The organism is Polynucleobacter sp. AP-Kolm-20A-A1 (genome assembly GCF_018688315.1).
In the GTDB taxonomy this organism is placed as follows: Bacteria; Pseudomonadota; Gammaproteobacteria; order Burkholderiales; family Burkholderiaceae; genus Polynucleobacter.
On the sequence record NZ_CP061315.1, the window covers coordinates 1779066 to 1834357 of the forward strand.

Consider the following 55292-nt stretch of genomic DNA (forward strand, 5'->3'; position numbering starts at 1 on the left):
TAACGGTTGCTATTGGATGCACGGGGGGCCAACATCGCTCGGTCTATCTCGTGAATCGTTTAAGCGAATACTTTCGCAACCAAAAAGACTTCAGCAACCTACAGCTTAATTTTCTAAACCGCCACCGCGAACTAGACTCAATCCCTGTAACAAAATCTTAATTGGCTGCGGTAGACCATAGCGCCCTAACTGGCTTAAGGGCACCCACTTTAGATCTGGATTTATAAACTGCAATTCTTTGGAGCAATTTGTTTGCCAAATATGCATCCATAAACGGCGATGCGTAAATACATGCTTGATTTCTCTAGTCTTCTCTAAGGCTTTGCATGACTTCATATACGTACTAGATTTTTCGTCAGGCATTGTCAGCACAAACAAGTCTTTCAAACTCAAATGAATACCCGCATCGGCAGATAACTTGGGCGTCCAAGCAGACTCGGGAAGAGACCAAAGGCCACCCCATATCGCTTTACTTGGGCGCTTTTGTAGCAATACAGAATTGCCAGATCGAATAAGGAGCATATTGCAATCAAACTCAGGGGACTTTGTTTTCGCCGTCTTCTGAGGAAGTAAAAGGACCTGATCACTCAAGTTGGCCTGACATTCTTTTGCAAAAGGACATTTCTTTTCGCCAGATAAACATATTGGCTTACGCGCTGTACACCAAGTTGCTCCAAAGTCCATCAAGGCTTGCGTGTACACCGGCATATCCTGCCTACTGATAGGCAGCAACTCTTTTGCCAAGGCCCACAAACGGTCATTGACGGCCTTGTCTTGAATAGACCCCTCGATAGCAAACAAGCGTGCCAAAATCCGCTTTACATTGGCATCCAAAATTGGGGCTCGCTCATGAAAAGCAAATGCGGCGATAGCTCCAGCAGTAGAGCGGCCAATACCTTTTAACCGTTCGAGCAATAAAGGATCACTTGGAAACTTTCCAGCAAAGTCTGTCATCACCGCTTTTGCACAGGCATGTAAATTGCGTGCACGCGAGTAATAACCTAGTCCAGCCCACTCAGCTAACACTTCATCAATGTCGGCACCGGCTAATTTTTTCACCGTTGGAAAACGTTTCATAAAGCGGGGGTAGCGCTCCAGAACCGTGGATACCTGAGTTTGCTGCAACATGATTTCAGATACCCATACTGCATAAGGATCGCGATTGTTTTGCCATGGCAAACCCGATCGTCCACTCACGCCATGCCAAGCAATCAGCTTCTTGGCGAACGTATTAATCAGCGCTTTTGACATTGAGGACAAAAATAAGTGGATCGTTGACCCTGCACGATTTGTGCAATCGGTGTTTTACAAATCTTGCACGGTAAGCCTTTGCGATCGTAGACTTTAGTTTGCACCATGAAGTGGCCAGGATCGCCTTCACTATTTACAAAATCTTTTAGAGAGCTTCCTCCAGCATCAATTGCTTTTTTGAGAATCTGTCTAACTGCAGCCGCCAAACGCATACACTGCGGGCGCGTAAGCTTACCAGCCGCTTTTGCAGGATGAATGCCCGCATCAAACAAACTTTCTGAGCAATAAATATTGCCAACTCCTACGACGGCCTGACCAGCCAATAAAAACTGCTTTACTGCTACGCTACGTTTTCGAGAGGATTGATACAAAATATCCGTACCATGTTCGTCTGCAAATTCAGGTGAGAAAGGCTCCACCCCAAGCTTTTGCAATAAGGGATTCTTTTCAACAGGTCCTTTTGTTTTTGGATGCCATAAGACTGCGCCAAATTTTCGGGGATCATGCAAACGCAAACTCAATCTACCAAATTCAAAAATCACGCGATCATGGGTTTTTAAAGCCTCACTACTTGGCAAGACTCGTAAGGTTCCCGTCATACCCAAATGAATCAGCAAGTGGCCGGTATCCATCTCCAGCAACAAGTACTTGCCTCGTCTTTGGATGGATTGCACTTTTTGCCCTGGGAGGGTTTTTGGCAAGCTACTGGGCACAGGCCAGCGCAAGCGACCATCCAGCACTTTGACGGCGCTTACTTTCTTACCCTCAAGATGTGGGGCAATTCCGAGACGAGTGACTTCTACTTCAGGAAGTTCTGGCATAAATGGATTGTAGATTCGCGGATTAGAATGTGCTTATGAGCAAATTCCTACTCAAACCCTTTTTGAAGGCATTAGCCTTTGCAACGCTTGCTGGGGGTGCCTTCTTGTCCGCGCCCGCTCACGCCCAGACGAATGGCATCCAGTCAGGCGAAGCGATCTTTGAGGTGCTTGCGTCCGAGATTGCACTGCAACGGGGTGAAGCAGGCCTGGCGTACAACACCTATATGGAAATGGCGCGCCAATATCAAGATCCGAGACTGGCACAGCGGGCAATGGAAATTGCGATTGCGGGTGGATCTCCGGACCTAGCTTTACATGCCGCCAAGAGCTGGGATGAACTCTCCCCGCCCAATCAAACCAAACCTAAAGAAGTGCTGATTACTCTTCTTATTTTAAGTAATCGCTGGAACGATGCCGTTAAGCCAGCGATCGCATTACTGCGTCAGCAAAATCCAGCGCAACAAGAAAATACCCTCTTGCAATTGCAGGCGCTGCTTGCAAAGGCGAAAGATGAGTCAGAGGCAATGCGCGCATTCTATGAAATTTCCTCCACAGCAAAACCTCAGCCTAAAGATTTAGGCCTGCTGTATACCTATGCTATGTCTGCTGAAAAAGCAGGCCACATTGATGTCATGGAAAAAACACTGCGTGAAATTTTGCGTAGAAATCCAAATGATGCGAATTCTCTTAATGCATTAGGTTATTCATTGGCAGATCGCAACCTCAAATTACCAGAGGCATTTGCACTCATCAGCAAAGCACACCAACTCTCTCCAAAAGATGCATTCATTTTGGATAGCTTGGGCTGGGTCAATTTCCGTATGGGGAAAAATACGCTTGCATTAGAGCAACTACAGCAAGCATTTTCTATGAAGCCGGAAGCAGATATTGCCGCGCATGTCGGAGAAGTGTTGTGGGCGATGAACCGTCGCAGTGAAGCTGAAGAGATGTGGCACCAAGGTCAAAAAATAGACGCCAACAACGCCACATTAAGAGAAACTCTGCAACGCCTTAAGCCTGACTGGTCAAACACGAATCAAGCCGCTAGCGGCGCATGGGATGGTCGTTTTGCCGTGAAAGTTACTGGGCTTACAGACAGTCAGAACCAAGGTGGATCTGGTGGCTTTAGCTTAACGCAAGAATCTTTAAAAGACATTCTAGAAATTCGCAATCCAATGGGTGGCTCTATTGCAAAAATCATCATTACGCCAGGCGAAGCAACACTTGAACGCGATGGTCAAGTGGTCACTGCAGTAGATGCAGATACCTTAGTGCAAAACACGCTTGGTCTACCGTTGCCAGCCCGCGGTCTGTCAAACTGGTTAAGAGGTGAAACACGAGCGGGCAGTGAAGCAAGTGTTGAACGAAATGCCAAAGGACAAGTTAGTAAAATTAATCAAGATGGTTGGAGTTTGGCTTACATCTGGAGTAACTCCAATCGCCTAGAAAAACTCACCATGACTCGTAGCTCCAATATTGGGTCTATTGATATTCGCTTGGTATTTGATCATCCGAATGAGTAATGAAAATATAAAATCGGATTACCTATCACTCCGCTCTCCAGCGAAGCTCAATCTATTTCTGCACATTGTTGGTCGCAAACCAGATGGCTACCATTTACTGCAGTCTGTTTTTCAACTGATTGACTGGTGTGACACGATTACCTTAAAACCCATTTCACCAAATGAAGTGCGTCGAATAAATCCAATTCCCGGTCTTTTATCAAAAGATGATTTGGTGGTGCGCGCAGCAAATCTATTAAAAGATTTTTGCAAGATAGATGCCGGCGTTGAAATTGATGTAAAAAAAGAAATTCCAATGGGCGCCGGCATGGGAGGCGGATCCTCGGATGCTGCCACCACCCTAATTGGTCTTAATGTCCTTTGGAATCTCAAGCTCGATAAAGAAGCCCTTTGTAATCTGGGTTTAAAACTTGGGGCGGATGTGCCATTTTTCATTTTTGGCCAAAATGCATTTGTAGAGGGTATTGGCGAGAAGATTCAAGAAATTTCCCTTGAAAAACGTGACTTTTTGGTTATTTTCCCCAATCAGGGCATTCCTACCGTAAGCATTTTTCAAGACCCTGAATTGACCCGAGATCACGCTCAGATTACAATTGATGGCTTTCTTGCATCGTCATGGTCGGATCTAACGAATGATTGTCAGGCTGTAGCGATGCGGATTTGTCCTGAAGTGAAGCAAGCTTTGGATTGGATTACCCAGGCAGTACCGGGCTCAGCGCCCAGAATGTCTGGCTCTGGAAGTAGCGTTTTTGCTGTCTTAGACCCTAAGACCGACACCGCGAAACTAGAAAATCTTTTACAAAATCTTCCTAAAGGATGGGTAGGTCGGGTTGTTCGGGGGCTAAATAAAAATCCCGCTTACAATTTGATTTCTTCAGATTGACCTGTAGGGGAATCGCCAAGCTGGTTAAGGCACTGGATTTTGATTCCAGCATGCGAAGGTTCGAATCCTTCTTCCCCTGCCAAATACTGTAGAAACGACAAAGATAACCTTTTGACCCCTCAATACCCTTAAGACTATGTCCTCCATAAACGCTGATTTACTGACACTTTTCACAGGCAACGCAAATCCCGTTTTGGCTGAGGCTGTAGCCAAAGAACTCAAACTCCCAATGGGGAAAGCCTTTGTTGGCCGCTTCTCTGATGGTGAGATCCAAGTAGAAATTCAAGAAAACGTCCGCGGCAAAAATGTCGTAGTCATTCAATCAACCTGTGCGCCAACAAACGACAGCTTGATGGAACTCATGATCATGATTGATGCCCTTAAACGAGCATCTGCAAGCCGCATAACCGCAGTGATTCCTTACTTCGGTTACGCCCGTCAAGACCGTCGCCCTCGCTCTGCCCGCGTTGCCATCTCTGCCCGCATTGTGGCAAACATGCTGCAATCGGTAGCAGGTATTGAGCGCGTGCTGACCATGGATCTTCATGCAGACCAAATTCAGGGCTTTTTCGATATTCCAGTAGACAACATCTACGCTTCCCCAGTGCTATTGGCTGACCTGCAGGCTCAGAAGACTCAAAAAGACCTCATCATCGTCTCTCCTGATATTGGTGGCGTAGTGCGCGCCCGTGCGATGGCCAAGCAATTGGGCACCGATTTGGCAATTATTGATAAACGTCGCCCTAAAGCAAACGTCTCCGAAGTAATGCACTTAATCGGTGAAGTAGAAGGCCGTCATTGCGTGATCATGGACGACATCATCGATACCGGCGGAACCCTCTGTAAAGCCGCTGAGGCGCTTAAAGAGCGTGGTGCTAAGGGCGTTACCGCATACTGTACTCACGCCGTGCTCTCAGGCGGTGCTGTGGCCCGTATTGCCGCCTCCGAACTGGATGAGTTGGTTGTAACGGACACCATTCCCCTGACCCCAGAGGCAATGAAAGTCGCCAAAATTCGTCAATTGACTGTAGCCCCCCTGTTGGCCGAGACTCTCTCGCGCATCAGCAAAGGCGACTCAGTCATGTCCATGTTCGCCGAATAAGCCAAAAACGCTGTTTTACCCCGCTTTTTGGCAGTTCAAAGCCTTTTCTAGGCAAAAACACCCTTTCCCACGATATAATCGAAGGCTTTTCTGTTTGGTCGCGAACGGAAATTAACCTTAACTAGGGAATTTATTATGAAAGTAGTAGCTTTTGAAAGAAGCGTACAGGGAACGGGTGCGAGCCGCCGTCTGCGCAATGCCGGAAAAACTCCAGGCATCGTTTACGGTAGTAAAGATCCAGCCTTGGTCATTGAGTTAGACCATAACGCGTTATTCCATGCTCTCCGCAAGGAAGCGTTCCACTCATCCATTTTGGATTTGGAAATTGGCGGCAAAACACAAAAAGTGTTGTTGCGCGATTACCAAATGCATCCATTTAAGCCATTGGTATTGCACATTGACTTCCAGCGCGTATCCGCGACTGAGAAAGTTCATATGCGCGTTCCATTGCACTTCACAAACGCTGACACTTCAGACGCAGTGAAATTGCAAGGCGCAGTTGTTAGCCACATCGCTACTGAACTCGAAGTGTCTTGCTTACCTGCAGACTTGCCAGAGTTCATTGAAGTGGACTTGCAGAAAATTGAAGTGGGTCACTCTATTCACGCTAAAGACATCGCATTGCCAAAAGGTGTTAGCTTGGTATTGCATGTTGAGCAAGAGAACCCAGTGCTTGCAAACGCACGTATCCCAGCAGTTAAGGCTGCTGAGCCTACAGATGCGCCTGCAGCACCAGCTGCTGCAGCTCCTGCTGCTGAAGCACCAAAGGATAAAGCTTAATTATTTAGCTAGATCGCTTGTACTAGAAGGCCTGCGCAAGCGGGCCTTTTTTATTGCCACAAGTTTTCATTCTTTTTTGGCGAAATACTTTTATATCTTTAAACTCTCGATATGACTAAATTAATTGTTGGCCTAGGCAATCCTGGAGATGAGCACGAAGAAGATCGGCACAATGCTGGCTTCTGGTTCGTTGACGCGCTAGCAAAACAATTAAACACTCGCTTTGAAACTGAAAAACGCTTCCATGGAAAAGTTGCAAAAGCGAAGTGGGAAGGTGAAGAACTCTTTCTACTCAAGCCAAGCACTTATATGAATCTCAGTGGACAAGCTGTTGGTGCTCTATGTCGCTTTCACAAAATTACACCTGCAGATATTTTGGTAGTTCAAGATGAGCTTGATCTCAAGCCCGGGACTGCTCGCCTAAAGCTAGGCGGGGGCACTGGTGGTCACAATGGTCTCAAAGATATTCAGGCGCATTTAAGCACTCCGGATTACTGGCGTTTACGCCTTGGTATTGGTCACCCTAGAGATTTGGCTGGCGAAGGACGGCCTATGGATGTTGCTGATTATGTTTTAAGAAGACCCCAATTGGCCGAGCAAAAACTGATTGATGCCAGCATTGAAAACAGCTTGCAAAGCTTGCCGATCTTCTTAAAGGGCGACACCCAAACCGCGATGATGGAGCTGCACTCCAAGGGCTAACAAAGTAAAGCGCTCAGTTAAGCTGGATTTGCTTTTTTGATAGCGGTGAGTTGACGGTATTTAGCCATCAACTGATCTTGGGATTCCACAAATTCTGGATTAAAAGGGATGCAATCCACCGGGCAGACTTGACGGCACTGGGGAGCGTCATAGTGCCCAACGCATTCAGTGCATTTGCCTGGATCAATCTCGTAAATCTCAAGACCCATATAAATCGCATCATTCGGACATTCAGGCTCACACACATCACAGTTGATGCATTCGTCCGTAATCATTAAGGCCATGCTTTACTCGCTAGCCTTATTCTTTATTCTGAGCGCCAGAAGCGATCTTCTCTACCAACCATTTTTCAACGGATGGGAATACAAACTTGCTAACGTCTCCGCCCATAGAGGCAATCTCACGTACAAAGGTGCCAGAGATAAATTGATATTGATCTGATGGCGTTAAAAACAAGGTCTCAACATCTGGCAATAAGTAACGGTTCATGCCGGCCATTTGAAATTCATATTCGAAGTCAGAGACTGCGCGCAAACCACGCACAATCACGCGCGCATTATGCTCACGTGCAAAATCTTTTAACAAACCAGAAAATCCAACAACTTTAACGTTGGAGTAATGACCGAGCACTTCTTTCGCAATATCAATACGCTCTTGCAATGTAAAAAATGGGCGCTTGCTACGGCTATCAGCCACACCCACAATTAACTCCTTAAAAATGCTGGATGCGCGGCGAACCAAATCCTCGTGCCCACGGGTAAATGGATCAAATGTTCCTGGATATACAGCGACAGTCATAACTCTCCTAAGGCTTTATCAGCTACAGGCAAGAGTTTAGCCCCTTCCACCCCGAAATAGACAGGCTTTTACCTGGCCAGCCTCTAAGTATTTTCCACAATGCCAGCCCGGCAGAAGGGCCTCTACCTCCTCACGCGCACGACTAGAGGGAAATTCAACATAAATACCACCCCCAGCAGAATCGTCACATACTCTGCCCGCCTCAATGACCACTTGATCAAATAGGTTGACCTCCTGAAAAGGGGGATCAATAAAAATTAAGTTGCTGGAATGATCCGCCTGTTGTTTTAGATACTCCAAACTATCTCTATGCAGCATCTCAACGATTCCAGAGGCAGGCGAAGACTGCAATAACGCAAAATTTGTTTTTAGGTTTGCATGGGCCTTTTTATCTTTTTCTAACAACACTACTAAATCAGCACCTCTTGAAGCCGCCTCAAAACCCAAGGCGCCGGTTCCCGCAAAAAGATCAAGGCAACGCAATCCAGTTAAATCTTGCCCAAGCCAGTTGAATAATGTTTCTCGAATACGATCCGTGGTGGGACGTAAACCTGGAAGATCAATTACAGTCAGTAAGCGACTGCGCCAATTACCACCAATGATACGAATCTTTTTAGGCGGCTCAGTCTTTGAGCTCTTGATAGGCTTATTTATTTTGGGCTCCCAACACAACAATCTTCATGCGATCCATTGCAAGATATTTTTGGAAAGCGGCTTTTACTTGCTCCAAAGTCACCGCCTCAACTTGCTTAGTCCAAATCTCCATCGTATCGAGCGGCAAATTATTCCAAGCAATCGATGAAACGTTATCAAGCAACTTGCGATTGTTATCAATTCGCAATGGATAACCATTCACTAGATTTGCTTTGGCAGCAAGCATCTCTGTTGGAGTGGGGCCATCAGTAATAAATTGCGCAATGGTAGAACTCATCACATCAAGTGCCAAGGCAGCTTGATCACTCTTGGTCTGCAGGCCAGCCTGAAAAATACCTGTGTCTTTTCCGGGGGCAAAGTAACTAAACACGCTATATGCCAAGCCCCGTTTTTCACGCACCTCTGACATTAAGCGAGATACAAAACCACCACCTCCCAAGATGTAATTACCCACCAATAAGGGAAAGTAATCGGGGTTGTTACGTGTCACCGCCGTCATACCCATAGCAATATGAGCTTGCTGTGAATCAAAAGGAATTTGAATCTCTCTCTGGCTTAATGGCTCAACAGGTGATCGCATGAACTCCGGAAGACTGGCAATAGGTGCGCCTGATTGTGGGATCTGCTTGAGTAAGGCCCGCACAATTTCATTGGCTTGAGCACGATCAACATCACCAACAATGCTCACGATCATACGATCGCCACGATAAAACTGTTTGTGAAACTGCGTTAAATCCGCAGCACTAACCGCAGCAACAGTCTTCACGGTTGGGGCATTAGCTAATGGGTAGCCTCCATAAACTGATTTTTTAAAGCGTCGCTCAAGAACAAATTCCGGCTTGGTTTCAGCCTCAAGCAAGCTTGTAATAGTTCTCTGTTTTTCACGTTCAACAATTTTGGGGTCATACGTTGGCGCACTCAACATTGCAGATGCCAGTTGTACCGCTCTATCACGCAAATCTTTTCTACTTAAGCTGCGAATGCGCAAAATCGTGCGCTCATCACCCACTGATAAACCTATATTGGCACCTAAATCTGCGATTTCATCGGCAATTTGTGCCTCGGTTAAGGGGCCCTCACTGCCTCGCGCCCCATAATGCATAAGGCCTGCAGCCATATCGGCAAGCCCGTTTTTACCCAAAGGATCATATCGATCTCCAGCATCAATACTGATCTCAATATCCACCATAGGCAAAGCCTTGGTTTGTACTAAATAAGCTTTTGCGCCTTTATAAGAATCTAGCGGCTCAATCGGCAAGATTGCATGAGCGAAGCCCGCGTAAGCAAAAGCCGTCCAAAACATCAAAGCACATTTATTGAGAGCTTTCATTATTTGCTCTCCTTACTTGCAGCGGATTTACGCGCTTGAGGATCTAAAACAGCAATTGTTAAGCCCGCATCTACTAGATACTTTTTCGCAACTGCCTGCACTTGTTCTGGCGTGATGGTTTGCATCTTCTCCAACATATAGTCAATGTCTTTCCAAGAAAACCCCGCCATCTCAGTGCTGCCAATTTCCATCGCCTGGCCGAAGATGGAATCACGCTTATAAATTTGGTCAGACAGAATGCGCACCTTTATTCGCTTAAGCTCAGACTCCAAGATCCCTTTTTGCTTTAGCTCATCGAGCGCTTTACGAATACTTGCTTGTGCTTGCTCAACGGTTTTTCCCTTAGCCATCGTCGCGCTAATTAAAAATAACTCAGGCCCACGGGAGATCATGTCGTAGCCCACACCAACGTCATTTACTACCTTTTCCTGTTTAACGAGTGTGCGATTTAGGCGGGCATTGTCATAACCATCCAGAACTGCTGTCAACAACTCCAAGGCATAGGGCTCAACATCATCCAGCCTGCCAGGCTCAAGGCGTGGGACTTTCCATGCCATAGCCAATTGAGCGCTATCTGCCGGGGCCTTTACCTGCACCTGTTTGATACCTTTTTGAGGAGGCTCTATTTGGGGCTTACGAATGGGCAACTCATGTGCAGCAATTGCGCCGTAGTATTTTTGTACCGCACTCAGAATTTGCTTGGGCTCAACATCGCCACTAATCACTACTGTTGCATTGTTAGGCTTGTACCAACTACGATACCAATCACGCGCATCAGAAGCAGTCATATTTTGCAGATCATTCATCCAACCGACTACTGGATGGCGATAGGGAGAGCTCATAAATGCAGTTGCCATCAACGATTCATTGAGAAGGCTGCTTGGGTTATCTTCCGTCCGTAGACGACGCTCCTCCATCACCACCTGGATTTCTTTTGAGAATTCCGCATCATCAAAATTGAGGTTAGACATGCGATCTGCCTCAAGCTTCATAACCTCTTCTAGCTTTGATTTTTCAACTTGCTGAAAGTACGCAGTGTAGTCGCGCGAAGTAAACGCATTTTCGCGCCCACCTACCGCAGCCACTAAACGCGAGAATTCCCCGGCCTTTACCTTATGAGTTCCTTTGAACATCATGTGTTCTAGTACATGGGCAACGCCAGTTCGGCCGTTTGTCTCATCCATGGATCCCGCGCGATACCAAACCATATGGGCTACCGTTGGAGCGCGATGATCTTCTCTCACAATCAATTTGAGGCCGTTACTCAATTGATATTCGTGTGTATCTGGAGAATCACCAGTAGCTGCCCAGGATATTTGGGCAAATAGGATGAATAAGAAGGAAATTCGAAGTAAATTGGAAAGCATCTGCTAAATCACCATACCTTAAGAATTAAATTGATAAGATGCATGTTTTAAATTGTATCGATTATGTTCGGCTTACGTAAAACCCTAGGATCCCTTTTTAAATCAAGCAAAGTTGATGAAGCTTGGTTTGATCATTTAGAAGAATCACTGATTCAAAGTGATGTGGGTCTACCTACGACTGAACAACTCATCAACAAGTTACGCAAAGCAGCAAAATCTGAAAAAGCTTCAAGCCCTGAAGAGTTGCAAGCGCTCCTTATTCAAGAAGTAAGCTCACTTCTCGCAGCCATTGAGCCTTCGCCAAACCCCCTCTTTATAAGCCAGAAAGCCAATACACCAGAGGTATGGTTGGTTGTAGGGGTAAACGGCGCAGGTAAGACAACAACGATAGGTAAGCTTTGCAAACTCTTTCAGTCTCAAGGTAAATCGATTCTCTTGGCCGCTGGCGATACCTTTAGAGCTGCCGCCCGCAACCAATTGCAAGAATGGGGTGGTCGCAATCAGGTAGACGTTATCACCCAAGATGGTGGTGATGCCGCTGCAGTTGCGCATGACGCTATTCATGCAGCGGTTTCTCGTAAAAATGACATTCTCATTATTGATACCGCAGGCCGTCTTGCCACGCAGGACAACCTGATGGAAGAGCTGAAGAAGGTAAAGCGCGTGATCGGCAAAGCACTCCCTGGTGCGCCACACCACACTCTGCTTGTTTTGGATGGCAACACAGGGCAAAACGGCTTAAGCCAGGTCAAAGCCTTTCATGCTGCCCTGGGCCTAACTGGGATCATCGTTACCAAGCTGGATGGGACTGCCAAGGGCGGTGTTATCTGCGCCCTTGCCCACACCCTACAAGATGGTCCAAAACCCGCTGTGCTAGCCCTAGGAAAGGGCGAAAAAATTGATGATTTAGCCCCCTTTACAGCAGGGCAATATTCATTCGAATTATTCAATTAAATCAATAACTTACATTGCTTTAAAACCATTAGCACTCTCTTGACAAGAGTGCTAAAATAGACTTCTATTAACACCTCATATTTATAAGAAAAAATGGTTCAAAAGAAATCTGACAAACCGAGCATGCAAACACTGCCAGTCGCGCAGACTGCAGCGGCGTCTGCATTTCCAATGCTGCCAACTCTTGGGGTTGGCACTCTCGATTCCTATATTGCGTACGTTAATCGCGTGCCAATGCTCAGCGCTGCTGAAGAGTTACATCTTGCGCAGGAATTTCGTCGCACTGAAAATGTTGATGCCGCTAAAACTCTAGTGCTCTCACATTTACGCCTAGTGGTTTCTGTTGCTCGCCAATATCTTGGCTACGGTATTCCACACGCTGACTTAATTCAAGAAGGCAATATTGGCTTGATGAAAGCTGTTAAACGCTATGATCCAAACAATGGTGCGCGTTTAGTGTCTTATGCAATTCACTGGATCAAGGCAGAAATTCATGAGTACATTCTCAAGAATTGGCGCTTAGTTAAAACAGCAACCACTAAAGCGCAACGCAAATTATTCTTTAACTTGCGCAGCAATAAACCTACATTAAGCGCACTTACTCCGAGTGAAGTAGAAGCTTTGGCTAAAGCACTCGATGTAAAGGGTTCTGACGTTAAAGAAATGGAAATGCGTCTTGCTGGTGGTGATGTTGCGCTTGAAGGCGACGATGGCGATGATGATGCGGCTTACGCACCCATTCAATGGCTAGCCGATAACACTCAAGAGCCAACTGCTCGCATTGCTAGTGCTGAGGCTGATGCCTTGCAAGGCCCTAAACTCGATCAAGCCCTGATGGCTTTGGACGAGCGCAGCCGCGATATCGTTCAGTCTCGTTGGCTGGCAATGGATGCCGAAGGCAATGGCACTAAAACATTGCATGATCTTGCCGCTGAATACGGCATTTCTGCAGAGCGTGTCCGCCAAATCGAAACCGCTGCCCTCAAAAAAATGCGTGGCCTGCTACAAGCAGCCTAAGCAGCGCAGCACTTTCTCTTACTTTAGCAATTCTTTCAAGTCATGTGCCAAGGTCTCAGGGCCTTGAGCGTGCTTGATATATAAACGCAAACGTCCCTCGGGATCAAAAGCGTAGCTACCAGCGGTGTGGTCCATCGTGTAAGTGCCTGGCTTAGTACCTGGAACTTTCTTGTAGTAAATCTTAAAGTCTTTAGTGACTTTCTCCAAAGCAGCCTCATCCGCAGGACGAAGACCTAAGAAGCGCGGATCAAATGCAGGAACATACTGCTTGAGAATTTCAGCAGTGTCTCGCTCGGGATCAACCGTTACAAAAAGTACCTGGACTTTATCCGACTGAGGACCCATCAGCGCCATCACTTGCTGCATCTCTGTCAGCGTTGTTGGACAAATATCAGGGCACTGGGTGTAGCCAAAGAACATCACCACCACTTTGCCCTTAAAGTCTGCCAGAGTTCTTACCTTGCCATCTGGATCAAGCAAGCTAAAGTCCTTGCCAAAGGCAGTGCTGCCAGTGATATCAATGTTTTTGAATTCTGGCTTTGGGCTACAAGCTGTCAACACAACACATAGTGCTGCCAAAAGAATAAAGCGCAGAAATTTCATAGGTTCTCAGAGAAAATAGTGGTCTACCAATAGCGCTGCAAAAAGTAGCGATAAATAGGTAATCGAAAAGCGGAAAGTTTTCTTGGCTAAAGCATCGCTGTAAGAAATGAATAGCGCAACTACATAAGCCAAAAATAGTAAACCCAAAATAATTGCAGACACCAAATACACAATGCCGCTCATGCCATAGATGTAAGGCAACAAAGTAGCTGCGATCAAAATTAAGGTATAGAGAACGATATTCAATAAAGTAAAGCGCTCTCCATGGGTTACCGGCAGCATTGGAAGACCAGATTGCACATAGTCATCACGACGATACAAAGCAAGCGCCCAAAAATGTGGTGGCGTCCATACAAAAATAATCAGCACCAATAGCCACGCTTCAGCAGAAAGCGTATTAGTTACTGCGGCCCAACCAAGAGCTGGCGGCATTGCACCAGATAAACCGCCAATCACGATATTTTGTGGCGTTGCAGGCTTAAGCAACCAGGTGTAAATCACCGCATACCCAACAAAGGTAGCAAGGGTTAACCACATCGTTAAAGGGTTGCAGAAATTCCACAAAATAATCATCCCGAGCGAACCCAAAACGATAGAAAAAATAACGATATGAAATGGTGTCACTTCACCCGTTGCTGAAGGGCGCCAAGCGGTACGCTTCATCTTGGCATCGACTGCCTGCTCGATCAAACAATTAACCGCAAATGCAGCGCCGGCCAACAGCCAGATACCCACGATGCCACCTAAGAGCACCGGATATGGAACCATCCCAGGGGTCGCCAAGAACATGCCAATCACAGCGCAAAAGACGGCGAGCTGAGTCACTCTGGGCTTAGTTAACACCCAGTATTGACGCCAACGTGGCATAGCCACTGGTGTAGTTGTTTGAGGAGTACTCATATTTATGCCATCTTCTTTTGAATGAAAGGCTTCCAAGAAGCCCAATGGCTCATTCTGACTAAACAGAATACCAAAGCAGCGGAGCCACCGGTATGCAATAAAGCGGCCAATAAAGGCCACTGGAAAATCACATTAGAAATGCCTGTAATCAACTGCAGCAAGAGTAAGCCCAACAAAAGCTTAGCTACCTGACCAAGGCTAGATAACACTGGGGTAGCAAGCTGGAGAGCCCTCCAACCTAAGGCCCCAAGTACAACTAAAACCACCATAGCAAAGAGACGGTGCGCCCAATGGATGGTCTGTAACGCAAGCGGTGAAATGAATTCGCCTTGAGCGTTTAAACCCAATTGACGCCAAAGCGTAAAGCCTTCGCTCCAATTTGTTTCAGGCCATGCACTGCCCAAACATGTCGGGAAGTCGGGACATGCCAAGACTGCGTAATTCGTACTCACCCAGGCACCTAAAAAAACCTGAATAAATAAAACAAAGAAAGATAAAGTTAAAAGTTGCGCCGAAAGTGGTCGAACTCGGATAGAGCGAATCGCTGAAGACTTACTCTCCCACGACTGTTGGGCATAAGCCGTTAAACAAGCCAACAACAATAGAGCCAACATCAAATGAATAGTGACAATGATCGGTTGTAATTTCAGGGTAACGGTCCAGGCACCAAAAGCACCCTGAACACAAACTAAAGCCAATAATCCGAAACTACCCAGCAAAGGATTTTTTCCAAGGGGCTTTAGCTTCGCGAAGGCCATGCCCACTTGAACCAAAATTAATGCCCCTACCGTCATAGCCAAATAACGGTGGATCATTTCGATCCAAGCCTTAATTACCGTCACAGGCCCTGTAGGCAAGGCGCTCTCAGCCTGCTGTATGTCACTAAGCGCATGGAAAGGATTGGAGGTGCCATAACACCCAGGCCAATCAGGACAGCCTAAACCTGAATCAGTTAAGCGGGTAAAGGCGCCAAACACAATCAGATCAAAAGTCATAAAGACCAATACCCAATTGAGTTTTTGGAAAAAGCTATAGCCCGGTTTTCTCCAGAGATAGAGTAGCGGAAGGCCAGCAAAAACAATTGCAATTGCAGCTAGCTCTAAAAATAAAAACAAACTCGGCATTACAGGTTCTCGCCCTTGTGATTTAGCTTCAAAAGTTTTTCCAAGTCTTTCTTCATACTCGAAAATTCTTTTGGAGAATTTGTCACAGGGAAATACATCATCTTGGCAGGGCTTGGATCAATTAACTGGATCTGTTGACCAGCGCCCTCTTTATTTAACCAAGCCTCAAATTCAGCTTTGAGTTTGGGATCCGATGGAGGTGCAACCACCTTAAGACCCGCTACCTTTTCGTCATAAATCTTGATGACTTCAGGATCGACAGGCTTGCCATCGGTATTGACCCAGATAAGCTGTAAGCGTCCACTTTCTCTGCCCATAGCAACTCTCGTCTGACGCATCAAAAAGAGCGCCTCAATACATTTCTCATCTTTGATTTGGCACTCTCCGGCCGGGCGAGCAATCAAAAGCGTCCACTTACCTTTCACTGGTGCCTCAAGCCATGCGACATTGAAATCTTGAGCTGGATACACCAGCGTGCCAAGATTGGTTTTGCCGCCTGCTGGCTTAATCACATAGTATGCAAAATAAGAGGCTATGACTGGAGAGGCGCAAGCCAGCAATAACAAAAGCATCTGTATGCGGCCACGACGAGTACGCGCATTAATAGCTGATGCATCTATCTGAGACGCCGGAATTAATAACTCTTTATCACTCACTCTTGATCCCTATTCACAAATCCACGACGTTTATATTGCCGCAGACCACTGACTAACCAAAATACAAATCCAGCAAAAGCCAAGGCAAACCACTGGAATGCATAAGCATAATGGCGATCGACCCCAGTTGTCAGAGGGGCCCAATCGCGGAGTAAGCCATCTTCTACGCCGGCCTCAACCTCCCGCAAGATAAATGGGCTTTGCAACCAGCCATGCAGCTTACCTTCTGCAACTAAATCAAAGTTTTGTTCAATTTTGGGTTTGCTTACATCAGCAGAAATCTTGCTTCCACCCAATTCATACACCTTACCAGGATGAGAAAATACGATGCCCTCAACATTGATCACCTTATTGGGCGTTTGGACGGGCGGCAGGGTTTCACGATTGTTGTTATTCCGCGGCGCCCAGCCTCGGTTGACCCAAAGGACCTCTTCCTTGCCCTCAAGTCGCAAAGGCATCAAGAGATAAAAACCTGACTGCGCAGTATTGCTGCCTGCGGGGGGAATGGGTCTTGGTCGGTTATCCAACCAAATAGCCGCCTCAGTGATGTACTGGCCACGTGCAATCATGCGGCGTTCAGCGGCCTCTTCCAAGGTCCAAGGGCCTGCATTCGCACTAAGAATAGGCATTTGTTGTCGAGCCAGTAAATTAGCGGCCAAGGCAATTTTGGTCTCGGCTCTACCCAGCTGCCAAATGCCAGCGCCACAGCCAATCGCAATGACCAGCAAGGCTGATACAGTAGCAACTATGCGCTTAGCAATGAGGGCGGTAAACAGACTATTCAAGAGATTTAAAGATAAGGATTCGAGATGAAGTGGCTTATTCCTATTGTCCTACTAATGATTGTTTTTAGCTTAGGATCCGCTTTGTATTACATGATGAAAGATAGGGGCAACAGCTCTCGCATGGTTCACTCATTAATGTTGCGGATTGGCTTATCTATCGCCCTATTTCTGGGAATTCTTTTAGCCCACTACTTCGGCCTGATTGAAGCCACTGGGATTAAGGTAGGCACCAACTAAAGGGTGCACCCATCAATGGATGCTTAAAAACAAATCGGGGCTTAAAGCCCCGATTTTTTATTTCATTACATCCAGTAAACAGCGATGTAGAGACCCAGCCAGACTACGTCAACAAAGTGCCAGTACCAAGCCGCACCTTCAAATGCAAAGTGATGCTTAGATGTGAAGTCGCCACGAATCATACGACGCAATACAATGGCCAACATAGTGCCGCCAAGGAACACGTGGAAGCCGTGGAAGCCAGTCAACATGAAGAACGTTGAGCCATAAATACCTGAAGTCAATTTCAAGTTCAATGCATGGTATGCATGGTAGTACTCATAAACCTGGAAGCCCAAGAAAACCGCGCCTAAACCTACAGTTGCTGCCAAGCCAATAATGGCTTTTTTCATGTGGTTTTCTACTAACGCATGGTGAGCGATAGTAATCGTCACACCTGAGCTCAAGAGCAACAATGTGTTGATTGTTGGAATTGGCCATGGACCCATCGTGGTGAATTTCTCAACCAAACCAGCAGGACCATCATTTGGCCACACAGCTTGGAAATTAGGCCAAAGCAATTTGCTCTCTACATCACCCATCCAAGGCATCGCAATATTGCGTGCGTAGAACAAAGCTGCAAAGAATGCGCCAAAGAACATAATTTCGGAGAAGATGAACCATGCCATTGACCAGCGGTAAGAGATATCTACGTTGACACCGTTCTTGCCAGCATTTGATTCTGCAATTGTGTCGCCGAACCAGTTATAGAGCACATATAGAACCCATGCCACACCAGCGAGGGTCAGTGGACCACCCCAAGAAGCATGATTTACCCACCCAGAGATTCCAAAGGCAAACGCAATTAAGCCGCAGGCGGCCATTGCTGGATGTCTGGATAGTCCAGGGACGAAATAGTATGGGGTTGAATTGGATGACATCTTATTCTCTCTATTCAATCAAAAAATAATCAATGGGACACAACTGCTTTCACTATCAACAGGAGAACACCCATAAAAATCAAGGCGCCAATCACTCCTGCAATGATAATGTGCACAAAACTCAATGAAGCAACATCTTCCTGCAAACCTGACTTCTTACGCACACCTAAAAAGCCCCATAAAACAGCTTTCATAGACTGCATAAAACTACTTTTCTTTTTCATGAAGCCATCCTTGTTTTTGGGGCTGGAGGAGTACCGCCTAAGCCCAATTCAAAGAAGGTATATGACAAAGTAATTGTTTTTACATCATCCGGCAAACCTGCATCGATCACAAAGACTACCGGCATCTTTTTTGTTTCATTTGCTGCTAGCGTTTGCTCCTGAAAGCAAAAGCATTCTAATTTCGTAAAAAACTCTGTTGCACTTTTAGGCGCATAACTCGGTATTGCTTGAGCACGTACCGGGCGATTCTGATTGTTAGTGACTTCATAAACAATCTCGGTCATCTCACCTGGATGCACTTCTAAAAAATTCTTTACCGGCTTAAATGTAAACGGGCCGCGACTATTAGAGTCAAACTCAATGGTTACTGTACGAGCATAGTTAACCTGTGTATTGCCAACCTTATTAGGGCTAAAGGCTCTAACACCATAATCATTCTTGCTTGTCACTACATTAATTCCGGTGACCTCACACAAGGCCTTGTACATCGGAACCAACGCGTAACCAAAACCAAACATCATTACTGCTGCAATTAGCAGCTTTAATAAAATCTGGCGATTCAGTGATTGAGTTGAAACCATCGTCATCAAGGGGATTAACCCAACATACTCCGCTTAATCACAATACCAATAAAAAAAGTTACTACAACACTCAAAAGAATGAAGCCCATCCTGCGATTATTCGCAGCAAGGGCTTGCTTCTCTGAAGAATTAAATTCCGGCTTCACGCATTTGCTCTGCATTAGGCGGAGTTTCAAAAGTGTGGTGTGGTGCTGGTGATGGAATTGTCCACTCCAAACCTTTAGCGCCATCCCATGGCTTCATTGGTGCTTTCTCACCCTTGCCGCTATAGGCTGGCAGTACAACGAAAAGTAAGAAGTAAACCTGTGACAAACCAAAGCCTAAGGCACCAATTGAAGCAACCGCATTGAAGTCTGCAAACTGTGTTGGATAGTCAGCATAGCGACGTGGCATACCTGCCAAGCCCAAGAAGTGCATTGGGAAGAAAGTAATGTTAAAGAAAATCATGGAAGTCCAGAAGTGGATCTTGCCGCGAGTTTCGCTAGCCATGTAGCCAGTCCACTTAGGGCACCAGTAGTAGAAGCCAGCAAACATTGCGAACAATGAACCTGCTACCAATACATAGTGGAAGTGAGCAACAACGTAGTAAGTATCTTGAACACCAATATCAATTGGCGCCATCGCCAAGATCAAACCAGTAAAGCCACCCATTGTGAAAACGAAGATGAAGCCGATTGCCCACAACATTGGAGTTTCAAAGGTCATAGAACCTTTCCACATTGTTGCAACCCAGTTAAAAATCTTCACACCGGTTGGAACGGCGATCAACATTGTTGCGTACATGAAGAACAATTGACCGGTTACTGGCATACCAGTTGCAAACATGTGGTGAGCCCAAACGATGAATGACAAGATCGCAATCGATGCGGTTGCATAAACCATTGAGCTGTAACCAAACAATGTTTTTCTAGAAAATGCTGGAACGATTTCACTGATGATTCCGAATGCAGGAAGAATCATGATGTAAACCTCTGGGTGACCAAAGAACCAGAAAATATGCTGGAACATGATTGGATCGCCACCGCCAACAGCAGAGAAGAATGAAGTACCGAAATGACGGTCAGTCAGAACCATGGTGATCGCACCAGCCAATACAGGCATCACGGCAATCAACAAGTAAGCAGTGATCAACCAAGTCCAGCAGAACATTGGCATCTTCATCAATGTCATACCGGGAGCGCGCATATTCAAAATGGTCACGATGATGTTGATCGAACCCATGATGGAAGAAGCACCCAACAAGTGGAGAGCAAAAATTGCCATATCCATGCCAGGGCCCATTTGTGAAGTCAATGGAGCATAGATAGTCCAGCCACCTGATGGAGCGCCACCAGGAACAAGGAACGAGCTCAACAACAATGTTGCAGCAACCGGAAGAATCCAGAAGCTAAAGTTATTCATACGAGCAAATGCCATGTCAGATGCGCCGATTTGCAAAGGCACCATCCAGTTAGCAAAGCCAACGAAGGCTGGCATGATTGCGCCGAACACCATCACCAAACCGTGCATGGTTGTGAGCTGATTGAAGAACTCTGGGCGCAAGAACTGCAATCCAGGTTGGAATAACTCCAAACGAATTCCCAATGCCATCACACCGCCAGCTAACAAGCTAACAAATGAAAAGATCAAATACATCGTGCCGATGTCTTTGTGGTTGGTTGCGAACAACCAACGACGCCAGCCGTGTGGCGTGTGATCATCATGCGCGTGATCGTGTGCGTGATCGTGGGTAGTAGAGACTGTGCTCATGGATTACTCCGGTTTCGTTTTATCTGTATTTGTTAATCGAATTACTTGCCGCCGCGCGCAGTAATAATTTCTTGGGTCTGAATCACTTCACCCGTCTTATTACCCCATGCGTTACGTGTGTAGGTCATTACTGCAGCGATATCGCCATCAGAAATCACACCAGCCCACTTCGGCATCGCGCCCTTACCGTTGATAAGGATGTTGAACTGACCAGCCTTAGGACCGTTGACAACTTTGCTGCCGTCCAATGCTGGGAATGTGCCTGCACCTTTGCCGTTAGGCTGGTGGCAAGCCGCACAGTTCGCTGCATATACTTTTGCGCCGCGCTCTTTTTGCTCATCCAAGGTGTAAACCTTTGATGGATCGTCGCCGCCAGCACCCATTTCTTTTTTCTTCTCTTCAACCCACTTGGTGTAGTCCTCTTGGGAAACTACTCTCACCACGATAGGCATAAAGGCATGTTCTGCACCGCAAAGCTCAGAGCACTGACCGCGGAACGTACCAATCTTGTCAGCCCTAAACCAAGTGTCACGAACAAAGCCTGGGATCGCATCTTGCTTAACGCCAAATGCTGGAATAGTCCAAGCATGAATTACGTCGTTAGCAGTAGTAATCAAGCGAATCTTTTTACCTACCGGCACAACCATTTCATTGTCTACTTCCATCAAGTAGGTGTTTGATTTTGGCGCCAAGTTATTGATTGCTTCACGTGAAGTAGACAAAGTAGACAAGAAGCTAATACCTTCGCCCTCACCTTTGATGTAGTCGTAACCCCACTTCCACTGGTAACCAGTAGTCTTAATAGTGATATCAGAATTAGTAGTGTCTTTCATCGCCACAACAGTTTTAGTTGCAGGCAATGCCATACCGATAACGATGAGCAACGGAATCACTGTCCAAATAATTTCTACAGTGGTGCTCTCATGGAAAGAGGCAGATTTATGACCGAGTGATTTACGGTGCTTGAGGATGGAATAAAACATCACTCCAAAAACGCCCACAAAAATCAATGCGCAAATTACCAACATCATCCAATGCAACCAATGAATCTCTTGCATGATTTTGGTGGCAGGAGGCGCAAAATTCAGCTGATTAACAGCTGGGCCACCAGGCATGTTCTCTGCTGCATGAGCAAAAGCAGTGCCAAAAGCTACTGCGAAATAGAGCGAAGCCCTAGTGACTTTTCCAAATAAATTCATCTTATTCTCTGTTTATTGTCGTGAGCAAAGCAGCAAAAATGCCACAAAATGCCCAAAAAACGGTCTCAAGCCAATACATCCTGCCGTGATTATAGGGTTAATTAGGCGCAACAACAAACAGGGTTAACCCAGCTTGATCCAATCTTGGCGAAGGTTTAAATGATAGTAAGCACTTACACTTAAGCAGAATCTGGCCTAGTCTTGCGTCCAATTTGATTTAGATCAATGTAAGCAACGTTGTCCTTGGCCTTTGCGAGATGCTTTCCTATCACCCAGGCATGCCCATAAACCACCTCTAATGTCAGTTTTTGTGGCAAAAACTCTGTTTTAGAGGTCTCGAACGCAGAAGGATTTGACAGTTTTAGCGCCTGTATGTCGGCCATCAATAACTCTGGCTTTTCATAGTCCAGGGTGAGGTACTCCATATCCATCACGGGATCAGAAAAACGCTCCCCAAGCAACGCATCGCCCATATCGTGCATATCCCAGGGACTTAATAAATTCTTCAGCTGCAAGCCTGATGGTTCAGGGGCTCGCAACTCTTTAGCGGTATCGGGTCCAAGATAACTAAAAGCAATCAATCCCCCCTCCCTTAAGACTCGCCAACATTCCTGCAGAAAGTGTTTTGGATCCGGAAGATCCTGAATCAGGAGGTCACTAAAGACCAAATCAACAGAATTGTCAGGAAGATCCAATTTGCCAGTGGATTGGTAATGCGCAAATGGGGCTGCATTAGTACGAAATAAACTACGCCAATTCGATGAGGCCTTCGATCGCCACATTGCAAATCCTGAAATGCTGCCCTCTACAAGACTATGAATAGTCGCTCGCGGGTAACGATTTGCAAATGCTGCCAAATGTTTCCCGGGGAAATCGGGAACGATTAAGACATCCTTGATATCGAGTTTGACGATATCCAATTTTTGCAGCATGCGTTCTGCAATTTCATCTTGTAACCATCTGATTGGCTGGGTCATTGGCTCAGTATACTCAGCGCCCCATGCGATTTCTAGAGAAGATTTTTCAATCCCTTAGCCATCAAGTTTTACCAACGGCCTGCATTGCCTGTGGGCACTTTCAAAAATTAACTGTTTGCAACAAATGCCTCTCCTCGTTGCAAACAGATGGCTTATTAAATTATGAATGCTGCATCCAATGCGGCATTGCATTGCGTGCCTATGAAATTCCAAGAAAGCTTTGCACACAGTGCATCAACCTGCCACCCTCTTTTGATCACACACTCTGCCTTGATCGATACGATGGCATTCTGCAAGAAGGTTTACATCAATTTAAATATCAAAAACGGATTGCATTTGCTGATGGGCTTTCTAGAGCGTGGAATCATGTTCTCGCCAGTCAATCAATGCATATATCCGCCGATTACTTGCTGCCTGTTCCGCTCAGCATTCAAAAATTAGCGGCTAGGGGGTTTAATCAAAGCTGGGAATTAGCTAGACGAATTTACTGCGCGTCATACATTCAAAAGTCTCCCTACATTCTCAAGCGACATCATTACTCATCGCATCAAGCAGGTGGAACGCTTGTCAATAGAAAAACTTCCATACAAGGGATGTTTTATATTGACCCAGTGCATATTGAGTTGCTAAAGGGTAAATCTGTGATTGTGTTTGATGATGTAATGACCAGCGGAGCGACCCTAAATGAGATTGCGCGCATTCTGAAGGACAATGGTGCATCACGCGTTATCAACTGGGTTTTACTGAGAACCTCAAGACCCGCTTAAAAAGTAAAAACGAAATGTTTAACATTGTTTTATTCGAGCCAGAAATTCCACCCAATACAGGCAATATCATTCGCTTGTGCGCAAACACCGGTGCAAAATTACATTTAATTGAGCCGCTTGGCTTCCCCATGGAAGACGCGAAGCTGCGTAGAGCAGGCCTGGACTATCACGAGTTTGCCAAAGTGAAAGTTCATGCAAATTGGGCGCAATTTTTAAAAGATGAGAGTCCTGATCCACAGCATTTGTTCGCACTCACCACAAAGGGTAGCGGCAGTTTTCACGAGGGGAAGTATTCTCCAAATGATTATTTTGTTTTTGGCTCCGAAACCAAGGGCATCACCGACGAAGTAAGAAGCTCAATACCCACTGAAAATCAAATGCGCCTGGCAATGCAAGATAGCAGTCGTAGTTTGAATCTATCAAATACAGTAGCTATCGTAGTTTATGAAGCTTGGCGCCAGAATGGTTTGGCTGGAGGTAAGTAAAGTACATTACCTTAGGCTTCGATTTTAGGATCGCGGCCCATTAATTTTTTAACGGCTTCTGATGGAGTGAGTTTTCCGGAGAGCACCTCTCCCATCATCGCAGTAATTGGCATCTCAACATTCAATCGTTTTGCCAAATCTCCCACGGCTGCTGCGCAGAGCACGCCTTCAGCAACGTGTCCTAAGCCCGCCAATATCTCCTGCAAAGACTTTCCTGCCGCAAGCTCAAGACCAACTCGACGATTACGAGACAAGTCACCAGTAGCGGTCAGAATGAGGTCGCCAACACCAGTAAGTCCCATGCAAGTCTCTGGCCTACCGCCTGCAGCCTTCACAATCCGCATCATCTCTGCAAGTCCACGCGTCAATACAGCTGCACGTGCATTTAATCCAAGATCTAAACCATCTCCAATACCAGCGGCAATCGCCAATACGTTCTTAATGGCACCACCCAACTCCACGCCGATCAAATCATCGCTGGAGTAAACGCGCATGTTGCCATGGTGAAAAGCGGCTTGCACCCTCTCGCATAACTTAGGGGATATGCTTGCAACTGTTAATGCACAAGGCATTCCTGCGCCCACTTCACGCGCAAAACTCGGGCCCGATAAAGCGCCGTAAGAATGCACTAGGCCATGGCTGTGTAATTTATCTTCGCGCTCCACTACTTGATGAGGCAATAGCGCAGTCTTGGGCTCCAAGCCCTTGCACAGCCAAATAATATTTAGGGGGTGCTCCGCTATCTTTAAAACCTGAGCAATCGTTTCAGACAAACCAGACATCGGTGTCGCAATAACCAATAGATCATTGCTAGAAAGTTTTTTGATTAACTTTGTAAAGTCACTCTCAAAGAGTAAATTTTGAGGAAGCTCAATACCGGGTAAGTAAGAGAGGTTCTCACCGCTCTTCTGAATTTCAGCTAATTGATCTGCGCTGCGAGACCACAAACAAACTTCACCCTGAAGATGACGCGCGGCTTGCACCGCCATCGCCGTTCCCCATGCGCCAGCGCCAAGCAGGGTCACTTTCATGATCTGTGCGCTCGCTATAAAAGCTTAGTGAGGAAGAATAATTTTGCTCTCATCAGCTGCGTCGTCATTCTTTGCTGATGCAGCTTGATGGGCCTGCATCAAGCGATGCTCGTACATGCCGTGGAAATTAATTTCATTCAAATGAATCGGCTGGAAGCCAGCACGACTAATGATGTCGGCAATATTGGAACGCAAGTAGGGATACAAAATAGTTGGGCAGGTAATGCCCAACATAGGATCCACTTGTTCTGGCGGAATATTGCTAAATTCAAAAATACCGGCTTGTTTTGCCTCAACCAAGAACAATACTTTTCCATCAACTTTTGCAGTAACAGTAGAGCTTAGGGCAACCTCAAAAATCTGGTCGCTTACAGGGCCTACTGCTATGTCAATTTCCACTTGCACTTGAGGCTCTGAAGCCACCAACAAAATTTGGGGCGCATTAGGCTGCTCCAGCGACAAATCTTTCAAATAGATACGCTGAATTCGAAATGAAGGGGCTTTTGAGTTGTCGGCGCCTTCTTGTGGCGCGGAAGATTGTTCAGTCATTGCTAACTTTCTTTTGTAAATTCATTAAACCAATAAAGGATCGAGTTTTCCTGCGCGATCTAAGGCAACCAAGTCATCATATCCGCCAACATGGGTCTCGCCAATATAAATCTGAGGTACGGTACGACGACCAGTGCGAGTCATCATAATTTCGCGTTGTGACGGATCACGATCAATCAAAATCTTTTCAAGGTTGCTGACGCCTTTTTTGAGCAAAAGCTTTTCAGCCATAACGCAATATGGGCAAACTTGAGTGCTGTACATTGTTACTGGAGGCATCGCTTTCTCCTTACTTCACCAAAGGAAGCGCTGCGGCCTTCCAGGCCTGAACGCCACCATCTAATGCGCCAACTTCAACAAAGCCCATTTTTTGGGTTTCTGCAACAAACTTGCGAGACTGCGCACCTGATTCGCAAACCAAAACAACTGGATGTTTGCGATCTAATTTAAGCTTTTCAATTCCAGCGGCTAAACCAGCCGTACCAAGCAGTTTTGCCCCAGGCAAATGTCCGGCTTTAAACGCCTCTTCGGAGCGCAAATCCAAAACATAGGCCTTGCGGCGATTAATCCAGATTGTGGCTTCAGTAGGAGATAAGCCTTTGCCGCCAATAAGCGTAGATAATGTTGGTAGGAAAAGCGCTGCGCCCGAAACCAATAGGAGGGCAATAAGCGCTAAATTATCAATTTGTGTGAGAAAGTTCATCACCGGATTATAGAATGGCTCTATGAAACAACTTGTCCTTATTCGTCATGGCGAATCCGCCTGGAACCTTGAAAACCGCTTTACTGGATGGGCGGATGTTGACTTAACCCCTAAGGGCGCAGAGCAAGCGCTTGCTGCAGGTGAAAACCTACGAAAAGCAGGGTATGAGTTTGACGTCGCCTACACCTCTGTTTTAAGGCGAGCTATTCGCACTCTTTGGCACGTTCAAGACACAATGGACCTCATGTGGCTTCCGGTAGTTCATAGCTGGAGATTGAATGAGCGTCATTACGGTGCGCTCACTGGTCTTAATAAAGCGGAAACTGCAGCTAAGTATGGTGACGAGCAAGTACATATCTGGCGTCGCTCTTACGATGTTCGTCCGCCACTTTTGGAAGGTGATGATGAGCGCAACCCAAAAAATGATCGTCGCTACTCAAAATTAAATGCTTCTGACATTCCCCTTGGTGAATGTCTTAAAGACAATGTTGAGCGTGTACTTCCGCTATGGAACGAATCTATTGCGCCAGCACTCAAAGCTGACAAGCGCGTTTTATTAGTTGCGCACGGGAACAGCATTCGCTCATTGATTAAGTATTTAGATCAAATGTCTGATGAAGCCATTATGGAAGTTAACGTTCCTAATGGAGTTCCTCTTGTATATGAGTTAGATGACAACCTCAAACCTATTAAACATTTTTACTTGGAATAAAGTACAAAACACATGCGCCAATTTCTGAAGAACTTTGCCCTCATTTCGGTTGGCCTCATTGCTGGTGTTGCAGCAACTATTCAGCTCTCAGCCACAGCCCAACAAAGCGCGCAACTCCCGCTGGATGAGCTTCGTACGCTATCGAATGTTTTTGCGCAGATTAAGCGCGAATATGTTGAGCCTATTGAAGACAAGCAACTTCTTACTGATGCTGTAAAGGGAATGGTCAGCAGCCTTGACCCACACTCCACCTTCTTGGACAAAAAAGATTTCTCCGAAATGCAAGAGCAAACATCTGGCAAGTTTGCAGGCCTTGGTATTGAAATCACTTCCGAAGATGGTGTAGTGAAGGTTTTGAATCCAATTGAAGGAAGTCCTGCGGCACGTGCAGGTTTACAAGCTGGGGATTTAATCACCCGACTCGATGACAAGCCTGTTCGCGGCATGTCACTTGATAAAGCAGTGCGCACCATGCGTGGTACGCCTGGAACAAAAATTACGCTAACTATTTATCGTAAAAGCGAAGAGCGTAGCTTTCCTGTCACCATCACTCGCGCAGAAATTAAAGTGCAGTCCGTTAAAACCAAAATTTTGGATAACGACATTGCATGGGTTCGGATTACCAGTTTCCAAGAGCGCACTGTTCCAGATTTAGCCAAGAAACTCACTGAAATTGCCAATCAAGATCCAAAGCTCAAAGGCATCATTCTGGACCTTCGCAATAATGGTGGCGGTCTTTTGCAAGGCGCCGTAGGAGTAGCTGCCGCCTTTTTGCCCGCAGATGTTGTGATTGTGTCTACTAAAGGCCAGTCTCCAGACTCCAAACAAGTCTTTAATGCCACTCCAGCCATGTACCGCTTGAGCGAGCCAGGCGATCCATTGGCTGGCGTACCTGAGATGTTTAAAAAGCTACCAATGGTGGTTTTGGTAAATGCCTACTCCGCCTCGGCATCTGAAATTGTTGCTGGCGCATTACAAGACTACAAACGCGCGACGATTATTGGAAAAACTACCTTTGGCAAAGGTTCCGTACAAACAGTGCGCCCCTTAACCAGCGATTCAGCGCTAAAGATTACAACTGCCTATTACTACACGCCAAGCGGAAAATCTATTCAGGCCTACGGTGTGAAGCCTGATATTCCAGTGGATCAAAATAAAGATGGTGACCCAGACGATGTGTTGATCACCCGCGAAATCGATAGCGAGAAGCATCTGCGTAACAAGCAGTCAGCTGAAGACAAACTCATTAAAGATCGTGAGCAACGTCGCCTTGAGGAGCTACAGCGCATTGAAGAAAAAAATGCTAAGAAAACTCCTGAAGAAAAAGAGAAAGATAAGAACAAAAAACCGCCTGAGCTTGGTAGTGCAGATGACTTTATGTTGACACAAGCAGTCGCATTTATTAATGGTCAGCCGGTAAAGCGCTCTTCATCCAAGCTCGAATAATTCAAAACAACATTCTTGGCCTACAAATGAATGATGAGCAGTTACTTCGCTATTCAAGGCATTTACTGCTTGATGACATCGATGTTGCCGGTCAAGAAAAGTTACTAAGCTCACATGTATTAGTGATCGGCGCAGGTGGTCTAGGTAGCGCTGCCGCCCCCTATTTAGCGGCTGCTGGGGTCGGACATATCACCCTTGTAGATCATGACCTTGTAGAGCTGACGAATCTTCAACGTCAAATCATGCATGCCGAAAGCACTGTGGGCAAAAGCAAGGTTGATTCTGGGAAACAATTTCTACAGCATCTTAATTCCAGCATTCACATAGAAACCATCCAAGCAAAAGCGACTGCTTCCCTGCTTGATGAGCTACTACCAAGCGTAGACGTTGTTTTAGACTGCACCGATAACTTCACAACACGTCATTTAATTAATGCTTGCTGTGTAAAACATCAAAAGCCCCTTGTCTCTGGGTCCGCACTTCGCTTTGATGGGCAAGTGAGTGTCTTTGATCCGCGCAACTCGTCATCACCTTGTTATGCCTGTATCTTTTCACCTGATGAGCAATTCGAAGAGGTCAATTGCGCAAGCATGGGCGTCTTCTCTCCCTTGGTTGGCATTATTGGCGCCATGCAAGCAGCACAGGCGCTTCAAGTCATCATTGGTTTTGGCGAGCCGTTAGTTGGACGCATGCTCTTATGGAATGCGCGCAATACTCAAATTGATGAAATCAAAATTTCTCGCAATCCCGAATGTTCGGTTTGCGGAAAGCCCCACTAGCCTTTAAGACAGCAGACGCTCAAGGGCTGCGGCCTGGGCTTCCGGCTCGTATGCTTTCAGGAGTCTAGGGACTCTAACCTTAAGCAAGCCCACATTTGCTTTTAATATCTCGCGCTTGACGAGCAACAGCTGGCTAAAGTGCATTGAAAAATCAGTTAATCCCAGCGCCAACAAAAGTCTAGTGAGCGCAGGATCGCCAGCCATTTCGCCACATACGGCAATAGGCACATTGGCCCGTTTTGCTTGCTCAATAATATTGGCCAACAAATTCAGAATCGCTGGGTGCAAAGGATCATATAAATGCGCAACAGCATGATCTGCACGATCAATCGCCAAGGTGTACTGAATTAAATCGTTTGTACCAATCGACAGAAAATCAAAACGATTAATAAATAAAGGCAATACCAAGGCTGCCGCAGGGATTTCAATCATGGCACCCACTTGAATATTGGGGTTAAATGATTGTCCGCGTTGATGCAGCTGTTGCTTTGCTTTTTCAATTAATCGAAGCGTCTCATCAATCTCTTTTGCATGAGCCAACATTGGGATCATGATGCGCGCCTGACCATGAGCAGATGCGCGCAAAATAGCCCTTAGTTGAGTTAAAAATATTTCTGGCTCAGTAAGAGACCAACGAATAGCCCGCAAACCCAATGGGGATGTACCTGTTTGAGAAACATCTGCTCCACCCGCGCCCAGCGCCTTATCGGCGCCAACGTCAATTGTTCTAATATTTACAGGTAGTCCGTGCATTAAATCGACAACCCGACGGTACTCTTGATATTGCTGCTCTTCGTCTGGCATCGCTTGTTTACGATCCATGAATAAGAACTCGGAACGGAACAAACCTACGCCTACCGCTCCCAGCTTGACGGCTTGAATTGCATCCTCTGGTAATTCAATATTTGCAAATAACTCAATATCAACGCCATCTGCTGTTTCAGTTTTAGCGTGCTTAAGTTGTTGAAGTTTGCGCGCCTCTTTTAAAGCTTGACTTTGTAATTTGCGGTATTCAGTCAATAGCTGTTCGTCAGGCGCCACTACAACAACGCCCCGCTCACCATCCAATACCAACCAATCCCCATGACGAATCATTTCGCTAGCATGGCGCACGCCCACTACCGCTGGAATTTCCATGCTGCGAGCGACAATTGCCGTATGCGATGTCTTGCCGCCTAAATCGGTTACAAAACCAGTAAACGCATGCTCTTTAAAGCGCAACATATCGTGGGGAGCAATATCATGCGCCACAATAATTGACTCGACACCAATATCGCTTGAGGGCAAGAAATCCACCCCATCAATTGCTTCTTTCTTTTGGGAATTTAGCGCCTTAATCACCCTCTCGGCGACCTGACGTATATCGTTAGCGCGTTCTTTTAGGTAGGGATCTTCGATCTCGGCAAACTGCTCTAAGAGATCATTTAATTCAGTAGTGAGTGCCCAGGCAGCATTGAGCCTTTGGGTGCGAATCAATTTAATCGGTTTCTCGGCCAATGCAGGATCGGCCAAAATCATGCCATGCACATCTAAGAATGCAGCCATCTCTTGTGGCGCATCCTTAGGCAAACCTTGACGCAATTGCTCTAACTCAAGGCGCACCTGATCAAATGCATTTAAAAGTTTTTGAGCCTCAGCCTCTTCTTTGCCGGCCTCAACCAAATAATGACTTACCTCTAGGGCTGCACGCGAAATCAGTACCGCCTTGCCAATGGCAATGCCTTTTGATACTGGAATTCCGTGCAACGCAAATGTCATACTTATTCGCCCTCGCCAAAGCGATCGTTAATTAATGCAGTAAGTGCTGCCATTGCTTCATCGGCTTGATCACCCACAGTCTCTAAGGTCACAGTGCTGCCAATACCTGCAGCCAACATCATGACGCCCATAATGCTCTTAGCATTAATTTGACGACCATTGCGTGACAGAAATATTTCACAGGGAAACTGTGCAGCCAACTGGGATAATTTGGCGGATGCACGAGCATGCAAACCTAATTTGTTGATGATCTCGATTTCAGCGACTGGCATTGAGCGACTGGCTCCTCTTATTCTTGATTCACTTTTGCGCCAAGACGCAAAATTCCATTTTGACCACCTGCTAGCGCTTTTTTAGCCAACTCCTCGAGGCCTTCCCCCCGATGAGAAATGCAACGCATGAGCATAGGCAGATTTAATCCAGCAAGAACAATCACTGGAGCATTTAATCCAGATAGTGGGCCCAAGCTTTCTAACTTGGAGGCCACATTTGCTGGGGTTGCGCCCATGACGTCAGTCAAAATTAAAACGCCGTTGCCAGTGTTAACTCCGTAAGCAGCTTTCAATACGCGGTCAAAACTCGCTTTGGTATCTTCATACGGAGGAATATCAACTGCTCTGACACGTTCTGGCACAACTCCAAAAGTGTGCTCGGCAAAACTGAGCATTGCACTTGCAACAGGTGTATGTGCAACGATTACGATTCCAGCCATATTATGACAATGCCTTCTCGAGCGCTTTTAACCAAAATTGAGGAACATCAAAACCACTTTGATCTGTTATCTCTACAAAACAGGTAGGGCTAGTAACGTTAATTTCAGTTAGGTAGCCACCGATTAAGTCTAGCCCAACCAAGAATAAACCGCGTTGATTTAATTTAGGGGCAAGCATTTGGGCAATCTTCATTTCGGCTTCACTCAAAGGCATGGCAACGCCTTTGCCTCCAGCCGCTAAATTGCCACGAATTTCACTACCCTGAGGAATACGTGCCAAAGCAAAAGGCACTACCTCCCCGCCTATCAAGAGAACCCGCTTGTCGCCTTGCGCAATTTCAGGCAAGAAGCGCTGAATCATTAAAGTTCGGGCGCCGTTTTCACCCAAGGTCTCAACAATACTTGCGAGATTTAAGCCATCAGGCCCCACACGAAATACGCCCATGCCACCCATACCATCTAATGGCTTAATCACAATATCTTGGTGAGTGCGGTGAAAGTCTTCAACTGCGTTGAGTTCGCGCGTAACCAAAGTTGGGGGAATTAATTCAGGAAACTCCGTAATCGACAGTTTTTCTGAGTGGTCACGTACGGCTGACGGCTCATTAAATACTTTAGCCCCCTGACGAACGGCAGCAGAAAGCAGCCAAGTGGTATTGAGGTATTCAATATCAAATGGTGGATCAGTGCGCATCAATACTGCTGAAAAAGAATTTAGCGCTCGAGACTCAACTTGACCCAACTCAAACCAAGACGTAGAGCTTGGTTTAATTGTCAGAGACTGACAATCTGCGTGGACAACATTTTCTTTCCACAATACATTGCGACTCTGGCAAAACCAAAGTTGATGGCCAGCCTCTTGCGCTACGCGCATCATTGCTAGTGTGGAATCTTTTTTAACCTTGAAAGACTCAAGCGGATCAGCAATGAATAAAAAATTCATAGTCTTTACGCAACTTCAGCATTTGGGTCGGTACGCTCTAGCTCTAATGAAGCAGCGAGAAGCGCCAAGCGGGCAACCACGCCATACAAGTAGAAACGATTTGGAGCTGCACTACCGGGTTTAGCGCCAAGATCAGGCATGGAGTTTTGCTCAAAAGCGAGCGGTACAAAATGCATGCCCGGAGCATTGAGATTTTCATCTGGGCCACGATCAGTATGAACGCGATAGAAGCCGCCAATGACATAGCGATCAATCATGTACACCACAGGCTCTGCAACCGCTTCATTGACCTTTTCAAAGGTATACACACCCTCTTGAATCAAGACGTCGCTGACCTCTAGACCCTCTTTAACCACACTCATCTTATTGCGGTCTTTGCGGTTCAGGCCCTTGAGCTGAGCTGGGTCGTGCACAACCATTACGCCCATGCCATAAGTGCCAGCATCTGCTTTCACAACAACATATGGTTTGTCTTTAATACCGTATTCACGATATTTTTTGGCAGTCTTTTTCAGAACTTGCTCTACTGCTGTTTGCAGCTCATCCTCACCTTTGCGCTCATGAAAATTAATATTTGAGCAACTCGCAAAATATGGATTAATCATCCATGGATCAATGTCGACTACTTTGGCAAATTTCTTTGCAACCTCTTCATAGGCAGCAAAGTGATTTGATTTACGACGCACATGCCAACCTGCATGCAGGCCAGGCAACAAATATTGCTCGTAAATATTTTCCAGAATAGGAGGAATACCAGCTGATAGATCGTTGTTAAGCAAGATGGAGCAGGGATCAAAATCCTTAAGACCTAAGCGCTGCTTCTTCAAGCCAAGACGAGATAAGGGCTCCATCAGGAGTCGATTGCCATCTGGCAGCTCAATCCAGGTTGGCTTCTTAATTTCTTCGGAGAATGTACCTAGTCGAACATTCAAACCTGCTTGACGCAAAATGGAAGACAAGCGCGCGATGTTCTGCAAATAAAAAGTATTGCGGGTATGTTTCTCAGGAATGAGTAATAAATTTTTTGCTTCCGGGCAAATTTTCTCAATTGCCGCCATAGCAGCCTGTACGGCAAGCGGCAACATCTGAGGTGAAAGGTTATTAAATCCACCGGGAAATAGGTTGGTATCAACCGGGGCCAACTTAAAGCCAGAATTACGTAAATCTACCGAACAGTAAAAAGGCGGGGTGTGCTCTTGCCACTCCAACCTAAACCAACGCTCAATGGTTGGGGTCGCTTCTAGAACCTTAGACTCTAATTCGAGCAAAGGACCGCTTAGGGCTGTAATGAGATGTGGAACCATTCCACCATTGTAAGATTATTAAAAGAAAGACGCGGGATCCGAGGATCCCGCGCTTAAAACTAGGCAGCCAACCAGAGCCGCCCAGTGAGGGGTAAATCTACTGATTAAGACTCGTAAGCAGTCTCACCGTGTGAGCTGATATCTAAGCCTTCGCGCTCTTCTTCTTCCTTGACGCGCAAACCAATCACGATATCGATCAATTTGAAGGCTACGAAAGAAACTACGCCAGACCAAATTACAGTAGTAATCACGCCTTGAGCCTGGATCCACAATTGGCTAGCAATAGAGTAATCAGGAGCAACTGCATTAGCTACATAATCCCAAATACCAGAGCCGCCCAATGCTGGATCAGCAAATACACCGGTCAACAATGCACCAGTAATACCGCCTACGCCGTGAACACCAAATACGTCCAAGCTGTCGTCTGAACCCAAAATCTTCTTGAGACCAGTAACACCCCAGAGGCAAACTACACCCGCAATTAAGCCAATAATGATTGCACCCATTGGGCCAGCAAAACCAGCAGCAGGAGTAATAGCAACTAAACCAGCTACGCAACCAGACGCAGCGCCCAACATAGATGGCTTACCTTTAAGAACCCACTCTGCAACTGACCAGCCCAATACAGCAGCAGCGGTTGCTAAATAAGTATTCACGAATGCCAAGCCAGCAGTGCCGTTTGCTTCAAGCGCTGAACCAGCATTGAAACCAAACCAACCGAACCACAAGAGAGCAGCACCAGTCATTACATAAACTAAGTTATGTGGCTTCATTGCTTCTTTGCCGTAGCCCAAACGTTTGCCAATAACAAAGGATCCAACCAAACCAGCGATCGCCGCATTGATATGCACAACAGTACCGCCAGCAAAGTCGAGAACACCTTTTTGCCACAACCAACCAGCACGAGCAGTAATTGCCTCAAGTGATGCAGCATCTTTGATGTCATCTGGACCAGGCCAGAACCAAACCATGTGAGCGATTGGCAGATAGCTCAAAGTGAACCAAATCACCATGAATACCAAGATTGCAGAGAACTTAGCGCGCTCAGCAAAAGAGCCAATGATCAAGCAGCAAGTGATAGTTGCGAACACTGCTTGGAAAGCCATAAATACATACTCAGGAATCACAACACCCTTACTAAAGGTTGCTGCTACTGAGTCTGGATTGATACCACCCAAGAACAGACGATCTAATCCACCAATGAATGCTCCGCCTTCCGTGAAAGCAAAGCTATAGCCATAAATAGCCCATAGCACTGTAATCAATGAGAAGACCATGAAACATTGCATACAGATAGACAAAATGTTCTTGCTGCGGGTTAAGCCGCCGTAGAACAATGCCAAGCCAGGAAGAGTCATCAACAGCACTAATGCTGTACAAACCATCATCCAAGCGATATCTGCTTTATTACATTTTTCAGAGCAAAGAACTGGAGCAGGCTCAGCCGCAGCAGGGGTTGCCGCAGGAGCTGTTACAGCCGGCTTCTTGACTTCATCAGCATGCGCTGGCGAAGTAACCATTACACCGGTTGCGCCAATAGCCAAGGCCATAGCACCACCAGCAACGAGTCGTTTCATCCAAGTTAACATTTTGAACCTCTCTTTAAAGTGCTGACGCGCCGGTTTCACCGGTACGAATACGAATGACGTGCTCAACTGGTGAGACAAAAATCTTGCCATCACCAATCTTGCCTGTACGTGCAGATTTTTCAATTGCTTCAATCGCACGCTCCAAGATGCCATCTTCAACAGCAGCTTCAATTTTTACTTTAGGTAAAAAATCGACAACATACTCAGCACCGCGATACAACTCAGTGTGACCCTTTTGACGACCAAAGCCTTTAACTTCAGTGACGGTAATACCCGAAACTCCCACTTCTGAGAGAGCTTCGCGCACTTCGTCAAGCTTGAAGGGCTTGATGATTGCGGTAATTAATTTCATATGTTTCTCCGTTCAGAGTTGGAAATTAGAAAGTCTTTGTTAAAGAAAGCAAGCCAGTGGATTTGCCTAAATTCTTGCCTGATGGGCTTGAATAGGTATAAGCACCTTGGTTAGTAGCTGCATTGGTGCCAACGTAAGCCAAAGATGCTGATAAGCCAGCTCCAAAGTCTTTAGTTACGCCCAATTTCCAGTCTGTGTAGCCAAATAGCTTGTTATTGCTAACGTTGCTTACTGAAGCGCCATTCCATACAGTAGCGCCATTAGGCTGATTTCCCGCATAGTATTGGTAACCCACGTGACCATTCAAAGCCAAGCCCCAAACGCCAGTGTCATAGTTCATTGTTAAATCTGGATAGTAAGAACCAGTTGAGTTAACAGCTCCGAACAAAGTTGAAACCGCATAAGAAAACTTAGCGAAACCGGTTACTGGCCCAAAGGTAAAGTTTTGTGCGAGATACAGTTCTGTTGAGTTTGGATTAGCTGTTAAACCATTGGTGTTAGGAATGCCTGAAGTTGGGTAGTAGTACTGCAAAACACCGAAGTCACTTGCAAAACCTTCGCCAATCAATTCTTTCTTGATACCAGCATAGAAGTCCATTTCGATCGGTGCGGAAACGCTTGCGCCAGTATTGCCTTTGCCTACAAAGCCACCACCGTTTGCATACATATCACCGATCCAACTGATTGAGCTGTTCCAGTTACCAACATAGAGGCCGCTCTCATGAGCGTAGTCAAAGCCACCTTGAATTGCTGGCTTAAAGTTTGACTGGCTGATACCACGGTAACGGTAGTCATTTACTACAGTAACGTTTGCTGTAATTGGGCTGGCTTCAGGAGCTTCAGGAGCTGCTGCTGGAGCGGACTGCGCAAATGCAGAAGTTGCAAATAGGCCAGAGGCTGCTAGAGCAATAGCTGTCTTTTGAATTGTTTTCATGTGTTACTCCTTACTGTTTGTAATAAAAAAGGGTTGAATGCTTAATGCATGGAGTGATCATGAAGCGCGCCCCTATTTGGGATTCCCCAGCATTCCCCTTATTAATGCCAATGCACCTAATTGGTGCTAGATAATGCACCATAGGGGTGAAAATGAAGCTTTTTGAGGGGTTTTCGATGTTTTGCCCCTTTTTAGCCGCCCAACTTAAAATAGCGATGTGTATCTTTTATGCAACTTTTTATAGAACTGCGAAATACCATCATGCAAAAACCCGGTGAAATCCTCGAGCAAATTCAACGTATCGCAAGTGATATGCAGAACAAGGTGGGTGATGCCATACGCAATTCGCCAGCACAGGAGATTGAAAAGAATGTGCGCGCCATGATGAATCAAGGTTTTCAGAAGATGGATTTGGTGACACGCGAAGAATTTGATCTTCAGAGCAAAGTGTTGGCAAAAACGAGAGAGAAATTAGAGGCGCTTGAAGCTAAAGTTGCTGCGCTTGAGAAAACCCAGTAACTCTTTGATCTCTATTCTGGAGAAAATCCACTAAAAAAGTTTTCATACTCTTCTTTAGATAAAGAAGTTTTAGCGTCATTCGCGCTTCCATTTGGATGCAACACAGATATCTGATAGATCCACATCTCGCCATTCAGCGCTGCACGAGTAATCCAGCGCACTCGCATCGATTGCGATGTTTTTGCGCTTGATTTCAAAACAAGAAAATAATCTTTACTTGGCAACTTCTGACGGCTACTCAGCTGATAAGTGGTATCTAATATTTCGACGTCACCACCAGAAGCCTTGGCCCTGTCCAATAAATTACTTTGTAACTGATTAATCAAATTTGGCAAAAGTGCCGTCTGATTGGCTAGCAATTTAATGCTGCCAATAGAGTAAATATCATCGTCAATTTTTACAGCCTCAAGAGTCTGTAAAAACTCCTGCCCTTGATAGGGTATCTGGCGCTCTAACTTATCGGGCTTGCCTGGAAATAAAGCGCTATACCTCTCTTGAGGAGATTGAACAGTGCGCCAATCTAACTTGGGGCTACACGCCAGTAAGACAAGGGATGCCGCCAATAGAGCGGCAACTTTTAAAACTACTCTAGACAACCCCGGCTCCATGGGCCTGTTGATCTGCGTGATAACTCGAGCGCACCATCGCACCCACTGCGGCATGGGAGAAGCCCATGGCATAAGCCTTCTCTTCAAACATCTTAAATACATCAGGGTGCACATAGCGCTGCACTGGAAGATGATGGCCGGATGGCGCTAGGTATTGGCCAATCGTCAACATATCAATATTGTGCTCACGCATATCTCGCATGACTTCCAAAATCTCTTCGTCAGTTTCACCAAGGCCAACCATCAAACCACTCTTAGTGGGTACATGCGGAAAGCGCTCTTTAAATTCTTTTAACAACTTCAAAGAATGGTCATAGTCGGCACCAGGCCTAGCTTGCTTATACAAACGCGGCACTGTTTCTAAATTATGGTTCATCACATCAGGCAAACCATTTGGCGCATGCTCAGAAAAAATATCAAGCGCTTTATCTAAGCGACCACGGAAATCAGGAACCAATACCTCAATTCGGGTATTTGGGGATGATGCGCGTGATTGAGAAATGCAATCTACATAATGCATAGCGCCACCATCACGCAGGTCATCACGGTCGACGCTAGTAATCACGACATAGTTGAGCTTGAGAGCAGCAATCGTGCGAGCTAAGTTAGCTGGCTCTTTTGTATCCAAAGGATCTGGCCTGCCATGACCTACATCACAAAATGGGCAGCGACGCGTGCACTTGTCACCCATGATCATGAAAGTGGCAGTCCCTTTGCCAAAGCACTCACCAATATTTGGGCAGCTTGCTTCTTCGCAAACAGTAACTAACTCATTCTCACGCAAAATCTTTTTGATTTCAGCAAAGCGTGAGTTACCTGATGCCGCTTTTACGCGAATCCAATCCGGCTTCTTGAGCACCTCTTCAAGCGGAACAATTTTGATCGGAATACGCGCAGTTTTTTCGCTCGACTTTTGTTTACGCGATGCGTCGTAATTCAGATCTTGGCGACCTTCTATAGATGTCTTGGTATCAGGATTATTTGTTGTCATGTGGCATCAGTTGCTTTTGTAAGTGCTGCAAAAGCCTTTGGCTAATAGTGTCTATATTGTCCTTGATCCCAAGGGTTTGCATATCGACTGTTCTTAAGCCCTCATAGCCACAGGGGTGGATGCGCTTAAAAGCCTCTAAATCAGTGGCTACATTCAAGGCTAAGCCATGATAGGAGCAGCTTTTGGATACTTTTAAGCCCAAGGCAGCAACCTTAGCGCCAAACCACTCTGGGGGCACTCCAGGCTGCTCAGAGACATATATCCCGGGTGCACCCGCGTGTCTTTCAGCCGCAATCCCAAAATCTGCCAAGGCATCAATCAAAGCTTGCTCTATGCGTGAAACCAATTCTTTTACGAAAATTCCTAAGCGCTTGAGATCCAGCAGAAGATAAACCACGATCTGACCGGGGCCGTGATAAGTAATCTCACCACCTCGATCCACTTGCACCAATGGAATTTGATTGCTTGGGGAATGCAAATTGCCAGCGTCCCCTGCTAGCCCCAACGTAAATACAGGGGGATGCTCTAAAACCCAAATCTCATCTGGAGTTTGGCTATTGCGCTCCTTAGTAAATACTTGCATCGCCTCATAAGTCGAGAGGTACTCTACCGTTCCAAGTTGTTTTACTAAAAATGGCATCAAGAATAAATTAGAGAACGATGCTAACTAATGGGTGTGTAGATAAAGTTCTGTACAGCTCGTCTAACTGCTCGCGGCTAGTGGCTGTAATTGGCAAGGTAATACCCAAATAATTTCCATCCTTTGATGGGCGCTGCTCAACCTTGCTCTCGTCAAATGTTGGATCAAATTGCTTGGCAATATGAATAATTGCAGGCAAATACTCCGGGTTTGCTTTGCCCATCACCTTAATTGGAAAGAGCGATGGATACTCGATTAATGATTTTTCTTCTGACATTGCTTCAATCCTTTTATTATTTTCGATGATCGGGCATACCCAACCACGCGCCCGTAATGATGTTGCGAATGCAATGCAATCTGCGATGAAAAAAGTGGTCTGCTCCTGGCACCACTTGAACAGTTAACTCTTGGGGGCGTGCCCAATCCAATACATCAGCCAATGGAATAGTTTCATCAACCTCACCATGTATCACCACCGTATCGGTGGGCACATTAGCAAGCGTCCATTTACCAGCGGCACTGCCAACCATCACCAAACGCTCAGCGGGACGACCCAGCTCTGCCAACTTCTCGACTAGGTGGCTACCAACAAAGCTGCCAAACGAAAATCCAGAAACAACCAAAGGCAATGTATTGGCGCCGGATACCCATGATTGATTTGCAGTCGCTTCAAATTGATCCCAACTAGATGGCGTGCGCATCCAATCTGTTACATGCAGCAAATCGTCTAGCTCGCCAACTCCATCATCATGTACACCAGCAGTACCACCTACACCGCGAAAGTTAGGCCGTACGCTGATGTAACCAAGCTGATTAAAAGCTCTGGCCATTGTTTGGGCAACCTTGTTATCCATTGTCCCACCCATTAACGGGTGTGGGTGCGCAACTAAAGCTAGACCACGCACAGCAAACGAGGGATCATTTTTTAATTCATCCGGCAGGTCAATAGACATTTCCATCAAACCAACAATGCCTTCAATATGAATTACTTTGGTACGGCTATTCATGGGAAAACTTTCAACAAAAACGAATGACTGAAACGAACTACTAAGCTAACTGAAGGCGCTCTACAGGGCGCCCCGAAATCAAATGTGACTGAATAATTTCTTCTACGTCCTGTATATCGATCATGGTGTACCAGACACCCTCCGGATAGACGACCATCACAGGGCCATCAGCGCAGCGGTCCAAGCATCCCGCTTTGTTCACGCGGATCTTTCCTGGGCCTGATAGCCCAAGTTCTTTCACCCTATTTTTTGCGTACTCAAACAAAGCAAATGCATTGTGACGATCACAGCAATCATCGCCATTACTGCGTTGGTTCAAACAAAAAAATAGGTGCTTAGAAAAACTCATAGAAAAATTATATTCATCAATGCTGCGATTTAAATTCAGTAACGTTACGAATCATCCAAATTAAGGCGATTGGTAACCATACCACCGAAACCCACTGCATCAGATCATTAAAGTGTAATAAACGCCCTTGATGCCAGTGTCGTAAGGTCAATATGAAATAAGGATTATCCGGCAATATGTTGATGGCAATGGTGGCGCTAACAAGACAAAACAACGCCAGCCAAAATTTTGCTGCTTGACTTAGCTTTAACGCCAGTCTCAATAAGACCATCGCTAAAGCCATTCCCCATAATGCGCCATCTGTAAACCATATCAAACCAAATTCTCCGCCAAATTGAAGTGCCGTGAATAAGGTTTTAATTGCCACAGTGAAGAAAAGTAAGCCGTTCAAAATGCGCCACTGTGGCGCCTTTGGTCTGAGACCTAATGAAAGCAATAAGGCGACCCCTAACCAACATAGCGCAGTAATAAGCGTTTCTTGCGCTACGTGGTTAACAACTGTTGTTCCCCAGTCAATTGAACCAAAGATCGCATGACCCCAAACTCCTGTCCCGAGCCATGAGCTTTGAGGATAAATTTGTGACCAGGGAAATAATAAGAAGAGAGCGCATGCACCCCAATTGAGCCCAAACCACTGATCAAAGCGACGGCGGATAGCGCTACCAGACAGCCATTGAGGGCCCAAAGGAATTGCTAACAGGCCGCCCAAGAGGCCGCCAAGCACATTGGCCCACCAGTCCATTTGACTTGGTATTCTGGTTGGCAGCCAGGATTGCAAGGATTCGACAGTCAATGCCAATAGCGCGCTCAGACTTAAAGCCAAACCCAGAGCAACAAAATTACGCCAACGTGGATATGCAGCAAAAACCAGTAAAAATCCAAATGGGATATAGGCAAGAATGTTGACGGAAACATCAAATAAAGTGATGAAACGAGGTAAAGGGGCGTCTATCCAAGCCCAAGCCGTAATGCCATTCTGAAAATCAAAATCAAATGGATTTAGACTCACATAAACAATCAATAACGCATAACTCACACTCATGAACCTAGCCAAAGGCATGGCCTGAAGTGGCCATACAAATTTACGGGGGCGCTGGTCTTTTTGATGCATTCCACAATTCTAGGTCAGACCTTTCTACAATGGCGAAATGACTGCTAATTGCATCCTTGAACGCGTAAACGAAACAAGATCCACCAACGATGATCTGTTAGAGCGCTGGCGCGCCGGTCAATTAATCGACCCAGTAGCCCGCATTGCCCACAAACAGACTGCCGGTAAAGGCAGAGTGGGTCGCGCATGGCTTGCCAACCCAGAAGACTCTATTTGCTTCTCCTTGGCCTTCCCTTTCAAAAGAAGCCCTGCACAGCTTACCGGGCTAAGCCTTGTAGTCGGCCTGGCGGTAGTTGCTGGTATAGCTCAGGCTTCCGGGTTGAATGAACAAGCGCTTCATCATGCCGGTCTTCGACTCAAGTGGCCAAACGATCTATTGCTCAATAACGCCAAACTGGGGGGCATCCTCATCGAAGGAGGCCAATCCAAACCCCAGGAGCCAACATGGATGATTGTTGGTGTTGGCCTGAACATACGAAATGCTGCATTCATTGAATCTAGCCTAGGGGGCGGACAAAAGGTTGGGGCTCTTGATCAAATTTTGGGAGCATCGACAAAACTCCCCGACACTGAATATTTATGGTTAAAACTGATTACCTCTTTTGGGGATCATTTTAAAAACTTTGATCAACATGGATTTGAGTTTTATAGAGAGCAATGGGGAACGTGGGACGCTTATCAAGATCAAGCGGTATGTATTTCCGGCGCAGGCAAAGAGTCTATTTACGGAACCGCTAAGGGCGTAGATCAAACTGGCGCACTTCTCTTGCAACAAGAAAATAAAACCGTTGCCATACATGCAGGCGATGTTTCATTACGAGTTCAATCATGAGTCTGTATTTATTATTTGATGTTGGTAATACGCGCCTGAAATGGGCGGCCGTTGAATCAACGAAACAACCATCGGATCGTCAAAAAAAATTATGGGCTTATTCAGGCTCAATCAGCAGTAAATCTCTCAGCTCCAAAGAACATAAAGCTGAGTTAGCTGACTATATTTCGAAAACATTACCCAAGCCTGATGCCATTGCTTTTTGCTGTGTCGCAGGTCAAGAGGCAATAGAAAATCTTCAATCCTTATTTCCGCAATGGGGCGATATTGCTTGGAAGCAACTAAAGGGTGACACCCCCTTCACGGGGATGCGCACCTTGTACCAAACCCCGAGCCAGCTTGGCGCTGATCGCTGGGCGGCGGCTATTGGTGCGCGCGCCTTATCAAGCAATAACACTTTGATTGTGAACGCTGGTACTGCCACCACCATTGATCTGCTTGGTTCAAACGGCGTGCATTACGGAGGCTGGATTTTGCCTGGCTTAGAGATGATGCAAGCAAGTCTTCAGAGCAATACCGCACAATTACCGCTAGCTACCCGTGTAGAACATCATGGATTTGCTACCAATACAAATAATGCAATTATCGGCGGATGTGATGCTGCGCAAATTGGCGCAATTCAATACGCAATGCAACAGGCAAAAGAAATCAATTGCCCCGTTGAGAGAGTTTGGATTGATGGCGGCAATGCAAAAATTTTAGCCAATGAAATTGCTAAATTAAAACTACCGACCTCAATAGCAATAGAGCCCATTGACGGGCTCGTATTACGTGGTGCTTGGTCTTGGTTACTACAAAACGTTTAAGAACGAATTTTTCCTAACAAGCTTGTAGTAGAGCGCTCATAAAGAAATGGGATGGCGACAGCCTTGCCACCCCAGCTTTTTACTAAGTGAGTTTCAGCCAAGGTATCGATTTCATAGTCGCCGCCCTTAACGTAAATATCCGGACGAATCTTCTCAATCAACTCTACGGGCGTTTGCTCAACAAATAAGACAGCCATGTCGACGCTTTCAAGCGCAGCCAATAAGGCCTGACGATCAGACTCCGTGTTGATTGGTCGATCATCACCTTTGCCAAGCATTTTGACTGAGGCATCTGAATTCACCCCAACTACCAGACTCGCGCCTAGGGCTCTAGCTTGGGCCAAATAACTTGCATGGCCACGATGAAGAATGTCAAACACCCCATTAGTAAATACCAATGGCCTAGGAAGCTTAGCTATACGGCTAGCAAGCTGATCTAAAGGGCAAACCTTAGATTCAAAAGAAGGTGGTGGCAAAGAGCTCATGACTCAATATTAAAGGTAATGCACACCACCCTGCGATATTAGCCAGAATGTCTTAGACTTGAGCACTCCAAACCCAATAAAGAAGGCGCTCCATGCACCGCTTTGTGACCTCCTGGCTCCTGACCGTTGCCACCGTTTTATTTATAGCTCCTAGCGCCCATGCTGCTCCTAGTTGCAGCCCGCTTTTGTCACACACCTTTGCTCGCCTACAAGATGAGGCGCCGCAGAACCTTTGCCAGTACCAAGGAAAAGTAATTATGGTGGTGAATACCGCCAGCTTTTGTGGCTTTACGAGTCAATATGAAGGTCTAGAGAAAATTTACGTCAAATACAAAGATCAGGGTTTTGTTGTTCTGGGCTTCCCATCAAACGACTTTGGCCAACAAGAGCCGGGTAGTAATAAAGAGATTGCCGATTTTTGCAAGAATACCTATGACGTGAAATTTCCAATGTTTTCTAAAAGCCAAGTTTCTGGAAGCAGCCCTAACCCACTCTTCAAAATGTTGATCGCTAAAACAGGTACAACACCGAAGTGGAATTTTTATAAATATCTAATTGATCGCAATGGTAATGTTGTCGATTCGTTTGGAAGTGTTACAAAACCTACAAGCAGTAGCATTACTGCTGAAATTGAAAAGCTCTTAGGAGAAAAAGCGCAGTGAGCAAGAAACGTATTGCCATCATCGGAGCAGGCATCTCCGGCTTAGGATGTGCTTATGCCCTAAGACAGCACCCTGAATTTGACATTACTCTATATGAGTCTGGAGACCACATTGGCGGTCACAGCAATACTGTGAACTTTACTTGTGAAGTGGGTGGCGAATCTATCACGCACGGTGTTGATACTGGATTCTTAGTATTTAATCGCAAAACATATCCACGCTTAGTTCGTCTGTTTGAAGAAATTCAAGCGCCCGTATCGCCTTCTGAAATGTCTTTCTCTGTGTCAATTGATTCATCCGAAAGATCAAGCTCTCCGAGAAAAATTGAGTGGGCTGGCAACGACATCAATTCATTTTTTGGTCAACGCACCAACCTTCTATCTCCATCGTTTTGGCGCATGGCCTACGACATACTGCGCTTTAACCGCATGGCAACCAACTTAGCGCTTGCGCAGATTGAGGGCGGCCATCAATACAAAGAGCCTGATGAAACTATTGCCAATTTCTTAGATCGCAATCGCTTAAGTCAAAGCTTTAGAGAGAATTACTTTCTCCCGATGATTGGCGCAATTTGGTCTTGCTCTGTTGAGCAAATGCTGGAGTTCCCGATTCAAACAATGGTTCGCTTCTGCCATAACCACGGGCTCCTACAAATCCAGAATCGTCCTCAGTGGCTGACCATCAAAGGTGGCTCAAGAGAATATGTCAAACGCATAGTGAGCGCCCTTGAGCAATCCGGTATCAGCATTGAGCGCGAGGCTGCCGTTCGCGTAAATACAAACCGAAACGACTCAAATCAAGTGGAAGTTATCACGCCATCCGGCGCATCCATGTTCGATGAAGTAGTAATGGCCTGTCATAGCGACCAAACACTAGATCTAGTTCATGGTATCAATCAGCAAGCCAGAGATATTTTGGCAGCCATTCCCTATCAAAAGAATCGCGCCATTTTGCATACGGACACGCATTTTTTGCCAGAAGAAAAACGTTGTTGGGCCGCTTGGAATTACACTGCCAAATCTGGTGCAAAGCCATCATCCAAGCAACATGTCAGCGTGAACTATTTGATTAATCGCTTACAACCATTGCCAGAAAAATTACAGAACACTCAAATTATTGTGAGCCTCAATCCGTCGACTGAGCCTGATCCTAAACTTGTGCATCAAGAAATTCACTATTCACATCCAGTATTTGACATGGGCGCCATTCAGGCCCAAAAAGAATTGCCATTAATTCAGGGCTCTTCCTCAATCTGGTATTGCGGCGCTTGGACTGGGTTTGGCTTTCATGAGGATGGCTTGCGCTCAGGCGAATTGGTAGCAGAAGCCCTAATCGAAAGCATTCGCTCCCCACTGAAATCCCAGCCCATACAAGATGCGCAATAAATGAATCAGCCAAAGATTAACTTTGGAGTAGTGAAGCATCGGCGCCTAAGACCCGCGAAGAATGTATTTGGCTATGGCGTCTTTACCATCTCTATTCCGATGCGCGCCAGGAAGGCAGACCCAGAAATTCTGCATACGAGAGGCTTAAGAGATAACCGCCTTGGACTCTTTTCCTTCCTTGATAAAGATCACGGCGCAGGCCAACAAGATAGCCTGGCTTGGATTGAGAAGATTTTGGAAGAGAACCACATTCCCAATGTCGATGGAGAAATTTGGTTGCAAACTTTTCCAAGAGTCTTAGGTTACGTCTTTAATCCAGTTAGCTTTTGGATCTGCACTCGATCGACCGGAAAAGTTCAAGCGGTATTGGCGGAGGTCAATAACACCTTTGGCGAGCGTCATTGCTATTTGCTATACAAGGACTCTGGCGAAGAACTGCTCTCCGGAGAAACGCTCACGAGCAAAAAAGTCTTTCATGTATCGCCATTTTGTGAAGTGCGCGGCGAATACCATTTTCGTTTCTTATTTCCACAAGACAGCATTACAGGCAAGAACTCAGTATGTCGCATTGAATTACATGAAGATGGACAACCTCTCATCACGACGAGTATCAGCGGTACAAGTCGTGAGCTAAGTCGCTCAGCCCTTTATTTGGCCTTTTTACGTTACCCCCTAATGAGTCTTGGGGTCATTTTCAGAATCCACTGGCAGGCATTGAAATTATGGATAAAAGGTGTACCCTTTCATTCGAAGCCTAAGCCACCAGAACTCGAAATTAGCAGATGAATCGCCCCGGACAATCTTTACTTTCAAGACTGAATTTTTCACGCACGCAAAACAAAGTTGCGTCTTCGCATCGTCACCAAGTGAGCGCGGCAGCATTGCTGCAGCTTCTCTCCCAATTAAGCAGTGGTTATCTGAAAATGACCCTGCCAAACGGAGAACAACGCGAGTTTGGTAATCGTGCGGATGCCTTGCATGCTGAAATTGTGGTTTTAGATTGGTCTGTGTTTAAAGAAGTGATGTCTCACGGTGATATTGGCTTTGCAGAAAGCTATATTCGCGGGCAATGGAATACACCTGACCTAAAAGCTATTCTCGAGCTTGCCATCCGCAATAGAACTATTCTTGAGAAGGCAATTTACGGTAGCTGGTACGGCTCGATTTTTTATCGCCTTAAACACTGGCTAAGGGACAACACTAAAACCGGTAGCCGCAAAAACATCCATGCCCACTATGACCTTGGGAATGCCTTCTATACGCTCTGGCTGGATCCAACTATGAGCTATTCAAGCGCTTGGTTTTCTGAAGGAGATAAACAATCTCTTGCTGTTGCTCAACACGCCAAGATTCGACGCATCCTAGATTCGATTGAAGTGAAGTCAGGCGGTCATGTATTAGAGATTGGCTGTGGATGGGGTGGGGTTATGGAGCAAGCACTTCGTAATAACCTCTCTATCACCGGTCTAACTTTATCAACCGAGCAAAAAGCGTTTGCTGAAAATAGACTGCAAGCCATTCGAGATGAAGCAAGCCTGAAAAATTCTTACGAAGTGCGCCTGCAAGATTACCGAGATTGCCAAGACAAGTTTGACGGTATTGCCTCTGTTGAAATGTTTGAGGCCGTAGGTGAAAAACATTGGCCCGAGTATTTTGATGCTATTGCAAAATGCCTAAAGACTGGTGGCAAGGCCTGCATTCAAACCATTGTGATTGCAGAAGATCTGTTCGAACGCTATCGTCACAACACAGACTTTATTCAACAGTATGTTTTTCCGGGAGGCATGCTCCCTTCGCGTACCAGCTTCAGAGCTAGCGCAGCTAAAGCAGGCCTTAAAGTCGAAGGTGAATTTGCCTTTGGCTCCGATTACGCCAAGACACTGTGCCTGTGGCGAGATAACTTCAATCAAAAACTACAAGAGGTTCGTCAACTTGGATTTGACGAGGCTTTTATCCGACTTTGGAATTTTTACCTCATGTACTGTGCGGCCGGTTTTTCAGAGCGCAATATTGATGTAGTGCAATTCACACTCAGTCACAATCCCACCAGGACATCCTCGGATGCATTAAGCGCATGAAGCAAAAAGGTATCCCAAGTTTTTCAGGAAAGCGCATATGGGTAATTGGCGCCTCCAGCGGAATTGGCGAAGCTTGTGCAAAAGAATTCATCGCGGCAGGTGCCAAAGTTGCACTATCGAGCCGCAGGGTTGAGCGCTTAAACCAAATTTCTGAAACTTCTCCAAAAGATCAAACCCTTACGGTTCCGCTAGACGTCACCAATCAATCCCAACTGCAAAATGGATATCAAACGATATTAGATACTTGGGGTGGAATTGATTTAATGCTCTTTGTTTCTGGTGTTTATACCCCATTGCGAGCAGATGATTTTGATATTCAGGTCGCAGAAAAAACGATTGACGCAAACCTACTCGGGCCAATGAGAGCTGTAGCGCTAGTGTTACCAGAGATGCTGAAAACCCACTCTGGTCACATCGCCATTGTTGGCAGCGTTGCTGGTTATAGCGGACTACCAAAGGCTCTGGCATATGGGCCCAGCAAAGCAGCCATCATTAATTTTTGCGAGAACCTGTATTACGACCTGCTACCAACAGGAATCAGCGTCCATATGATTTCCCCGGGCTTTGTGGCAACAGAAGCGACAGCACAAAATGATTTTGAGATGCCCGCCTTAATCAGCGCAGAAGAAGCAGCCACTGAAATTTTGACAGGAATAAAAAATGGGGAGTTTGATATTCACTTCCCCAAGCGGTTCTCAAGATTCTTAAAATTTCTCAGAATCTTGCCTTACCCCCTGTACTTCTGGATTGTGCGGCGCTTTGTCAAAATCTAATCGGCACCAAAGCACTGTACCGATTAGCAAGAATTACTTGTATTTATCTTTGCGAATCTTTTCTTCGAGATAATCCATCACAGCAATTGCCTTGGCTTTAGAGCCGGCTATAGAAGGAGAAGTAACGTACTTTCCTTGCATCACAATAGTTGGAACACCATCAATGCGATATGCCTCTGTTAGCTGCTTGGCAGCCCGCGCCTTAGAAACCACTGCAAAAGAGCGATAAGTAGCTAAGAAGGTATTGCGGTCAATGCCTTGAGAGGCAACCCAATCTGCAATCTCGGACTCTGTGAGTAGGCGCTTATTCTCTTTATGCATTGCATACATCACTTTGTCATTGAGAGCATCACCCTTACCCATAGCTTCAAGCGCATAAAACAACTGGCTATGCGGCAAGAAATCATCACGAAATGCTACCGGCACCCTGCGGAATGCAACATCTTTAGGCTGACGCTTAATCCACGCGCTGAGCTCTGGCTCGAAGTCATAGCAGTGTGGGCAGCCATACCAAAAGAACTCAATAACCTCGACCTTGCCTTTTGTTTCAACTGGCTGAGCCATTGGCAATATGCGGTAATCAAAACCCTCTTCAATCTTTTGCGCCTGCGCACTAACAAGGCCACTTAAAGAAAGTAAGGTCAATACAGTAAAAATACGTTTGCTTAATGAAATCATGATTTACTAGATTTAATGAGGGTTGGTTTAATGCCTAAGCCATTCAACTTATCGCGTACAGGATTGCTCTCCTCAACGCTGTTGTAGGGTCCAACACGTACACGCCATAGCGTATTCCCCTCGCTGGTTACCTCGCTAAGCTGAGCCTGCAAACCTTGAATGGCTAAATTTGCTTTTTGCGCATCAGCATCAGAACGCTTTACAAAAGCACCCACTTGCAAAAAATAAATCGCGTCACTTTTAGCGGCCGGTGGCGGGGTTGATTCTGCAGGTTTCTTACCATTAACTAAATCGCCGATGGGATCTGCGGCAGCAGTAGCTGGCGCCTTGCCCTGCAATGGCTTATTTAAGTCCAATTGCTCAACAGGAGTGGCGGCCTCACCTTCAGCCGGAGCACCAGAAGGTTTGATCGTCAAAGGCAAACTTGGCGCCCGTACGCCAGGTCTTTCTTGGGGTGTATTTTTGGATAGATAAAAGGCAATTACAAACGCAATTCCCAATCCAGCACCAAGACCCAAAATAAAGCCCAAGATAGTGCCGCCATATTGGGCATTTTTGCGATTCACTTCAGCGCTAGGTCTCTTAATGAAGCCAGCTTGTTGATTCGGTTTTTTCATCATTTCCTCATCTTACAGTTTCACTTCATATCTTGCCATTACATCTTGGCTGGTGCAGATACCCCTAATACTTTTAAACCATTTTGCAAGACCTGACGAGTTGCCAAGAGTAGCGCCAAGCGCGCCATTTTTAAATTCTGATCGTCTACTAACACGCGGTCAGCATTGTAGAAAGTATGGAAATCTCCAGCTAAATCACGCAAGTAGAAAGCAAGTGCATGCGGAGCCATTTCTTCTGCAGCGTTTGTAAGCACTTCTGGGTATTCGGCCAAACGACGCAACAGATGGTCGGAAGCTTTACTTTGTAGGAGCGATAAATCTGCAGAGGCTAGATCAGATATTTGACCATCCCACTGTTGCAAAATTGAATTAATCCGCGCATGAGCATATTGAACATAAAACACTGGATTCTCATCGTTTTGCTGCAAGGCTAAATCAATATCAAATACAAATTCAGTATCCGCTTTACGTGAGATCAAGAAAAAGCGGACGGCATCGCGACCACGTTGCAAAGCCAATTCTCTTTCTGCGGGAGTCATCTCTGGTGTCACACCACCAGACCACTCCACCAAATCTCGCACAGTGACATATGAACCGGCACGCTTAGAAATTTTGACCTCTTCGCCATGACGCATCACGGTCACCATCTTATGCAAAACATAATCTGGATACGTTTTAGGAATATCCCAACCGCGCTTCTGAGCTACGCCTTGCAAGCCTGAGCGCACACGGGCAATCGTGCCATGGTGATCACTACCTTGCACGTTAATCACCTTCTGGAAGCCACGGCTCCATTTGCTCGTGTGATAGGCGACGTCAGGAACGAAGTAGGTAAAGCTACCGTCTGACTTACGCATAACGCGATCTTTATCGTCACCATCATCAGTCGTTTTTAACCACAACGCACCTTCAGATTCATAGGTTTTGCCAATGGATTGCAATTCATCAACGATTTTGGCAACACTGCCATCGGTGTATAAAGAAGACTCTAGGTAATAGCAGTCAAATTTCACGCCAAAGGTTTTTAAATCAATATCTTGTTCATTGCGCAAGTAAGCAACAGCGAACTGACGAATTGCTTCGATGTCATCTTTAAATTCTGGAGAAGCTTTAAATGCTGCAGCGATTTCAGCAATGTACTCGCCGTTGTAGGCCTGCTCCGGCCAAGCAGCATCGCCTGGCTTTAATCCATTTAAGCGAGCCTGTACCGACAAAGCTAAATTTGCGATTTGTACGCCAGCATCGTTGTAATAAAACTCACGATGCACCTTAATGCCTTGAGTAGCCAATAAGTTTGCCAAGGCATCACCGAGCGCAGCTTGTCTTCCATGGCCAACATGCAAGGGGCCCGTTGGATTTGCCGAAACAAACTCAATCATTGCGCTTGGTACTGCAGCACTGCTGGAAGGTAGCTCACCAAAATGAGTTCCGGCTGAGAGTATTTCGCTAACTACCGCCGTCTTTGCCGCGTTACTCAAGCGAAAGTTGATAAAGCCAGGTCCCGCGATTTCACAAGAAGCAATTAATTGGTCAAAACCGGGTTGCAGCTGTAAACGCTCTACCAGCGCCTGCGCAAGCTCCCTTGGATTGAGTTTCCAAGCCTTGGAAAGCTGGAGAGCAATATTGCAGGCAACATCCCCATGATCTACCGCCTTAGGGCGCTCTAAACGAGCGCTGGGCACATCCCCCAGGCCACGCTCTTGAGCCAAGCCCTGAAGGGCGCTACCCAGCATTTCAATTAAACGATTTTTATTAGTTAACAACATAGTTAGGTGAGTTTATCAGGTGGTAAGCTATCGAAATGATCTATCAATTTCGCTCAAAAGCTGGTCCAGATGTCATCATGCTGGCCGATCTAACCAAGCGAATCTTCGATATTTTGGGGCGCCCTTTAGAGCCCAGGGGAATTCTCACGGTTGAGCAACTTCCCGATCTCATCACTGCCTTAGAAACGGCCATTTTGAAAGATTTAGAAGAAAGATCCAAAGCTAAGTCCGAGACCGAAGATGGCGCTGAAAAACCCAAGCTTGCAGACCGACTTGGGCAAAGAGCCTACCCATTCCTAGAATTAATGAAGCAGGCAAAGTCCAAAGACGAACCCGTAATGTGGGGCGTTTAATCTAATAAGCTAGCAAGTTGACGGCGAGTGTCTTCCACTGATTGGCCACGACGCTTAGCCAAGTCTTCCACCTGATCATCCGAGAGTTTGCCTACGTTAAAGTAACGGGCATCTGGATGGGCCAAATAGAAACCGCTTACGCTTGAGGCTGGATTCATGGCCATAGATTCTGTCAAGGTCATGCCGATATCCTCAGACCCAATCACGCGCAATAAATCTTCTTTAACTTCATGTGCAGGGCAGGCTGGATAGCCAGGCGCTGGACGAATACCGCGATATTCCTCATTGATCATTTGATCGTTTGTCAAAATCTCATCCGTTGCATATCCCCACAAATCGGTGCGTACGCGATGGTGCATTAACTCAGCAAACGCTTCAGCTAAACGATCCGCCAAAGCCTTCAACATAATTGCGCTGTAATCATCATGCTTTGCTTGAAACTCAGCCACTTTCTTTTCTACGCCATGGCCTGTTGTCACAGCAAAACAACCGAGGTAATCAGCAACACCTAAATCTTTTGGCGCAACATAATCAGCCAAACAACGATTTGGTCTGCGAACGCCCTCTACAACCGGTCTCTCAGATTGTTGGCGCAAGTTATGCCACACAAACAAAGGATGCTCACGAGCTTCATCGCTATACAAAACGATATCGTCACCAATTGTGTTGGCAGGATAAAAAGCAACTACTGCATCAGCCTGCAGCCATTGGCCTTTAATCAACTTATCGAGCAAGGCCTGAGCATCTTCAAATACCTTGCGCGCCTCGACACCAACGATCTCATCATCCAGGATTGCCGGGAATTTTCCAGCCAAATCCCAAGTCTGAAAGAATGGCGTCCAGTCGATATACTTCGCGATATCGCTTAGTGCAAAGTTTTTAAATACACGACGTCCAATAAATTTAGGTTTCTCTGGCACATAAGATGACCAGTCAATCATCTCGCGATTCTTACGTGCAGCCTCTAATGAAATGGTTGGCGCAGCTTTTTTATTGGCATGCTGCTCACGGATACGCACATAGTCATCGCGTAAATCTTGAATAAATTTCTTAGCACTTTCGTCTGAGAGCAAGCTAGAAGCAACCGATACAGAACGTGAAGCATCTGGCACATAAACTACCGGGCCATCGTAGTGTGGGGCAATTTTTACGGCAGTATGAACACGAGAGGTTGTTGCACCACCAATCATCAATGGAATTTGACGTTCGCGGAACCAGTCGTCACGTTGCATTTCTTGGGCAACATAAGTCATCTCTTCCAGAGACGGTGTAATTAAGCCTGATAGGCCAACAATGTCTGCATTCTCTTCCTTGGCGCGCTTCAGAATCTCTGCACACGGAACCATCACGCCCATATTGGCGACTTCAAAGTTATTACACTGCAGAACTACAGTCACAATATTTTTTCCAATATCGTGAACGTCACCTTTAACAGTAGCCATCACAATTTTGCCCTTGGCTTTAGCTTCTCCGCCTGCAGCAATGTGTTGACGCTTTTCTTCCTCGATGTAAGGAATCAAAATAGCAACCGCTTGCTTCATCACGCGAGCGCTCTTGACAACCTGAGGCAGGAACATTTTGCCGGCACCAAATAGATCACCAACGACATTCATGCCATCCATGAGGGGGCCTTCAATCACCTCAATTGGTCGGCCGCCTGCACCCATGATTTCTGCGCGCAACTCTTCAGTGTCATCTTCAATGTAAGTTGTAATGCCATGAACTAGAGCGTGTGTTAGGCGTTCACGCACTGGTGCCTCACGCCACACCAAATTCTCAACTTGTTTAGCGCCGCCGCCTTTAAATTGATCTGCAATATCAAGCAAGCGCTCAGTTGGGGTCTTGCCATCTTTTTCTTTAAAGCGGTTAAGCACCACATCTTCTACGCGCTCGCGCAAATCAGGATCTAGATCGGCGTATACACCTAACTGACCAGCATTCACAATACCCATGTCCATGCCAGCTTGAATAGCGTGATACAGAAACACCGTATGAATTGCTTCACGAACACGATCATTGCCGCGGAACGAGAAGCTCACATTAGAAACGCCACCACTTACTTTGGCGCCAGGCAGATTTTCTTTAATCCAGCGAGTAGCATTGATGAAGTCAACTGCGTAGTTGTCGTGCTCTTCAATACCAGTAGCAATGGCAAAAATATTGGGGTCAAAGATAATGTCTTCTGCAGGAAAACCGATCTCGTTTACCAAGATCTCATAGCAGCGCTGACAGATCTCTGTCTTACGTTTAAATGTATCAGCCTGACCAACCTCATCAAAAGCCATCACTACTGAAGCCGCACCGTAGCGACGAATTAAACGTGCTTGCTTTCTGAAAGGCTCCTCGCCCTCTTTAAGAGAGATCGAGTTAACAATCGGCTTACCTTGAATACATTTCAAACCCGCTTCGATCACACTCCACTTTGAGGAGT

Annotated in this window: 66 protein-coding genes and 1 tRNA gene (2 of these 67 cut by a window edge); 24 read left to right on the top strand and 43 right to left on the bottom strand. The window is 46.1% G+C overall.

The genetic code is table 11. From position 1 onward, the window contains the following. A protein-coding gene (gene rapZ, locus C2745_RS08845; protein WP_215384233.1) for an RNase adapter RapZ crosses the window boundary here: on the top strand, positions 1-161 show its 3' end. 730 nt of this gene lie to the left of the window's left edge; the window shows 161 of its 891 coding nt (coding positions 731-891); its start codon lies off the left edge, out of view; it ends in the stop codon at positions 159-161. On the opposite strand, the gene mutY is transcribed toward rapZ, so the two are convergent. Next, positions 106-1251, bottom strand: coding sequence for an A/G-specific adenine glycosylase (gene mutY / locus C2745_RS08850; protein ID WP_215384234.1), 1146 nt, complete (start codon positions 1249-1251; stop codon positions 106-108). The genes rapZ and mutY overlap by 56 nt on opposite strands. After that, a complete protein-coding gene (gene mutM, locus C2745_RS08855; protein WP_215384235.1) occupies positions 1236-2072 on the bottom strand; it encodes a bifunctional DNA-formamidopyrimidine glycosylase/DNA-(apurinic or apyrimidinic site) lyase in 837 nt (278 codons plus the stop codon). Before mutM ends, mutY begins: the two co-directional genes overlap by 16 nt. A 35-nt stretch (positions 2073-2107) precedes the next feature. Between mutM and C2745_RS08860 the strand changes: the two genes are divergently transcribed. The 6 genes from C2745_RS08860 to pth all read left to right on the top strand — a co-directional run bounded on the left by C2745_RS08860 (position 2108) and on the right by pth (position 7062). Then, positions 2108-3595, top strand: a complete 1488-nt coding sequence (locus C2745_RS08860; protein ID WP_215384236.1) for an outer membrane lipoprotein LolB — start codon at positions 2108-2110, stop codon at positions 3593-3595. Beyond that, positions 3588-4478, top strand: coding sequence for a 4-(cytidine 5'-diphospho)-2-C-methyl-D-erythritol kinase (ispE, locus tag C2745_RS08865; protein ID WP_215384237.1), 891 nt, complete (start codon positions 3588-3590; stop codon positions 4476-4478). The genes C2745_RS08860 and ispE overlap by 8 nt, the downstream gene beginning before the upstream one ends. 5 nt (positions 4479-4483) lie before the next feature. Then, positions 4484-4560 (top strand) — tRNA-Gln (locus C2745_RS08870). A gap of 54 nt (positions 4561-4614) precedes the next feature. After that, positions 4615-5580: a ribose-phosphate pyrophosphokinase gene (locus C2745_RS08875; RefSeq protein WP_371742986.1), complete on the top strand. Its 966-nt coding sequence runs from the start codon at positions 4615-4617 to the stop codon at positions 5578-5580. 135 nt (positions 5581-5715) lie between these two features. Next, positions 5716-6360: a 50S ribosomal protein L25/general stress protein Ctc gene (locus C2745_RS08880; protein WP_215384238.1), complete on the top strand. Its 645-nt coding sequence runs from the start codon at positions 5716-5718 to the stop codon at positions 6358-6360. A gap of 111 nt (positions 6361-6471) precedes the next feature. Continuing rightward, the gene (gene pth, locus C2745_RS08885; RefSeq protein ID WP_215384239.1) at positions 6472-7062 is read left to right on the top strand and encodes an aminoacyl-tRNA hydrolase; all 591 of its coding nucleotides are present in this window, start codon (positions 6472-6474) and stop codon (positions 7060-7062) included. Between the two features lie 17 nt (positions 7063-7079). On the opposite strand, the gene C2745_RS08890 is transcribed toward pth, so the two are convergent. From C2745_RS08890 to C2745_RS08910, 5 genes are read right to left on the bottom strand one after another with little or no spacing between them, the layout of a single operon-like run. Then, positions 7080-7346, bottom strand: a complete 267-nt coding sequence (locus C2745_RS08890) for a YfhL family 4Fe-4S dicluster ferredoxin (RefSeq protein WP_215384240.1) — start codon at positions 7344-7346, stop codon at positions 7080-7082. 16 nt (positions 7347-7362) lie between these two features. After that, the gene (coaD, locus tag C2745_RS08895; RefSeq protein ID WP_215384241.1) at positions 7363-7860 is read right to left on the bottom strand and encodes a pantetheine-phosphate adenylyltransferase; all 498 of its coding nucleotides are present in this window, start codon (positions 7858-7860) and stop codon (positions 7363-7365) included. A 36-nt stretch (positions 7861-7896) separates the two neighbouring features. Further along, on the bottom strand, positions 7897-8535 hold the full coding sequence (gene rsmD / locus C2745_RS08900; RefSeq protein WP_251368322.1) for a 16S rRNA (guanine(966)-N(2))-methyltransferase RsmD: 639 nt from the start codon (positions 8533-8535) through the stop codon (positions 7897-7899). Further along, positions 8507-9844 carry a pitrilysin family protein gene (locus C2745_RS08905; protein ID WP_215384242.1) on the bottom strand — a complete coding sequence of 446 codons (1338 nt, stop codon included), beginning with the start codon at positions 9842-9844 and terminating at the stop codon, positions 8507-8509. The genes rsmD and C2745_RS08905 overlap by 29 nt, the downstream gene beginning before the upstream one ends. Then, positions 9844-11211, bottom strand: a complete 1368-nt coding sequence (locus C2745_RS08910) for a pitrilysin family protein (protein WP_215384243.1) — start codon at positions 11209-11211, stop codon at positions 9844-9846. Before C2745_RS08910 ends, C2745_RS08905 begins: the two co-directional genes overlap by 1 nt. Positions 11212-11274: 63 nt before the next feature. Here C2745_RS08910 and ftsY point away from each other — a divergent pair, with 63 nt between their 5' ends. Next, positions 11275-12165, top strand: coding sequence for a signal recognition particle-docking protein FtsY (gene ftsY, locus C2745_RS08915; protein ID WP_215384244.1), 891 nt, complete (start codon positions 11275-11277; stop codon positions 12163-12165). Between the two features lie 93 nt (positions 12166-12258). Beyond that, positions 12259-13182, top strand: coding sequence for an RNA polymerase sigma factor RpoH (rpoH, locus tag C2745_RS08920; RefSeq protein WP_215384245.1), 924 nt, complete (start codon positions 12259-12261; stop codon positions 13180-13182). Between the two features lie 18 nt (positions 13183-13200). Here the strand turns inward: rpoH and C2745_RS08925 are convergent, their stop codons facing one another. The 5 genes from C2745_RS08925 to C2745_RS08945 are packed head-to-tail and all read right to left on the bottom strand — an operon-like array spanning position 13201 to position 17250. Beyond that, the gene (locus C2745_RS08925; protein WP_215384246.1) at positions 13201-13785 is read right to left on the bottom strand and encodes an SCO family protein; all 585 of its coding nucleotides are present in this window, start codon (positions 13783-13785) and stop codon (positions 13201-13203) included. 6 nt (positions 13786-13791) lie between these two features. Continuing rightward, entirely contained in the window at positions 13792-14685 is an 894-nt protein-coding gene (gene cyoE / locus C2745_RS08930) for a heme o synthase (RefSeq protein WP_215384247.1), read from the bottom strand. A gap of 2 nt (positions 14686-14687) precedes the next feature. Continuing rightward, entirely contained in the window at positions 14688-15809 is a 1122-nt protein-coding gene (locus tag C2745_RS08935) for a heme A synthase (protein WP_215384248.1), read from the bottom strand. After that, positions 15809-16465, bottom strand: a complete 657-nt coding sequence (locus C2745_RS08940; protein WP_215384249.1) for a hypothetical protein — start codon at positions 16463-16465, stop codon at positions 15809-15811. Before C2745_RS08940 ends, C2745_RS08935 begins: the two co-directional genes overlap by 1 nt. Further along, on the bottom strand, positions 16462-17250 hold the full coding sequence (locus C2745_RS08945) for an SURF1 family protein (RefSeq protein WP_251368324.1): 789 nt from the start codon (positions 17248-17250) through the stop codon (positions 16462-16464). The genes C2745_RS08940 and C2745_RS08945 overlap by 4 nt, the downstream gene beginning before the upstream one ends. Positions 17251-17274: 24 nt before the next feature. Here C2745_RS08945 and C2745_RS08950 point away from each other — a divergent pair, with 24 nt between their 5' ends. Continuing rightward, positions 17275-17487, top strand: coding sequence for a twin transmembrane helix small protein (locus C2745_RS08950; protein WP_128112804.1), 213 nt, complete (start codon positions 17275-17277; stop codon positions 17485-17487). A gap of 65 nt (positions 17488-17552) precedes the next feature. On the opposite strand, the gene C2745_RS08955 is transcribed toward C2745_RS08950, so the two are convergent. The 7 genes from C2745_RS08955 to C2745_RS08985 form a co-directional block, all read right to left on the bottom strand. After that, complete coding sequence (locus C2745_RS08955; RefSeq protein ID WP_215384250.1) at positions 17553-18407, bottom strand: cytochrome c oxidase subunit 3; 855 nt, start codon at positions 18405-18407, stop codon at positions 17553-17555. 29 nt (positions 18408-18436) lie between these two features. Beyond that, positions 18437-18631 (bottom strand): DUF2970 domain-containing protein, encoded by a 195-nt coding sequence (locus tag C2745_RS08960; RefSeq protein ID WP_215384251.1) that lies wholly within the window; start codon positions 18629-18631, stop codon positions 18437-18439. Then, on the bottom strand, positions 18628-19212 hold the full coding sequence (locus C2745_RS08965; RefSeq protein ID WP_215385672.1) for a cytochrome c oxidase assembly protein: 585 nt from the start codon (positions 19210-19212) through the stop codon (positions 18628-18630). Before C2745_RS08965 ends, C2745_RS08960 begins: the two co-directional genes overlap by 4 nt. Positions 19213-19226: 14 nt before the next feature. Further along, the gene (locus C2745_RS09730) at positions 19227-19442 is read right to left on the bottom strand and encodes a cytochrome oxidase small assembly protein (protein WP_371742987.1); all 216 of its coding nucleotides are present in this window, start codon (positions 19440-19442) and stop codon (positions 19227-19229) included. Further along, positions 19342-20961 carry a cytochrome c oxidase subunit I gene (gene ctaD / locus C2745_RS08975; protein WP_215384253.1) on the bottom strand — a complete coding sequence of 540 codons (1620 nt, stop codon included), beginning with the start codon at positions 20959-20961 and terminating at the stop codon, positions 19342-19344. The genes C2745_RS09730 and ctaD overlap by 101 nt, the downstream gene beginning before the upstream one ends. Positions 20962-21002: 41 nt before the next feature. After that, positions 21003-22160 (bottom strand): cytochrome c oxidase subunit II, encoded by a 1158-nt coding sequence (gene coxB, locus C2745_RS08980; protein WP_215384254.1) that lies wholly within the window; start codon positions 22158-22160, stop codon positions 21003-21005. A gap of 179 nt (positions 22161-22339) precedes the next feature. After that, complete coding sequence (locus C2745_RS08985; protein WP_251368325.1) at positions 22340-23137, bottom strand: methyltransferase domain-containing protein; 798 nt, start codon at positions 23135-23137, stop codon at positions 22340-22342. Positions 23138-23160: 23 nt separating this feature from the next. Between C2745_RS08985 and C2745_RS08990 the strand changes: the two genes are divergently transcribed. Both C2745_RS08990 and trmL read left to right on the top strand, forming a co-directional pair. Next, positions 23161-23904 carry a ComF family protein gene (locus C2745_RS08990; RefSeq protein ID WP_215384255.1) on the top strand — a complete coding sequence of 248 codons (744 nt, stop codon included), beginning with the start codon at positions 23161-23163 and terminating at the stop codon, positions 23902-23904. Positions 23905-23918: 14 nt separating this feature from the next. After that, positions 23919-24389: a tRNA (uridine(34)/cytosine(34)/5-carboxymethylaminomethyluridine(34)-2'-O)-methyltransferase TrmL gene (gene trmL, locus C2745_RS08995; protein ID WP_215384256.1), complete on the top strand. Its 471-nt coding sequence runs from the start codon at positions 23919-23921 to the stop codon at positions 24387-24389. Positions 24390-24400: 11 nt separating this feature from the next. On the opposite strand, the gene C2745_RS09000 is transcribed toward trmL, so the two are convergent. Genes C2745_RS09000 through C2745_RS09015 form a run of 4 tightly spaced genes read right to left on the bottom strand, consistent with a single transcriptional unit; the run spans position 24401 to position 26672 of the window. After that, positions 24401-25420 carry an NAD(P)H-dependent glycerol-3-phosphate dehydrogenase gene (locus C2745_RS09000; RefSeq protein WP_215384257.1) on the bottom strand — a complete coding sequence of 340 codons (1020 nt, stop codon included), beginning with the start codon at positions 25418-25420 and terminating at the stop codon, positions 24401-24403. Positions 25421-25444: 24 nt separating this feature from the next. Further along, positions 25445-25969: a protein-export chaperone SecB gene (secB, locus tag C2745_RS09005; protein ID WP_215384258.1), complete on the bottom strand. Its 525-nt coding sequence runs from the start codon at positions 25967-25969 to the stop codon at positions 25445-25447. A 24-nt stretch (positions 25970-25993) separates the two neighbouring features. After that, positions 25994-26248 carry a glutaredoxin 3 gene (gene grxC / locus C2745_RS09010; RefSeq protein ID WP_215384259.1) on the bottom strand — a complete coding sequence of 85 codons (255 nt, stop codon included), beginning with the start codon at positions 26246-26248 and terminating at the stop codon, positions 25994-25996. Between the two features lie 10 nt (positions 26249-26258). Further along, entirely contained in the window at positions 26259-26672 is a 414-nt protein-coding gene (locus C2745_RS09015) for a rhodanese-like domain-containing protein (RefSeq protein ID WP_215384260.1), read from the bottom strand. Between the two features lie 22 nt (positions 26673-26694). Between C2745_RS09015 and gpmA the strand changes: the two genes are divergently transcribed. From gpmA to C2745_RS09030, 3 genes are read left to right on the top strand one after another with little or no spacing between them, the layout of a single operon-like run. Then, entirely contained in the window at positions 26695-27384 is a 690-nt protein-coding gene (gpmA, locus tag C2745_RS09020) for a 2,3-diphosphoglycerate-dependent phosphoglycerate mutase (protein ID WP_215384261.1), read from the top strand. A gap of 12 nt (positions 27385-27396) precedes the next feature. Next, positions 27397-28830, top strand: coding sequence for a S41 family peptidase (locus tag C2745_RS09025; RefSeq protein ID WP_215384262.1), 1434 nt, complete (start codon positions 27397-27399; stop codon positions 28828-28830). 26 nt (positions 28831-28856) lie between these two features. Then, the gene (locus C2745_RS09030) at positions 28857-29609 is read left to right on the top strand and encodes a HesA/MoeB/ThiF family protein (RefSeq protein WP_215384263.1); all 753 of its coding nucleotides are present in this window, start codon (positions 28857-28859) and stop codon (positions 29607-29609) included. Between the two features lie 3 nt (positions 29610-29612). Here C2745_RS09030 and ptsP read toward each other — a convergent pair whose 3' ends face one another. The 8 genes from ptsP to C2745_RS09070 form a co-directional block, all read right to left on the bottom strand. Beyond that, on the bottom strand, positions 29613-31367 hold the full coding sequence (gene ptsP, locus C2745_RS09035) for a phosphoenolpyruvate--protein phosphotransferase (protein ID WP_215384264.1): 1755 nt from the start codon (positions 31365-31367) through the stop codon (positions 29613-29615). Positions 31368-31369: 2 nt separating this feature from the next. Next, a complete protein-coding gene (locus C2745_RS09040) occupies positions 31370-31639 on the bottom strand; it encodes an HPr family phosphocarrier protein (RefSeq protein ID WP_215384265.1) in 270 nt (89 codons plus the stop codon). Between the two features lie 17 nt (positions 31640-31656). After that, a complete protein-coding gene (locus C2745_RS09045) occupies positions 31657-32079 on the bottom strand; it encodes a PTS sugar transporter subunit IIA (protein WP_215384266.1) in 423 nt (140 codons plus the stop codon). A gap of 1 nt (position 32080) precedes the next feature. After that, entirely contained in the window at positions 32081-33022 is a 942-nt protein-coding gene (gshB, locus tag C2745_RS09050; RefSeq protein ID WP_215384267.1) for a glutathione synthase, read from the bottom strand. Positions 33023-33027: 5 nt separating this feature from the next. Beyond that, the gene (gshA, locus tag C2745_RS09055; protein ID WP_215384268.1) at positions 33028-34326 is read right to left on the bottom strand and encodes a glutamate--cysteine ligase; all 1299 of its coding nucleotides are present in this window, start codon (positions 34324-34326) and stop codon (positions 33028-33030) included. A gap of 104 nt (positions 34327-34430) precedes the next feature. Beyond that, a complete protein-coding gene (locus tag C2745_RS09060) occupies positions 34431-35915 on the bottom strand; it encodes an ammonium transporter (protein ID WP_215384269.1) in 1485 nt (494 codons plus the stop codon). A gap of 13 nt (positions 35916-35928) precedes the next feature. Then, entirely contained in the window at positions 35929-36267 is a 339-nt protein-coding gene (locus tag C2745_RS09065; RefSeq protein ID WP_011903792.1) for a P-II family nitrogen regulator, read from the bottom strand. Between the two features lie 25 nt (positions 36268-36292). Beyond that, on the bottom strand, positions 36293-37201 hold the full coding sequence (locus tag C2745_RS09070; protein WP_215384270.1) for a TorF family putative porin: 909 nt from the start codon (positions 37199-37201) through the stop codon (positions 36293-36295). A gap of 261 nt (positions 37202-37462) precedes the next feature. Here C2745_RS09070 and C2745_RS09075 point away from each other — a divergent pair, with 261 nt between their 5' ends. Beyond that, positions 37463-37720: an accessory factor UbiK family protein gene (locus C2745_RS09075; RefSeq protein WP_215384271.1), complete on the top strand. Its 258-nt coding sequence runs from the start codon at positions 37463-37465 to the stop codon at positions 37718-37720. Between the two features lie 11 nt (positions 37721-37731). On the opposite strand, the gene C2745_RS09080 is transcribed toward C2745_RS09075, so the two are convergent. Genes C2745_RS09080 through C2745_RS09110 form a run of 7 tightly spaced genes read right to left on the bottom strand, consistent with a single transcriptional unit; the run spans position 37732 to position 42426 of the window. Next, complete coding sequence (locus tag C2745_RS09080) at positions 37732-38316, bottom strand: hypothetical protein (protein ID WP_251368327.1); 585 nt, start codon at positions 38314-38316, stop codon at positions 37732-37734. Then, on the bottom strand, positions 38309-39319 hold the full coding sequence (lipA, locus tag C2745_RS09085; RefSeq protein WP_215384273.1) for a lipoyl synthase: 1011 nt from the start codon (positions 39317-39319) through the stop codon (positions 38309-38311). Before lipA ends, C2745_RS09080 begins: the two co-directional genes overlap by 8 nt. Further along, positions 39306-39962 (bottom strand): lipoyl(octanoyl) transferase LipB, encoded by a 657-nt coding sequence (gene lipB, locus C2745_RS09090; protein WP_215384274.1) that lies wholly within the window; start codon positions 39960-39962, stop codon positions 39306-39308. Before lipB ends, lipA begins: the two co-directional genes overlap by 14 nt. A 7-nt stretch (positions 39963-39969) precedes the next feature. Then, the gene (locus tag C2745_RS09095) at positions 39970-40245 is read right to left on the bottom strand and encodes a YbeD family protein (protein WP_371743009.1); all 276 of its coding nucleotides are present in this window, start codon (positions 40243-40245) and stop codon (positions 39970-39972) included. Between the two features lie 7 nt (positions 40246-40252). Further along, positions 40253-40966 carry an alpha/beta hydrolase gene (locus C2745_RS09100; RefSeq protein WP_215384276.1) on the bottom strand — a complete coding sequence of 238 codons (714 nt, stop codon included), beginning with the start codon at positions 40964-40966 and terminating at the stop codon, positions 40253-40255. A 40-nt stretch (positions 40967-41006) separates the two neighbouring features. Further along, entirely contained in the window at positions 41007-41315 is a 309-nt protein-coding gene (locus C2745_RS09105) for a ferredoxin (RefSeq protein WP_215384277.1), read from the bottom strand. 16 nt (positions 41316-41331) lie between these two features. Next, positions 41332-42426, bottom strand: coding sequence for a VanZ family protein (locus C2745_RS09110; RefSeq protein WP_215384278.1), 1095 nt, complete (start codon positions 42424-42426; stop codon positions 41332-41334). A gap of 37 nt (positions 42427-42463) precedes the next feature. Here C2745_RS09110 and C2745_RS09115 point away from each other — a divergent pair, with 37 nt between their 5' ends. Together C2745_RS09115 and C2745_RS09120 are read left to right on the top strand one after the other, a co-directional pair. Next, the gene (locus C2745_RS09115) at positions 42464-43258 is read left to right on the top strand and encodes a biotin--[acetyl-CoA-carboxylase] ligase (protein ID WP_215384279.1); all 795 of its coding nucleotides are present in this window, start codon (positions 42464-42466) and stop codon (positions 43256-43258) included. Further along, positions 43255-44064 (top strand): type III pantothenate kinase, encoded by an 810-nt coding sequence (locus C2745_RS09120; RefSeq protein WP_215384280.1) that lies wholly within the window; start codon positions 43255-43257, stop codon positions 44062-44064. The genes C2745_RS09115 and C2745_RS09120 overlap by 4 nt, the downstream gene beginning before the upstream one ends. On the opposite strand, the gene rfaE2 is transcribed toward C2745_RS09120, so the two are convergent. Beyond that, the gene (gene rfaE2, locus C2745_RS09125) at positions 44061-44549 is read right to left on the bottom strand and encodes a D-glycero-beta-D-manno-heptose 1-phosphate adenylyltransferase (RefSeq protein ID WP_215384281.1); all 489 of its coding nucleotides are present in this window, start codon (positions 44547-44549) and stop codon (positions 44061-44063) included. The genes C2745_RS09120 and rfaE2 overlap by 4 nt on opposite strands. Positions 44550-44641: 92 nt before the next feature. Between rfaE2 and C2745_RS09130 the strand changes: the two genes are divergently transcribed. Genes C2745_RS09130 through C2745_RS09150 form a run of 5 tightly spaced genes read left to right on the top strand, consistent with a single transcriptional unit; the run spans position 44642 to position 49447 of the window. Beyond that, a complete protein-coding gene (locus tag C2745_RS09130; RefSeq protein ID WP_215384282.1) occupies positions 44642-45211 on the top strand; it encodes a glutathione peroxidase in 570 nt (189 codons plus the stop codon). Then, positions 45208-46596, top strand: coding sequence for an NAD(P)/FAD-dependent oxidoreductase (locus C2745_RS09135; protein WP_215384283.1), 1389 nt, complete (start codon positions 45208-45210; stop codon positions 46594-46596). Before C2745_RS09130 ends, C2745_RS09135 begins: the two co-directional genes overlap by 4 nt. Next, positions 46597-47382 carry a DUF1365 domain-containing protein gene (locus C2745_RS09140; protein ID WP_215384284.1) on the top strand — a complete coding sequence of 262 codons (786 nt, stop codon included), beginning with the start codon at positions 46597-46599 and terminating at the stop codon, positions 47380-47382. Next, entirely contained in the window at positions 47379-48674 is a 1296-nt protein-coding gene (locus tag C2745_RS09145) for a cyclopropane-fatty-acyl-phospholipid synthase family protein (protein WP_215384285.1), read from the top strand. The genes C2745_RS09140 and C2745_RS09145 overlap by 4 nt, the downstream gene beginning before the upstream one ends. Next, entirely contained in the window at positions 48671-49447 is a 777-nt protein-coding gene (locus tag C2745_RS09150) for an SDR family oxidoreductase (protein WP_215384286.1), read from the top strand. Before C2745_RS09145 ends, C2745_RS09150 begins: the two co-directional genes overlap by 4 nt. Before the next feature lie 33 nt (positions 49448-49480). Here C2745_RS09150 and C2745_RS09155 read toward each other — a convergent pair whose 3' ends face one another. Genes C2745_RS09155 through argS form a run of 3 tightly spaced genes read right to left on the bottom strand, consistent with a single transcriptional unit; the run spans position 49481 to position 52508 of the window. Beyond that, complete coding sequence (locus tag C2745_RS09155; protein ID WP_215384287.1) at positions 49481-50125, bottom strand: thiol:disulfide interchange protein DsbA/DsbL; 645 nt, start codon at positions 50123-50125, stop codon at positions 49481-49483. Next, positions 50122-50745: an SPOR domain-containing protein gene (locus C2745_RS09160; RefSeq protein WP_215384288.1), complete on the bottom strand. Its 624-nt coding sequence runs from the start codon at positions 50743-50745 to the stop codon at positions 50122-50124. Before C2745_RS09160 ends, C2745_RS09155 begins: the two co-directional genes overlap by 4 nt. A gap of 35 nt (positions 50746-50780) precedes the next feature. Beyond that, positions 50781-52508 carry an arginine--tRNA ligase gene (argS, locus tag C2745_RS09165; RefSeq protein WP_215384289.1) on the bottom strand — a complete coding sequence of 576 codons (1728 nt, stop codon included), beginning with the start codon at positions 52506-52508 and terminating at the stop codon, positions 50781-50783. Between the two features lie 35 nt (positions 52509-52543). On the opposite strand from argS, the gene C2745_RS09170 reads away from it, so the two are divergent. Next, on the top strand, positions 52544-52861 hold the full coding sequence (locus tag C2745_RS09170) for a DUF1840 domain-containing protein (RefSeq protein WP_128112835.1): 318 nt from the start codon (positions 52544-52546) through the stop codon (positions 52859-52861). On the opposite strand, the gene metH is transcribed toward C2745_RS09170, so the two are convergent. Next, positions 52858-55292: the 3' portion of a methionine synthase gene (metH, locus tag C2745_RS09175; RefSeq protein ID WP_215384290.1), read on the bottom strand. It continues 316 nt past the right edge of the window; 2435 of the gene's 2751 nt are visible here — the last part of the coding sequence; its start codon lies off the right edge, out of view; its stop codon occupies positions 52858-52860. The genes C2745_RS09170 and metH overlap by 4 nt on opposite strands.

Bases quoted from the DNA above. Each gene is read 5' to 3' on its own strand.
- mutY (WP_215384234.1), bottom strand. From the start codon at position 1,251: ATGTCAAAAGCGCTGATTAATACGTTCGCCAAGAAGCTGATTGCTTGG.
- mutM (WP_215384235.1), bottom strand. From the start codon at position 2,072: ATGCCAGAACTTCCTGAAGTAGAAGTCACTCGTCTCGGAATTGCCCCA.
- C2745_RS08860 (WP_215384236.1), top strand. From the start codon at position 2,108: ATGAGCAAATTCCTACTCAAACCCTTTTTGAAGGCATTAGCCTTTGCA.
- ispE (WP_215384237.1), top strand. From the start codon at position 3,588: ATGAGTAATGAAAATATAAAATCGGATTACCTATCACTCCGCTCTCCA.
- C2745_RS08875 (WP_371742986.1), top strand. From the start codon at position 4,615: ATGTCCTCCATAAACGCTGATTTACTGACACTTTTCACAGGCAACGCA.
- C2745_RS08880 (WP_215384238.1), top strand. From the start codon at position 5,716: ATGAAAGTAGTAGCTTTTGAAAGAAGCGTACAGGGAACGGGTGCGAGC.
- pth (WP_215384239.1), top strand. From the start codon at position 6,472: ATGACTAAATTAATTGTTGGCCTAGGCAATCCTGGAGATGAGCACGAA.
- C2745_RS08890 (WP_215384240.1), bottom strand. From the start codon at position 7,346: ATGGCCTTAATGATTACGGACGAATGCATCAACTGTGATGTGTGTGAG.
- coaD (WP_215384241.1), bottom strand. From the start codon at position 7,860: ATGACTGTCGCTGTATATCCAGGAACATTTGATCCATTTACCCGTGGG.
- C2745_RS08905 (WP_215384242.1), bottom strand. From the start codon at position 9,844: ATGAAAGCTCTCAATAAATGTGCTTTGATGTTTTGGACGGCTTTTGCT.
- C2745_RS08910 (WP_215384243.1), bottom strand. From the start codon at position 11,211: ATGCTTTCCAATTTACTTCGAATTTCCTTCTTATTCATCCTATTTGCC.
- ftsY (WP_215384244.1), top strand. From the start codon at position 11,275: ATGTTCGGCTTACGTAAAACCCTAGGATCCCTTTTTAAATCAAGCAAA.
- rpoH (WP_215384245.1), top strand. From the start codon at position 12,259: ATGGTTCAAAAGAAATCTGACAAACCGAGCATGCAAACACTGCCAGTC.
- C2745_RS08925 (WP_215384246.1), bottom strand. From the start codon at position 13,785: ATGAAATTTCTGCGCTTTATTCTTTTGGCAGCACTATGTGTTGTGTTG.
- cyoE (WP_215384247.1), bottom strand. From the start codon at position 14,685: ATGAGTACTCCTCAAACAACTACACCAGTGGCTATGCCACGTTGGCGT.
- C2745_RS08935 (WP_215384248.1), bottom strand. From the start codon at position 15,809: ATGCCGAGTTTGTTTTTATTTTTAGAGCTAGCTGCAATTGCAATTGTT.
- C2745_RS08950 (WP_128112804.1), top strand. From the start codon at position 17,275: ATGAAGTGGCTTATTCCTATTGTCCTACTAATGATTGTTTTTAGCTTA.
- C2745_RS08955 (WP_215384250.1), bottom strand. From the start codon at position 18,407: ATGTCATCCAATTCAACCCCATACTATTTCGTCCCTGGACTATCCAGA.
- C2745_RS08960 (WP_215384251.1), bottom strand. From the start codon at position 18,631: ATGAAAAAGAAAAGTAGTTTTATGCAGTCTATGAAAGCTGTTTTATGG.
- C2745_RS08965 (WP_215385672.1), bottom strand. From the start codon at position 19,212: ATGGTTTCAACTCAATCACTGAATCGCCAGATTTTATTAAAGCTGCTA.
- C2745_RS09730 (WP_371742987.1), bottom strand. From the start codon at position 19,442: ATGGCGCTAAAGGTTTGGAGTGGACAATTCCATCACCAGCACCACACC.
- ctaD (WP_215384253.1), bottom strand. From the start codon at position 20,961: ATGAGCACAGTCTCTACTACCCACGATCACGCACACGATCACGCGCAT.
- coxB (WP_215384254.1), bottom strand. From the start codon at position 22,160: ATGAATTTATTTGGAAAAGTCACTAGGGCTTCGCTCTATTTCGCAGTA.
- C2745_RS08985 (WP_251368325.1), bottom strand. From the start codon at position 23,137: ATGACCCAGCCAATCAGATGGTTACAAGATGAAATTGCAGAACGCATG.
- C2745_RS08990 (WP_215384255.1), top strand. From the start codon at position 23,161: ATGCGATTTCTAGAGAAGATTTTTCAATCCCTTAGCCATCAAGTTTTA.
- trmL (WP_215384256.1), top strand. From the start codon at position 23,919: ATGTTTAACATTGTTTTATTCGAGCCAGAAATTCCACCCAATACAGGC.
- C2745_RS09000 (WP_215384257.1), bottom strand. From the start codon at position 25,420: ATGAAAGTGACCCTGCTTGGCGCTGGCGCATGGGGAACGGCGATGGCG.
- secB (WP_215384258.1), bottom strand. From the start codon at position 25,969: ATGACTGAACAATCTTCCGCGCCACAAGAAGGCGCCGACAACTCAAAA.
- grxC (WP_215384259.1), bottom strand. From the start codon at position 26,248: ATGCCTCCAGTAACAATGTACAGCACTCAAGTTTGCCCATATTGCGTT.
- C2745_RS09015 (WP_215384260.1), bottom strand. From the start codon at position 26,672: ATGAACTTTCTCACACAAATTGATAATTTAGCGCTTATTGCCCTCCTA.
- gpmA (WP_215384261.1), top strand. From the start codon at position 26,695: ATGAAACAACTTGTCCTTATTCGTCATGGCGAATCCGCCTGGAACCTT.
- C2745_RS09025 (WP_215384262.1), top strand. From the start codon at position 27,397: ATGCGCCAATTTCTGAAGAACTTTGCCCTCATTTCGGTTGGCCTCATT.
- C2745_RS09030 (WP_215384263.1), top strand. From the start codon at position 28,857: ATGAATGATGAGCAGTTACTTCGCTATTCAAGGCATTTACTGCTTGAT.
- ptsP (WP_215384264.1), bottom strand. From the start codon at position 31,367: ATGACATTTGCGTTGCACGGAATTCCAGTATCAAAAGGCATTGCCATT.
- C2745_RS09040 (WP_215384265.1), bottom strand. From the start codon at position 31,639: ATGCCAGTCGCTGAAATCGAGATCATCAACAAATTAGGTTTGCATGCT.
- C2745_RS09045 (WP_215384266.1), bottom strand. From the start codon at position 32,079: ATGGCTGGAATCGTAATCGTTGCACATACACCTGTTGCAAGTGCAATG.
- gshB (WP_215384267.1), bottom strand. From the start codon at position 33,022: ATGAATTTTTTATTCATTGCTGATCCGCTTGAGTCTTTCAAGGTTAAA.
- gshA (WP_215384268.1), bottom strand. From the start codon at position 34,326: ATGGTTCCACATCTCATTACAGCCCTAAGCGGTCCTTTGCTCGAATTA.
- C2745_RS09060 (WP_215384269.1), bottom strand. From the start codon at position 35,915: ATGTTAACTTGGATGAAACGACTCGTTGCTGGTGGTGCTATGGCCTTG.
- C2745_RS09065 (WP_011903792.1), bottom strand. From the start codon at position 36,267: ATGAAATTAATTACCGCAATCATCAAGCCCTTCAAGCTTGACGAAGTG.
- C2745_RS09070 (WP_215384270.1), bottom strand. From the start codon at position 37,201: ATGAAAACAATTCAAAAGACAGCTATTGCTCTAGCAGCCTCTGGCCTA.
- C2745_RS09075 (WP_215384271.1), top strand. From the start codon at position 37,463: ATGCAAAAACCCGGTGAAATCCTCGAGCAAATTCAACGTATCGCAAGT.
- lipA (WP_215384273.1), bottom strand. From the start codon at position 39,319: ATGACAACAAATAATCCTGATACCAAGACATCTATAGAAGGTCGCCAA.
- C2745_RS09100 (WP_215384276.1), bottom strand. From the start codon at position 40,966: ATGAATAGCCGTACCAAAGTAATTCATATTGAAGGCATTGTTGGTTTG.
- C2745_RS09105 (WP_215384277.1), bottom strand. From the start codon at position 41,315: ATGAGTTTTTCTAAGCACCTATTTTTTTGTTTGAACCAACGCAGTAAT.
- C2745_RS09110 (WP_215384278.1), bottom strand. From the start codon at position 42,426: ATGCATCAAAAAGACCAGCGCCCCCGTAAATTTGTATGGCCACTTCAG.
- C2745_RS09115 (WP_215384279.1), top strand. From the start codon at position 42,464: ATGACTGCTAATTGCATCCTTGAACGCGTAAACGAAACAAGATCCACC.
- C2745_RS09120 (WP_215384280.1), top strand. From the start codon at position 43,255: ATGAGTCTGTATTTATTATTTGATGTTGGTAATACGCGCCTGAAATGG.
- rfaE2 (WP_215384281.1), bottom strand. From the start codon at position 44,549: ATGAGCTCTTTGCCACCACCTTCTTTTGAATCTAAGGTTTGCCCTTTA.
- C2745_RS09130 (WP_215384282.1), top strand. From the start codon at position 44,642: ATGCACCGCTTTGTGACCTCCTGGCTCCTGACCGTTGCCACCGTTTTA.
- C2745_RS09140 (WP_215384284.1), top strand. From the start codon at position 46,597: ATGAATCAGCCAAAGATTAACTTTGGAGTAGTGAAGCATCGGCGCCTA.
- C2745_RS09145 (WP_215384285.1), top strand. From the start codon at position 47,379: ATGAATCGCCCCGGACAATCTTTACTTTCAAGACTGAATTTTTCACGC.
- C2745_RS09150 (WP_215384286.1), top strand. From the start codon at position 48,671: ATGAAGCAAAAAGGTATCCCAAGTTTTTCAGGAAAGCGCATATGGGTA.
- C2745_RS09155 (WP_215384287.1), bottom strand. From the start codon at position 50,125: ATGATTTCATTAAGCAAACGTATTTTTACTGTATTGACCTTACTTTCT.
- C2745_RS09160 (WP_215384288.1), bottom strand. From the start codon at position 50,745: ATGATGAAAAAACCGAATCAACAAGCTGGCTTCATTAAGAGACCTAGC.
- argS (WP_215384289.1), bottom strand. From the start codon at position 52,508: ATGTTGTTAACTAATAAAAATCGTTTAATTGAAATGCTGGGTAGCGCC.
- C2745_RS09170 (WP_128112835.1), top strand. From the start codon at position 52,544: ATGATCTATCAATTTCGCTCAAAAGCTGGTCCAGATGTCATCATGCTG.